General features: G+C 66.1%; 52 protein-coding genes and 3 pseudogenes (1 of these 55 only partly in view). 26 read left to right on the top strand and 29 right to left on the bottom strand.

Translation table 11 applies throughout. From position 1 onward, the window contains the following. The coding region (locus tag BST12_RS03880; RefSeq protein WP_139801475.1) for a PE family protein at positions 1 to 504 on the bottom strand (504 nt) is incomplete at its 3' end. Positions 505 to 730: 226 nt separating this feature from the next. Between BST12_RS03880 and purB the strand changes: the two genes are divergently transcribed. From purB to BST12_RS03895, 3 genes are read left to right on the top strand one after another with little or no spacing between them, the layout of a single operon-like run. Then, positions 731 to 2,149 carry an adenylosuccinate lyase gene (purB, locus tag BST12_RS03885; protein ID WP_083111706.1) on the top strand — a complete coding sequence of 473 codons (1,419 nt, stop codon included), beginning with the start codon at positions 731 to 733 and terminating at the stop codon, positions 2,147 to 2,149. Beyond that, a complete protein-coding gene (locus tag BST12_RS03890; protein ID WP_083111707.1) occupies positions 2,146 to 3,384 on the top strand; it encodes a cytochrome P450 in 1,239 nt (412 codons plus the stop codon). Before purB ends, BST12_RS03890 begins: the two co-directional genes overlap by 4 nt. Beyond that, complete coding sequence (locus BST12_RS03895; RefSeq protein WP_139801476.1) at positions 3,381 to 4,367, top strand: tellurite resistance/C4-dicarboxylate transporter family protein; 987 nt, start codon at positions 3,381 to 3,383, stop codon at positions 4,365 to 4,367. The genes BST12_RS03890 and BST12_RS03895 overlap by 4 nt, the downstream gene beginning before the upstream one ends. Here BST12_RS03895 and BST12_RS03900 read toward each other — a convergent pair. Beyond that, a complete protein-coding gene (locus tag BST12_RS03900; RefSeq protein ID WP_083111709.1) occupies positions 4,348 to 4,965 on the bottom strand; it encodes a hypothetical protein in 618 nt (205 codons plus the stop codon). The two genes, BST12_RS03895 and BST12_RS03900, sit on opposite strands and share 20 nt — an antisense overlap. 52 nt (positions 4,966 to 5,017) lie before the next feature. Here BST12_RS03900 and BST12_RS03905 point away from each other — a divergent pair, with 52 nt between their 5' ends. Both BST12_RS03905 and BST12_RS03910 read left to right on the top strand, forming a co-directional pair. Further along, on the top strand, positions 5,018 to 5,911 hold the full coding sequence (locus BST12_RS03905) for a phosphoribosylaminoimidazolesuccinocarboxamide synthase (protein ID WP_083111710.1): 894 nt from the start codon (positions 5,018 to 5,020) through the stop codon (positions 5,909 to 5,911). After that, entirely contained in the window at positions 5,908 to 8,022 is a 2,115-nt protein-coding gene (locus tag BST12_RS03910) for a S9 family peptidase (protein ID WP_083111711.1), read from the top strand. The genes BST12_RS03905 and BST12_RS03910 overlap by 4 nt, the downstream gene beginning before the upstream one ends. Here the strand turns inward: BST12_RS03910 and BST12_RS03915 are convergent. Next, positions 8,014 to 9,804 (bottom strand): PPE family protein, encoded by a 1,791-nt coding sequence (locus tag BST12_RS03915; RefSeq protein WP_083111712.1) that lies wholly within the window; start codon positions 9,802 to 9,804, stop codon positions 8,014 to 8,016. The two genes, BST12_RS03910 and BST12_RS03915, sit on opposite strands and share 9 nt — an antisense overlap. A 143-nt stretch (positions 9,805 to 9,947) precedes the next feature. Then, positions 9,948 to 11,501 carry a DHA2 family efflux MFS transporter permease subunit gene (locus tag BST12_RS03920; protein WP_139801477.1) on the bottom strand — a complete coding sequence of 518 codons (1,554 nt, stop codon included), beginning with the start codon at positions 11,499 to 11,501 and terminating at the stop codon, positions 9,948 to 9,950. 133 nt (positions 11,502 to 11,634) lie between these two features. Here BST12_RS03920 and BST12_RS03925 point away from each other — a divergent pair, with 133 nt between their 5' ends. Together BST12_RS03925 and BST12_RS03930 are read left to right on the top strand one after the other, a co-directional pair. Then, on the top strand, positions 11,635 to 12,339 hold the full coding sequence (locus BST12_RS03925) for a DUF2334 domain-containing protein (protein WP_083111713.1): 705 nt from the start codon (positions 11,635 to 11,637) through the stop codon (positions 12,337 to 12,339). A gap of 46 nt (positions 12,340 to 12,385) precedes the next feature. Then, positions 12,386 to 14,056, top strand: coding sequence for an FAD-binding dehydrogenase (locus BST12_RS03930; RefSeq protein ID WP_083111714.1), 1,671 nt, complete (start codon positions 12,386 to 12,388; stop codon positions 14,054 to 14,056). A gap of 22 nt (positions 14,057 to 14,078) precedes the next feature. On the opposite strand, the gene BST12_RS03935 is transcribed toward BST12_RS03930, so the two are convergent. Continuing rightward, positions 14,079 to 14,717 (bottom strand): MBL fold metallo-hydrolase, encoded by a 639-nt coding sequence (locus BST12_RS03935; RefSeq protein ID WP_083111715.1) that lies wholly within the window; start codon positions 14,715 to 14,717, stop codon positions 14,079 to 14,081. Between BST12_RS03935 and BST12_RS03940 the strand changes: the two are divergent. From BST12_RS03940 to purQ, 6 genes and pseudogenes are all read left to right on the top strand, one after another. Further along, a pseudogene (locus tag BST12_RS03940) lies at positions 14,694 to 15,427 on the top strand (ATPase). The gene BST12_RS03935 and the pseudogene BST12_RS03940 sit on opposite strands and share 24 nt — an antisense overlap. A 57-nt stretch (positions 15,428 to 15,484) precedes the next feature. Beyond that, positions 15,485 to 16,237 carry an LLM class flavin-dependent oxidoreductase gene (locus BST12_RS03945; RefSeq protein WP_083111717.1) on the top strand — a complete coding sequence of 251 codons (753 nt, stop codon included), beginning with the start codon at positions 15,485 to 15,487 and terminating at the stop codon, positions 16,235 to 16,237. Positions 16,238 to 16,341: 104 nt separating this feature from the next. After that, positions 16,342 to 16,782: a 6-pyruvoyl trahydropterin synthase family protein gene (locus tag BST12_RS03950; protein ID WP_083111718.1), complete on the top strand. Its 441-nt coding sequence runs from the start codon at positions 16,342 to 16,344 to the stop codon at positions 16,780 to 16,782. Positions 16,783 to 16,821: 39 nt separating this feature from the next. Next, positions 16,822 to 17,313, top strand: a complete 492-nt coding sequence (locus BST12_RS03955) for a 6-pyruvoyl trahydropterin synthase family protein (protein WP_083111719.1) — start codon at positions 16,822 to 16,824, stop codon at positions 17,311 to 17,313. 83 nt (positions 17,314 to 17,396) lie between these two features. Then, positions 17,397 to 17,636: a phosphoribosylformylglycinamidine synthase subunit PurS gene (gene purS, locus BST12_RS03960; protein WP_083111720.1), complete on the top strand. Its 240-nt coding sequence runs from the start codon at positions 17,397 to 17,399 to the stop codon at positions 17,634 to 17,636. Further along, the gene (gene purQ / locus BST12_RS03965) at positions 17,633 to 18,307 is read left to right on the top strand and encodes a phosphoribosylformylglycinamidine synthase subunit PurQ (protein ID WP_083111721.1); all 675 of its coding nucleotides are present in this window, start codon (positions 17,633 to 17,635) and stop codon (positions 18,305 to 18,307) included. Before purS ends, purQ begins: the two co-directional genes overlap by 4 nt. Positions 18,308 to 18,336: 29 nt before the next feature. Here purQ and BST12_RS03970 read toward each other — a convergent pair whose 3' ends face one another. Genes BST12_RS03970 through BST12_RS03985 form a run of 4 tightly spaced genes read right to left on the bottom strand, consistent with a single transcriptional unit; the run spans position 18,337 to position 21,381 of the window. Then, entirely contained in the window at positions 18,337 to 18,807 is a 471-nt protein-coding gene (locus BST12_RS03970; protein WP_245850046.1) for a hypothetical protein, read from the bottom strand. Between the two features lie 41 nt (positions 18,808 to 18,848). Beyond that, positions 18,849 to 19,583 carry a transglutaminase-like domain-containing protein gene (locus BST12_RS03975; RefSeq protein ID WP_083111722.1) on the bottom strand — a complete coding sequence of 245 codons (735 nt, stop codon included), beginning with the start codon at positions 19,581 to 19,583 and terminating at the stop codon, positions 18,849 to 18,851. After that, positions 19,571 to 20,575 (bottom strand): TIGR03619 family F420-dependent LLM class oxidoreductase, encoded by a 1,005-nt coding sequence (locus BST12_RS03980; RefSeq protein WP_083111723.1) that lies wholly within the window; start codon positions 20,573 to 20,575, stop codon positions 19,571 to 19,573. The genes BST12_RS03975 and BST12_RS03980 overlap by 13 nt, the downstream gene beginning before the upstream one ends. After that, entirely contained in the window at positions 20,572 to 21,381 is an 810-nt protein-coding gene (locus tag BST12_RS03985; RefSeq protein ID WP_083111724.1) for an Rv0792c family HTH-type transcriptional regulator, read from the bottom strand. Before BST12_RS03985 ends, BST12_RS03980 begins: the two co-directional genes overlap by 4 nt. 73 nt (positions 21,382 to 21,454) lie before the next feature. Between BST12_RS03985 and BST12_RS03990 the strand changes: the two genes are divergently transcribed. Continuing rightward, positions 21,455 to 21,757 (top strand): putative quinol monooxygenase, encoded by a 303-nt coding sequence (locus BST12_RS03990; protein ID WP_083111906.1) that lies wholly within the window; start codon positions 21,455 to 21,457, stop codon positions 21,755 to 21,757. A 7-nt stretch (positions 21,758 to 21,764) separates the two neighbouring features. Here the strand turns inward: BST12_RS03990 and BST12_RS03995 are convergent, their stop codons facing one another. After that, positions 21,765 to 23,246, bottom strand: coding sequence for a dihydrolipoyl dehydrogenase family protein (locus tag BST12_RS03995; protein WP_139801479.1), 1,482 nt, complete (start codon positions 23,244 to 23,246; stop codon positions 21,765 to 21,767). A gap of 154 nt (positions 23,247 to 23,400) precedes the next feature. Between BST12_RS03995 and BST12_RS04000 the strand changes: the two genes are divergently transcribed. Next, entirely contained in the window at positions 23,401 to 25,266 is a 1,866-nt protein-coding gene (locus BST12_RS04000) for a PPE family protein (RefSeq protein ID WP_083111725.1), read from the top strand. A gap of 17 nt (positions 25,267 to 25,283) precedes the next feature. Here BST12_RS04000 and BST12_RS04005 read toward each other — a convergent pair whose 3' ends face one another. From BST12_RS04005 to BST12_RS04025, 6 genes and pseudogenes are all read right to left on the bottom strand, one after another. Beyond that, complete coding sequence (locus BST12_RS04005; protein WP_083111726.1) at positions 25,284 to 26,387, bottom strand: hypothetical protein; 1,104 nt, start codon at positions 26,385 to 26,387, stop codon at positions 25,284 to 25,286. Positions 26,388 to 26,405: 18 nt separating this feature from the next. Then, the gene (locus tag BST12_RS04010) at positions 26,406 to 27,062 is read right to left on the bottom strand and encodes a haloacid dehalogenase type II (RefSeq protein WP_372510969.1); all 657 of its coding nucleotides are present in this window, start codon (positions 27,060 to 27,062) and stop codon (positions 26,406 to 26,408) included. Between the two features lie 69 nt (positions 27,063 to 27,131). Beyond that, a pseudogene (locus tag BST12_RS04015) lies at positions 27,132 to 27,239 on the bottom strand (zinc-binding dehydrogenase); the annotation flags it as partial. A gap of 6 nt (positions 27,240 to 27,245) precedes the next feature. Continuing rightward, complete coding sequence (locus tag BST12_RS33220; RefSeq protein ID WP_245850049.1) at positions 27,246 to 27,881, bottom strand: TetR/AcrR family transcriptional regulator; 636 nt, start codon at positions 27,879 to 27,881, stop codon at positions 27,246 to 27,248. Continuing rightward, positions 27,882 to 28,571 carry a TetR/AcrR family transcriptional regulator gene (locus tag BST12_RS33225; protein WP_245850051.1) on the bottom strand — a complete coding sequence of 230 codons (690 nt, stop codon included), beginning with the start codon at positions 28,569 to 28,571 and terminating at the stop codon, positions 27,882 to 27,884. Positions 28,572 to 28,600: 29 nt separating this feature from the next. Further along, positions 28,601 to 29,467, bottom strand: a complete 867-nt coding sequence (locus BST12_RS04025; protein ID WP_083111728.1) for an alpha/beta fold hydrolase — start codon at positions 29,465 to 29,467, stop codon at positions 28,601 to 28,603. A gap of 125 nt (positions 29,468 to 29,592) precedes the next feature. On the opposite strand from BST12_RS04025, the pseudogene BST12_RS04030 reads away from it, so the two are divergent. Together BST12_RS04030 and BST12_RS04035 are read left to right on the top strand one after the other, a co-directional pair. Then, a pseudogene (locus tag BST12_RS04030) lies at positions 29,593 to 31,106 on the top strand (MOSC domain-containing protein). 45 nt (positions 31,107 to 31,151) lie between these two features. Further along, a complete protein-coding gene (locus tag BST12_RS04035) occupies positions 31,152 to 32,528 on the top strand; it encodes an HNH endonuclease signature motif containing protein (RefSeq protein WP_083111729.1) in 1,377 nt (458 codons plus the stop codon). Positions 32,529 to 32,533: 5 nt separating this feature from the next. Here the strand turns inward: BST12_RS04035 and BST12_RS04040 are convergent, their stop codons facing one another. The 3 genes from BST12_RS04040 to BST12_RS04050 are packed head-to-tail and all read right to left on the bottom strand — an operon-like array spanning position 32,534 to position 35,109. Then, positions 32,534 to 33,271 (bottom strand): SDR family NAD(P)-dependent oxidoreductase, encoded by a 738-nt coding sequence (locus tag BST12_RS04040; protein WP_308207367.1) that lies wholly within the window; start codon positions 33,269 to 33,271, stop codon positions 32,534 to 32,536. Positions 33,272 to 33,274: 3 nt separating this feature from the next. Further along, positions 33,275 to 34,078 (bottom strand): family 1 encapsulin nanocompartment shell protein, encoded by an 804-nt coding sequence (locus BST12_RS04045; protein WP_083111730.1) that lies wholly within the window; start codon positions 34,076 to 34,078, stop codon positions 33,275 to 33,277. Then, positions 34,075 to 35,109 (bottom strand): Dyp-type peroxidase, encoded by a 1,035-nt coding sequence (locus BST12_RS04050; protein WP_170062046.1) that lies wholly within the window; start codon positions 35,107 to 35,109, stop codon positions 34,075 to 34,077. The genes BST12_RS04045 and BST12_RS04050 overlap by 4 nt, the downstream gene beginning before the upstream one ends. Positions 35,110 to 35,151: 42 nt before the next feature. On the opposite strand from BST12_RS04050, the gene BST12_RS04055 reads away from it, so the two are divergent. Continuing rightward, the gene (locus BST12_RS04055; RefSeq protein WP_083111731.1) at positions 35,152 to 36,429 is read left to right on the top strand and encodes a M18 family aminopeptidase; all 1,278 of its coding nucleotides are present in this window, start codon (positions 35,152 to 35,154) and stop codon (positions 36,427 to 36,429) included. Between the two features lie 14 nt (positions 36,430 to 36,443). Beyond that, a complete protein-coding gene (locus tag BST12_RS04060; protein WP_083111732.1) occupies positions 36,444 to 36,791 on the top strand; it encodes a VOC family protein in 348 nt (115 codons plus the stop codon). On the opposite strand, the gene BST12_RS04065 is transcribed toward BST12_RS04060, so the two are convergent. After that, the gene (locus tag BST12_RS04065) at positions 36,785 to 37,429 is read right to left on the bottom strand and encodes an acetyl-/succinyl-CoA transferase (RefSeq protein ID WP_083111733.1); all 645 of its coding nucleotides are present in this window, start codon (positions 37,427 to 37,429) and stop codon (positions 36,785 to 36,787) included. The two genes, BST12_RS04060 and BST12_RS04065, sit on opposite strands and share 7 nt — an antisense overlap. Before the next feature lie 69 nt (positions 37,430 to 37,498). Continuing rightward, the gene (locus tag BST12_RS04070; protein WP_083111909.1) at positions 37,499 to 39,103 is read right to left on the bottom strand and encodes a PE family protein; all 1,605 of its coding nucleotides are present in this window, start codon (positions 39,101 to 39,103) and stop codon (positions 37,499 to 37,501) included. Positions 39,104 to 39,254: 151 nt separating this feature from the next. Between BST12_RS04070 and purL the strand changes: the two genes are divergently transcribed. Genes purL through cpdA form a run of 3 tightly spaced genes read left to right on the top strand, consistent with a single transcriptional unit; the run spans position 39,255 to position 43,133 of the window. Then, complete coding sequence (gene purL / locus BST12_RS04075) at positions 39,255 to 41,531, top strand: phosphoribosylformylglycinamidine synthase subunit PurL (protein ID WP_139801490.1); 2,277 nt, start codon at positions 39,255 to 39,257, stop codon at positions 41,529 to 41,531. After that, positions 41,519 to 42,121, top strand: coding sequence for an Rv0804 family intramembrane glutamic endopeptidase (locus BST12_RS04080; protein ID WP_245850065.1), 603 nt, complete (start codon positions 41,519 to 41,521; stop codon positions 42,119 to 42,121). The genes purL and BST12_RS04080 overlap by 13 nt, the downstream gene beginning before the upstream one ends. 55 nt (positions 42,122 to 42,176) lie before the next feature. Beyond that, on the top strand, positions 42,177 to 43,133 hold the full coding sequence (gene cpdA / locus BST12_RS04085; RefSeq protein ID WP_083111912.1) for a 3',5'-cyclic adenosine monophosphate phosphodiesterase CpdA: 957 nt from the start codon (positions 42,177 to 42,179) through the stop codon (positions 43,131 to 43,133). Here cpdA and BST12_RS04090 read toward each other — a convergent pair. The 3 genes from BST12_RS04090 to BST12_RS04100 form a co-directional block, all read right to left on the bottom strand. Further along, positions 43,078 to 44,667 (bottom strand): stealth family protein, encoded by a 1,590-nt coding sequence (locus tag BST12_RS04090; protein WP_083111734.1) that lies wholly within the window; start codon positions 44,665 to 44,667, stop codon positions 43,078 to 43,080. The two genes, cpdA and BST12_RS04090, sit on opposite strands and share 56 nt — an antisense overlap. 192 nt (positions 44,668 to 44,859) lie before the next feature. Beyond that, a complete protein-coding gene (locus BST12_RS04095) occupies positions 44,860 to 46,137 on the bottom strand; it encodes a haloacid dehalogenase-like hydrolase (protein WP_083111735.1) in 1,278 nt (425 codons plus the stop codon). Between the two features lie 11 nt (positions 46,138 to 46,148). Continuing rightward, positions 46,149 to 47,363: an MCE family protein gene (locus BST12_RS04100; protein ID WP_083111736.1), complete on the bottom strand. Its 1,215-nt coding sequence runs from the start codon at positions 47,361 to 47,363 to the stop codon at positions 46,149 to 46,151. A 19-nt stretch (positions 47,364 to 47,382) separates the two neighbouring features. On the opposite strand from BST12_RS04100, the gene BST12_RS04105 reads away from it, so the two are divergent. From BST12_RS04105 to purM, 3 genes are all read left to right on the top strand, one after another. Next, on the top strand, positions 47,383 to 47,772 hold the full coding sequence (locus BST12_RS04105) for a sterol carrier family protein (protein WP_083111737.1): 390 nt from the start codon (positions 47,383 to 47,385) through the stop codon (positions 47,770 to 47,772). Between the two features lie 139 nt (positions 47,773 to 47,911). Then, positions 47,912 to 49,438, top strand: a complete 1,527-nt coding sequence (purF, locus tag BST12_RS04110) for an amidophosphoribosyltransferase (RefSeq protein WP_083111738.1) — start codon at positions 47,912 to 47,914, stop codon at positions 49,436 to 49,438. A gap of 56 nt (positions 49,439 to 49,494) precedes the next feature. Beyond that, positions 49,495 to 50,595 (top strand): phosphoribosylformylglycinamidine cyclo-ligase, encoded by a 1,101-nt coding sequence (purM, locus tag BST12_RS04115; protein ID WP_083111739.1) that lies wholly within the window; start codon positions 49,495 to 49,497, stop codon positions 50,593 to 50,595. 28 nt (positions 50,596 to 50,623) lie between these two features. Here the strand turns inward: purM and BST12_RS04120 are convergent, their stop codons facing one another. Together BST12_RS04120 and ygfZ are read right to left on the bottom strand one after the other, a co-directional pair. Further along, entirely contained in the window at positions 50,624 to 50,800 is a 177-nt protein-coding gene (locus tag BST12_RS04120; RefSeq protein WP_083111740.1) for a DUF3073 domain-containing protein, read from the bottom strand. Positions 50,801 to 50,899: 99 nt separating this feature from the next. Next, positions 50,900 to 52,015 (bottom strand): CAF17-like 4Fe-4S cluster assembly/insertion protein YgfZ, encoded by a 1,116-nt coding sequence (gene ygfZ / locus BST12_RS04125; RefSeq protein ID WP_083111741.1) that lies wholly within the window; start codon positions 52,013 to 52,015, stop codon positions 50,900 to 50,902. Between the two features lie 118 nt (positions 52,016 to 52,133). Here ygfZ and BST12_RS04130 point away from each other — a divergent pair, with 118 nt between their 5' ends. Further along, a complete protein-coding gene (locus BST12_RS04130) occupies positions 52,134 to 53,006 on the top strand; it encodes an aminodeoxychorismate lyase (RefSeq protein ID WP_083111913.1) in 873 nt (290 codons plus the stop codon). A gap of 240 nt (positions 53,007 to 53,246) precedes the next feature. Here the strand turns inward: BST12_RS04130 and BST12_RS04135 are convergent, their stop codons facing one another. The 3 genes from BST12_RS04135 to BST12_RS04145 all read right to left on the bottom strand — a co-directional run. Then, on the bottom strand, positions 53,247 to 54,746 hold the full coding sequence (locus BST12_RS04135; RefSeq protein WP_083111742.1) for a sensor domain-containing protein: 1,500 nt from the start codon (positions 54,744 to 54,746) through the stop codon (positions 53,247 to 53,249). A 90-nt stretch (positions 54,747 to 54,836) separates the two neighbouring features. Then, positions 54,837 to 57,212, bottom strand: coding sequence for a hypothetical protein (locus tag BST12_RS04140; RefSeq protein ID WP_083111743.1), 2,376 nt, complete (start codon positions 57,210 to 57,212; stop codon positions 54,837 to 54,839). A gap of 15 nt (positions 57,213 to 57,227) precedes the next feature. Further along, a protein-coding gene (locus BST12_RS04145) for a heme-binding beta-barrel domain-containing protein (protein ID WP_083111744.1) crosses the window boundary here: on the bottom strand, positions 57,228 to 57,282 show its final stretch. 590 nt of this gene lie beyond the right edge of the window; only the last 55 of its 645 coding nucleotides appear in the window; its start codon lies beyond the right edge, outside the window — the gene reads right to left on this strand; the stop codon is at positions 57,228 to 57,230.

A 57,282-nucleotide genomic window follows, 5' to 3' on the forward strand; every position in this document is an offset into this window, starting at 1 on the left:
GCCGCCGCTGCCGAACAGCCCGGCGGCCCCCCCGGCACCGCCAATTACGCCGGACCCGCCCGCGCCGCCGTTGCCGTACAACCAACCACCGGCCCCGCCGGCGGCCCCGACAGCCCCGGTCCCGTTCGCCCCGTTGGCGCCGTTGCCGATCAGTGGGCGTCCGGTAGCCGCCACGAAGGGCGCGTTGATCGCGTTGAGTAGCGGACTGGTTATCGACGCGGCGCTGGCGGCCTCGGCGGCCGCATAGGAACCCGCGCCGGCGGTCAAGGCCCGCACAAACTGGTCATGAAACACCGCGGCCTGCGCACTCACCGTCTGATAGGACTGGGCGTGCGCGCCGAACACCGCCGCAACCGCCGCCGACACCTCATCGGCGCCCGCGGCCAGCACCGCCTCGATGTTGCCCGCCGCCGCGGCGTTGGCCGCCCCGATCGCCGAACCGATACCCGCCAAATCCGTGCCAGCGGCCGCCATCCACTCCGGCACTGCGATCACATACGACATCGGACACCTCCCATGAGGTCATGGCCCAAAAAGCTGGGACGACCCGCGAGATGCCCGGTTACCAGCAACGCACGGGCAGGAGCGAATTGTATCGCCGTAGGGAATGCGAAACGCCGATTTCGTCTTTTCCGCCCCCCAACACCCCGCGGAGCCCATCGATAGGACGCAGCCAGGAAATCAAATCAGGGCACCGCACGACCGTAAGCTGTGTTTCGTGAGTTCCCCAGTGAGCATGCCGAACGTGCTGGCCAACCGTTATGCCAGCGCCGAGATGGTCGCCATCTGGTCGCCGGAGGCCAAAGTGGTAGCCGAGCGGCGCCTGTGGCTGGCCGTCCTCAAGGCACAGGCCGAGCTGGGCGTGGACGTCCCCGCCAAGGCGATCGCCGACTACGAACGCGTCCTCGAGGACGTCGACCTGGGCTCGATCGCGACCCGCGAGCGCGCCCTGCGCCACGACGTCAAGGCCCGCATCGAGGAATTCAACGCGCTGGCCGGTCACCAGCAGGTGCACAAGGGAATGACCAGTCGCGACCTGACCGAGAACGTCGAGCAGCTGCAGATCCGGCGCTCGCTGGATCTGGTCTTCTCGCACGGAGTGGCCGTGGCGGCCCGGCTCGCCGAGCGTGCGGTGGTCTATCGCGACCTGGTCATGGCCGGGCGCAGCCACAATGTCGCCGCGCAGGCCACCACGCTGGGCAAGCGATTCGCTTCGGCCGCGCAGGAGACGCTGGTCGCGCTGACCAGGCTGCGGGAGTTGATCGAGCGCTACCCGTTGCGTGGCATCAAGGGCCCGATGGGCACCGCCCAAGACATGCTCGACCTGCTGGACGGCGACAGCGCCAAGCTCGCCGAATTGGAGCGTCGCGTCGCCGACTTCCTAGGCTTCGCACTGGTTTTCAGCAGCGTCGGGCAGGTGTATCCGCGCTCGCTGGACCACGATGTGGTGTCCGCACTGGTTCAGCTGGGCGCCGGACCGTCCTCGCTGGCCCACACCATTCGGCTGATGGCCGGGCACGAACTGGTCACCGAGGGTTTCGCGCCGGGCCAGGTGGGCTCCTCGGCGATGCCGCACAAGATGAACACCCGCAGTTGTGAACGGGTCAACGGGCTGCAGGTCGTGCTGCGCGGCTATGCCTCGATGTCGGCCGAGTTGGCCGGCGCGCAGTGGAACGAGGGCGACGTCTTCTGTTCGGTGGTGCGCCGGGTTGCGTTGCCGGACAGCTTCTTTGCCGTCGACGGGCAGATCGAGACGTTCCTGACGGTGCTGGACGAGTTCGGCGCATACCCGGCGGTGATCCAGCGCGAGCTGGACCGCTACCTGCCGTTCCTGGCCACCACCAAGGTGTTGATGGCGGCGGTGCGAGCGGGCATGGGCCGCGAGTCCGCGCACCACGTGATCCGCGAGCACGCGGTAGCCACCGCGCTGGCCATGCGCGAACAGGGCGCAGAGCCTGACCTCTTGGACCGGTTGGCCGCCGATCCGCGGCTGCCGCTGAGCCGCGATGCGCTAGACGCCGCACTGGCCGACAAGAAGGCGTTCACCGGAGCCGCTGGCGACCAGGTCGACGAGGTCGCCGCGATGGTGGACGCGTTGGTGGGCCGCTATCCCGACGCGGCCAAATACACTCCGGGAGCGATCCTGTGACTCTCGCCGGCGCTCTCGCGGATATCGACTTCACCGACCTGGACAACTTCGCCAATGGTTTTCCGCACGACTTGTTCGCCGTCCATCGACGCCAGGCGCCGGTGTACTGGCACGAGCCGACCGACAACACTCCCGACGGCGAAGGCTTCTGGTCGGTGGCCACCCACGCGGAAACCCTTGAGGTACTTCGTGATCCGGTGACTTACTCGTCGGTCACCGGCGGTGACCGGCCGTTCGGCGGCACGCTGCTGCAGGATTTGGCCATTGCCGGCCAGGTGCTCAACATGATGGACGACCCACGGCATTCATACATCCGGCGACTCGTCAGCTCCGGGCTGACCCCGCGGATGATCCGCCGCGTCGAGGACGACCTGCGCGCCCGCACCCGCCGACTGCTGGACGCCGTGCAGCCGGGTGAGCCGTTGGACTTTCTGGTCGAGGTCGCCGCCGAGCTGCCGATGCAGATGATCTGCATCCTGCTGGGAGTGCCGGAATCCGAACGGCATTGGCTGTTCGAGGCCATCGAGCCGCAATTCGATTTCGGCGGATCCCGCAAGGCCTCGCTGTCGCAGCTGTCGCTCGAAGAAGCCGGCTCGCGGATGTACAGCTATGGCCAGGAGCTGATCGCGGCCAAGCGGGCCAATCCGACCGACGACATGCTGTCGGTCGTCGCCAACGCGATGCTCGACGATGCCCAGGCGCCGGCCCTAAGCGACCTCGAGGTGTACCTGTTCTTCAGCCTGCTGTTCAGCGCCGGCGCCGAGACGACCCGCAACGCGGTGGCCGGCGGCCTGCTGGCGCTGGCCGAGCATCCAGATCAATTGCGTGCGCTGCGAACCGATCTCGAGTCATTGCCGACGGCCGTCGAGGAGATGGTCCGCTGGACCTCGCCGTCGCCGTCGAAGCGGCGCACCGCCACCCGCGACGTCACGCTCGGCGGCCAGTCGATCGAGGCGGGGCAGAAGGTGCAGATCTGGGAGGGCTCGGCCAACCGGGACGCCAATGTGTTCGACCGCCCGGACGAGTTCGACATTCGCCGGAAACCAAACCCGCACTTGGGTTTTGGACAGGGCGTGCACTATTGCCTGGGTGCCAATCTGGCCCGGCTGGAGCTGCGGGTGCTGTATGAGGAACTGCTGACGCGCTTCGAGGGCGTCCGGGTGACCCAACCCGTGGAATGGACACGCAGCAACCGGCATACCGGCATCCGGCACCTAGTCGTCGAACTGCGGTGAAGGCCCGGCTCGCTGACCTCGAGCCGGCACCCGACGTGTTCGCCGCGGTGATGGCTACCGGAATCCTGTCGATCGCCGCGGGCAAGCATGAGTACACCCGGATCAGTGACGCGTTGGGCGTGCTGGCCACGGCCGCACTCGTTGCCCTGGCCGGATTGGTGATGGCCCTTGCACTCGCCAAACGAAACGCATTGTGGGACTTGACCGATCCCGACGTGACACTGCGACTATTCACCTTCGTTGCCGCCTGTGCGGTGCTGGACAGCCGGCTGGCGTCCTCTGCCGCGGTGATGTATGTGCTTGGCGCCGTTGCGTTGTCGTCGTGGTTGGCGCTGGCGTTGCTCAGTGCGCGCAACATGGCGAAGGCTCGCCCCTGGAGGGCGCTGCGCGACCGGGCGCACGGCGCCTGGGAGCTGGCCAGCGTGGGTACCTCGGGTCTGGCGATCGTTGCCACCCAGGTGGATCTGCACACCCCGCATCACTGGGGGCTGTGGGTGGCCGTGCCGGTCTGGCTGGTGGCTCTATGTCTTTACGGGTTGATGACCTGGCTGATTTTGTGGCGCGCGATCGCCGAGCGCGCCAAGGAGCTGGAGCCCGATTCCTGGATTCTCATGGGCGGGTTGGCGATTGCCACGCTGGCCGGTGACAACATCCATACCCTGGCCGCGAGCTGGCTGGCGCCGACGGTGCGAGTGCTCACCGTGACTACCTGGGTGGCGGCCACGCTGTGGATACCGGCGTTGATCTACTTCGGCCTGCAGCGAATCAACCGGCGGCCCGGCATGTTGCACTTCGCCGGTGTGTGGTGGGCGATGGTATTCCCGCTGGGCATGTACTCGGCAGCCACCGCCGCGACGGCGGCCGAGCTCGGTCAGCGTTCGCTCAGCACGGTGTCGCTGGTGTTCTTCTGGGTAGCACTGGCGGCCTGGGTCATCGTCGCCAGCGCCGGTCTGCTGCGGGCCGTCAATAACGCCGCAGGCTGATCCCGGCCGCCCGCAGCTCGAGGGCGGCCAGCCCGCGGATGATCGCCGGATCCTCCTGGCGCCACCCGCCGACGGGATCCGCGCTGACGGCGGCCAGCTTGGCCGGCGAGCGGTTCGCCAACGCGCGCAACGCGAGCAGCTGCTGACCGGCCGACGTTGCGGCCAGCGCAGTCACGGTCCACTTGCGCCGGAAGAACCGCAGCCGCAAAAACAGCCACGGCCCGCCGAAAGCGAGAATCGGCGTCGCGGACACCGCGATCGCCAGCACCACCGCGAGCCAGCTCGCCGTGGTGTCCAGACTGTGCCCCGCCCCGGCGATGTCGAGGGCCGCGTCGGCGGCAGCGGTGAGCGGCTTGCTGAGCGCGTCACCGACCAACGGCACGTGTTGTGCGCCGTGGCCCGCCGAGCCCAGATTGCCGGCGACGCCGTGCGCGCCGATCTCCACCTGCCGGCCCGCCTCGGCGATCGTCGAGATTGCACTGTGCACGGCGATGCCGACGAACACCCATATCGTGGTCCACACCGCAACGACGATGTCGCTCATCAGTTGGATGAACAGTCGGACCGGTCTGGTGGAGTAGGGCAAGTACCGCGTCATAGTGCTGATCCCAGCACAGTGCTGGTCTTATCCCGCCCGATAGGCTGACCCGATGCGTCCCGCATTGTCCGATTACCGGCATCTGACCAGCGGCAAGGTCCGTGACATCTACCGCGTCGATGATGAGCATCTGTTGCTGGTCGCCAGCGATCGGATCTCGGCGTACGACTTCGTCCTGGACAGCACGATCCCGGACAAGGGCCGCATCTTGACCGCGATGAGCGTGTTCTTCTTCGGCCTGGTCGACGCGCCCAACCACCTGGCCGGCCCACCGGACGACCCGCGCATCCCCGACGACGTGCTCGGCCGCGCGCTTGTGGTACGCCGGCTGGAAATGTTCCCGGTCGAGTGTGTGGCCCGCGGCTACCTGACCGGGTCGGGGTTACTGGACTATCAGGCGACCGGCAAGGTGTGCGGCATTGCGTTGCCACCCGGATTGGTCGAGGCCAGCAAGTTCAGCACGCCGCTGTTCACTCCGGCAACCAAAGCCGAACTGGGTGACCACGACGAGAACATCTCGTTCGACCGGGTGATCGAAATGGTGGGCGTGGTGCCTGCCAACCAACTGCGCGACCGCACCCTGCAGATCTACGTCCAGGCCGCCGACCACGCGCTGACCAAGGGAATCATCATCGCCGACACCAAGTTTGAATTCGGCAGCGACCGCGACGGAAACCTGTTGCTGGCCGACGAGATCTTCACCCCCGACTCGTCTCGGTACTGGCCCGCCGACGAGTACCGGCCCGGTGTGGTCCAGAACAGCTTCGACAAGCAGTTCGTCCGCAACTGGCTCACCAGTCCCGCGTCCGGCTGGGACCGGCACGGCACTGTGCCGCCGCCGCCGCTGCCGGATGACATCATCAAAGCCACGCGTGACCGCTATATCAATGCCTACGAACGTATTTCGGGCCTGAGCTTCGACAGCTGGATCGGGCCGGGCGCATGACGGCAAATCCGACTCCGCCCAAGGCGAAACGGGTGGAGACCCGGCGCGAGCATCACGGCGACGTCTTCATCGATCCCTACGAATGGCTGCGTGACAAGGACAGCCCGGAAGTCATCGCCTACCTCGAGGCCGAAAACGACTACACCGATCAGCTGACCGCACACCTGGAGCCGTTGCGGCAGAAGATCTTCGACGAGATCAAGGCCCGCACCAAGGAAACCGACCTGTCGGTTCCGAGCCGGCGCGGCGACTGGTGGTACTACGGCCGCACCTTCGAGGGCAAACAGTACGCCGTCCATTGCCGTTGCCCGGTGGCCGATCCCGACGACTGGGATCCGCCGGAGTTCGATCAGCACACCGAAATACCCGGTGAACAATTGGTCCTCGACGAAAACGTGGAAGCCGAGGGCCACGACTTCTTCGCGCTGGGCGCGGCCGGCATCAGCCTGGACGGCAACCTGCTTGCCTTTTCGGTCGATGTGGTCGGCGATGAACGATATACGCTGCGGTTCAAGGACTTACGCACCGGCGAGCAGTATCCGGACGAGATCGTCGGCATCGGCGCCGGGGCGACCTGGGCCGCCGACAACCGCACCGTCTACTACACGACGGTGGACGCGGCCTGGCGCCCGGATACGGTGTGGCGCTACCGGCTCGGCGCCGCCGACTCGTCCGAGCAGGTCTACCACGAACCCGACGAACGGTTCTGGCTCGCGGTCGGACGCACCCGCAGCAACGCCTACGTGATGATCGCGGCCGGCTCGTCCGTCACCTCTGAGGTCCGCTACGCCGACGCGGCCGACCCCGATGCCGAGTTCACCGTCGTGCTGCCCCGGCGGGAGGGTGTCGAGTACTCGGTCGAGCACGCCGTCGTCGGCGGGCAGGACCGATTCCTGATCCTGCACAACGACGGCGCGGTGAACTTCACGCTGACCGACGCGCCCGTCGGCGACCCGACGCGGCAACACACCCTGATTGCGCACCGTGACGATGTCCGGCTGGACGGCATGGATGCCTTCGCCGAGCATCTGGTGGTCAGCTACCGGCGCGAGGCGCTGCCCCGGATTCAGTTGTGGCCCTTGACAGACGACGGTTACGGTGCGCCCGAGGAGGTTTCGTTCGACTCCGAGCTGATGTCGGCGGGCCTCGGCCCCAATCCGAACTGGATTACGCCGAAGCTGAGGGTGGGCGCTGGATCTTTCATCACCCCGATGCGGATCTACGACATCGATCTGGTGACCGGCGGGCGCACCTTGCTCAAAGAGCAGCCGGTGCTCGGCGGCTACCGCCGGGAGGACTACGTCGAACGCCGCGATTGGGCCCACGCGGACGACGGCGCCCGGATCCCCATTTCCATCGTGCACCGCGTCGGGCTCGAATTCCCGGCTCCGGCAATGATTTACGGCTACGGCGCCTACGAGATGTGCGAGGATCCCAGGTTCTCCATCGCCCGGATTTCGCTGTTGGACCGCGGCATGGCGTGTGTGGTCGCCCACGTCCGCGGTGGCGGCGAGATGGGACGGCTGTGGTACGAGCACGGCAAGATGCTGGAGAAGAAGAACACGTTCACCGATTTCATCGCGGTGGCAAGGCATTTGGTGCAGACGGGGATCACCCGGCCGCAGCAGCTGGTGGCTCTCGGGGGCAGTGCCGGCGGGCTGCTGATGGGCGCGGTGGCCAACATGGCGCCGGATCTGTTCGCCGGGATTCTCGCGCAGGTGCCGTTCGTCGACCCGCTGACCACGATCCTGGACCCGTCGTTGCCGCTGACCGTCACCGAGTGGGACGAGTGGGGCAACCCGTTGAGCGACAGTGACGTCTACGAGTACATGAAGTCGTATTCGCCGTACGAAAACGTCGCAGCCAGAAGGTATCCGGCCATCCTGGCGATGACATCGCTGAACGACACCCGGGTCTATTATGTCGAGCCGGCGAAATGGGTTGCGGCGCTGCGGCACACCAACGGTGACACCAGCGCTGCGGGCAGCCCGGTGCTGTTGAAGACCCAGATGAACGCCGGTCACGGTGGCATCAGCGGCCGCTATGAACGCTGGAAGGAAACCGCATTCCAGTACGCCTGGCTGATCGCTACCGCCGGCTTGTCAACCTGAATGCCAGAAGCCCGAAAACCTGCTGCCCGTGTTGAAGCCGCCGGAGTTGAAGAAGCCGACGTTGTACAAGCCGGAGTTCGCAAACCCGTTCTCCGGACCAGAATTCGCGTAACCGGAGTTTCCGTGACCGCCGCGGTTGTGGATGCCCGAGTTCAATTCGCCCAGGTTTCCCAGGCCGGAGACGGCGTTTCCGATGTTCCCGTAGCCACTGGTCAGGCTGCTCTGTATGCTGCCGAAGCCCGAGTTGAAGCTGCCATCGTTCCAGAAGCCCGAATTGGGCCCCGGGCCGTTGTTGCCGAAGCCCGAATAGGGGCCGGGGCCGTCGCCGCTGTTTCCGAACCCGGTGTTCAGATGGCCGGCGTTGAATCCACCGGTGTTCACGAAGCCTGAGTTGAAAAAGCCGGTGTTCGTATCGCCCGAATTGAATCCGAACGAATTGGTTAAGCCCGAGTCGAAGTTGCCGGTGTTGACGTTGCCGGAATTGAAAGCGCCGGTGTTCGTCTGACCGGAGTTGAAGAGGCCGGAATTTTCGCTGCCAGAGTTGAAGAACCCGGTGTTCAGCCCACCGGAGTTGAAGAATCCACTGTTCACATCGCCCGAGCTGCCCCAGCCGGTGTTGGTTTGGCCCGTGAGGGCGATGCCGGTGTTGCCGGTGCCGGCGTTCCCGATGCCCACGTTGTTGGTACCTGAGTTGAAGAAGCCGATATTTCCGGTCCCGGAGTTGCCCAAGCCGATGTTGCCGGTGCCGGAGTTGAGCCCGCCAGCGAAATTGAAGCCGATTTGGTGGTCGCCGGTGAGCCCGATGCCGATGTTGCCGACGCCGGTGTTGCCGAAGCCGATGTTGAAGCTGCCGGTATTGCCAAGGCCGACGTTGCTGGTGCCGTTGTTTCCGTACCCGACATTCGAATCGCCGTTGTTGCCGCTGCCGACGTTGGTGTTTCCGGTGTTGCCGCTACCAATGTTCGAGTTCCCGGTGTTCCCGCCGCCGGCATTGGCGGCGCCGTGGTTTCCGTTGCCCAAGTTCCAGTCGCCGCGGTTCCCGTTGCCCAGGTTGAAGTTGCCGTTGTTTCCGCTGCCGACGTTTCCGCTTCCCGGTCTTCTGTCGCCGGCCGAGTTCCCACTCCCGACGTTGTAGCTGCCGAGATTGCCGCTGCCCAAATTGACGTCGCCGGTGTTGGCGCTGCCGGCGTTGTAGTTGCCGGTGTTGCCGGAGCCGATGTTGCCACGACCTATGTTCCCGAACCCCGGATTCCAATCAAACGCGCTGAGCAGGCTTTGCCACGGGGAAAGTCCCGCGGCGGCGATCGTGGCGCTCGCGTGGTAGTCCGCCATTGCGACGACATTCTGGACCCACATTTGCTCGTACTCGAACTCCGTCGCGAAAATCGCCGGAATGTTCTGGCCGAACAGGTTCGACCGGGCAAGCGACACCAACTGGGCTCGATTGGCCGCAACTGCCGGCGGTGGCACCGTCGCGGTGAACGCTGTTTCGAAGGCGGCGGCTATCGATTGAGCCTGTCCCGAGGCTTGCTCGGCGTGGGCGGCCGCCGCGGTTAGCCACCCCGAATACGGCGTCGCGGCGGCGAGCATCGATGCCGACGACGGACCCCGCCACCACTGGTCTGCCAGCCCCGAGATCGTCGACGTGAATCCCGTTGCCGCCGAATTCAATTCGGCTGCCAGCCCGTCCCAAGCCGCGGCCGATGACAGCAATGGCCCGGACCCGGCACCGGAAAACATCAGCGCCGCATTCACTTCGGGCGGCAGAACCAGATATTGCATCGCGACAATATCCTTCCTATCGCAACCGCCGACGCGGCGAACGCCAAAACCGACCCGACAAGAGTAGGGCGTTGGGTGACCGCCCGTGGACGAATCGTTTGAGTCGGCGGTCGTCGTCGACGGTTGATCAGCCGGCCGGTTGATCAGCCGGCCGGCCGTTTGGGCAAGAACGTCGCCGGAATGATGCTCAGCGCCATCAGCACGACCGCGACCGCGAACACAACCGCGTAGGCGTGGGAAAGGTCGTGCAGCGCAGCACTGCTCAATGCCGGGTTGACGGGACGTCGTGTCATTTCCGCGGCCACCTTGTTTGCCGCGGCGATGTTTTCGCTGCGATTCACTTGATTGGTCAGCATCATCGACATCAAGGCGGTTCCGATTGAGCCGCCCACTTGCTGGTTGACGCTGAGCAGCGTCGAACCGCGGGCGATCTCTCGCGGAGCGAGCGTCTGCATCGCGGCTCCGGAAAGCGGTGTCGTCGTGCACCCCATACCCATGCCCACGATCATCAGGCCGGCCATCAGCATCGGTAGGTACGCCGCCTGCGTGGCCATAGCGAAGGTAAAGGTGACCAGGCCAATGACGATCACGGTCAGACCAAGCAACACGCACTTGCCCGGACCGCGCCGGTCCATGAAAGCTCCGGCGAATGGGAGGGTCAGCATCGCGCCGAGCCCATTGGGGACCATATGCAGTCCGGACTGCAACGGCGTCTGGTGCAGCACCTGCTGCAAATAACCCGGCAGCAGCAGGCCCGTGCCGTAGAACGCGATCGCGAATACCAGCAGCGTCACATTGGCTTGGGTGAACACAAAATTGCGGAACAGCCGCAGATCGATAAGGGGGTGGTCGACGCGGTACCAGGCATGCAGCACGAACGCGACGATCAAGGCCAGGCCAATGCCTACCGGGATCAACACATGACGATCGGCCACCGTGCCGCGACCTGGAATGGACGACACGCCGAAGAGCAGTGCGGCCAGGCCGGGCGATAACAGTAGTACTCCGACCAGGTCGAACGCCTCGGATGGTGTTGGGCGGTCCTTGGGGAACACAAATGTCGCCATGATCAATGCGGTGAATCCGATCGGCAGGTTGACCAAAAAGATCCACGGCCAACCGAAGGCGCTGATCAGTAAGCCTCCCAGGGTAGGTCCGCCGAGCGGGCCGAGCAGCATCGGGATGCCCAGGACCGCCATCATGCGTCCCAGCCGTCTTGGCCCGGCCACCCGAGTCAGGATCATGAAGCCCAGCGGCATCAACATGCCGCCACCTATTCCCTGCACCACCCGAAAGGCGATGAGCAGCAGAATATTCGGCGCCAACGCGCACAACAGTGAGCCGAGGACAAACGCCAAAACCGAACCCATCCAGATCCGTTTGGTGCCGAATCGATCTGCTGCCCAACCGGTTATCGGTATCACCGTCGTCATCGCAAGCATGTAGCCGGTCATGGTCCAGCCGACGACGGCCTGAGTAGAACCGAACTCGACGATGAATGTGCGTTGGGCGACGCTGACGACCGTGGTGTCCAGGATCGACATGAACGCGGCCAGCAGGCAAACCCCGGCGACCCGGAGTGTCCCGGCGTCGAGCTTGTCGGGATAAACGTGTTCGCCGGGGTGTGACTGCCCCGTGCTGGGCACCCCGGTATCTGCTGCTGCGGCTCGCGCCTCATCCATGGCGTTGCTGAGCATATCGGGGCGGGCGACAGCTACCGGCCCAACCCTGCGGACGGCCGCTCTTTGCGCTGGTCAGATGGGCTGGATATACGTCTATTGTCTGCATGTACTTCACCGTCCCGAAACCTGGGATCGGCAAACTACAAGCGTGTCTGGAAAACTGATCGTTTCGGTATCGAGCATCGGTGTGAACACCCTGGCCGAAGTCGACGCATTCTGCGGGGAGATGGATGCCCGCTCGGTACCCGTCTCGTTGTTGGTGTCTCCGCGCCTGCGCGGTGAGTACCGGCTTGACCGGGACGCGCAAACCGTTGACTGGCTGGCTGAGCGGCGCGCGGGCGGCGATGCGCTGGTGCTGCACGGGTACGACGAGGCCGCAACCAAGAGGCGGCGTGGCGAGTTCGCGACGTTGCACGCCCATGAGGCGAACCTGCGGCTGATGGCCGCCGACCGGATCCTCGAACACCTCGGGCTGCGTACCCGGTTGTTTGCCGCACCGGGCTGGCTGGTTTCGCCCGGGGTGGTGAAAGCCCTGCCGGGCAACGGCTTTCGCATGCTCGCCGATTTCCACGGGATCACCGATCTGGTCCGCAATTCCACGGTGCGTGCCCGCGTGCTCGGCATCGGGGAGGGATTTCTGGCCGAGCCGTGGTGGTGCCGGATGGTAGTCATGTCGGCCGAGCGCATCGCCCGGCGCGAGGGGGTGGTGCGGATCGCGGTGGCCGCCCATCATCTGCGCAAGCCCGGGCCGCGTCAGGCCATGCTGGATGCCGTCGACCTGGCCTTGATGCACGGCTGCGCGCCGACGGTCTACCGGTGGCGGCGGGACAAGGCGATCCTCGACGCCGCCTAAAACCTTGCGGCAGGCGAGGTAACCGCTACCACTACCCTGTACCGACATGAGCGATTCTGCTGTGCCGGACGGGTTCACCGCCGACGCGATTATCGTCGGCGCCGGCCTTTCGGGCCTGGTAGCCGCCTGTGAACTAGTGGACCGCGGCTTGCGGGTGCTGATCGTGGACCAGGAGAACAGCGCCAATCTGGGCGGCCAGGCCTACTGGTCCTTTGGCGGGCTGTTCTTCGTGGACAGCCCCGAGCAGCGCCGGCTGGGCATCCGTGACAGCCATGAACTCGCCCTGCAGGACTGGCTGGGGACAGCGGCTTTCGATCGTCCAGAGGATTACTGGCCTGAGCAATGGGCACATGCCTACGTCGATTTCGCGGCGGGGGAGAAGCGCAGCTGGCTGCGTGCGCGCGGGCTGAAGATCTTCCCGTTGGTGGGCTGGGCTGAGCGCGGCGGTTACGACGCACAGGGACACGGCAACTCCGTGCCGAGATTTCACATCACCTGGGGTACCGGGCCGGCACTGGTCGAGATCTTCGCTCGCCGGCTGCACAACCGGCCCAACGTGCGGTTCGCCCACCGCCACCAGGTCGACAAGCTGATCGTCGAGGGTGATGCGGTGACGGGAGTTCGGGGCACCGTGCTGGAACCCTCAGACGAGCCGCGCGGTGCGCCGTCGTCACGAAAAGCATTGGCAAAATTCGAGTTTCGCGCCTCGGCCGTGCTCGTCACCAGCGGCGGCATCGGCGGCAATCACGATCTGGTGCGCAAGAACTGGCCGAAGCGGATGGGCCGCGTCCCAAGGCAATTGCTCAGCGGGGTCCCGGCGCACGTCGACGGCAGGATGATCGGCATCTCGCAACGGGCCGGCGCACGGGTGATCAACCCCGACCGGATGTGGCATTACACCGAAGGCATCACCAACTACGACCCCATCTGGCCGCTGCACGGCATCCGGATCATTCCGGGCCCGTCGTCGCTGTGGCTGGATGCCGCGGGCAATCGGTTGCCGGTTCCGCTGTATCCCGGCTTCGACACCTTGGGAACGCTGGAACACATCACCCAGTCCGGGTACGACTACACCTGGTTTGTGTTGAACGCCAAGATCATTGAGAAGGAATTCGCGCTGTCCGGCCAGGAGCAGAATCCCGACTTGACCGGCCAGAGCCTGCGCGAACTGGTGAGCTCGCGGCTGCGGTCGGGGCCGCCGGGGCCGGTTCAGGCCTTCATCGACAAGGGTGTGGACTTCGTCAGCGCGCACACCTTGAGTGAGTTGGTGGACGGCATGAACGAGCTGCCCGACGTGGTTCCGCTGGATTACGACACCGTGGAGGCCGCCGTCACCGCCCGGGATCGTGAAGTGGTCAACAAGTTCAGCAAGGATGGCCAGATCACCGCGATTCGGGCCGCCCGCGGCTATCTGGGCGACCGGCTCGGCCGGGTGGTGGCGCCGCACCGGCTGGTCGATCCGAAGGCCGGACCACTGATCGCCGTCAAGCTGCACATCATCACCCGGAAAACGTTGGGCGGCATCGAAACCGACCTCGACGGACGAGTGCTCAAGTCCGACGGGACGCCGCTGAGCGGCCTGTACGCCGCCGGCGAGGTGGCCGGTTTCGGTGGCGGCGGCGTACACGGTTACCGGGCCCTGGAGGGCACCTTCCTGGGTGGCTGCATCTTCTCCGGCCGCGCCGCCGGCCGCGGCGCCGCCGACGACATTTCCTAGCTCGCGGCAGGTACGCGGCGGCTCAGAAGGTGACTGCGGTCTCCTCGGGCAGCACCTGGAAATCGGCGTCGGTCATCTCGGTGAACCGGCTGTAATAGATGCCCCGGGCATCCGGGGCGACGACGCCTTGGTGAATGGGCACCGCGCGGGCCGGGGCGACGGCCCGCAGGTAGTCGATCGCCTCGGAGATCCGCATCCACGGCGCGGCCGCCGGATTGGCCAACACGTCCACCGGTTCGTCGGGCACGAACAATGCGTCACCGGGATGCATCAGCCGGGCACGGTGCTCGCCGTCGTCCACCAAGTACGAAAGGTTTTCTATCACAGGGATTTCCGGATGGATCACGGCGTGCCGGCCACCGACCGCGCGGATGGTCACGTCGCCCACCGGCAGCTCATCGCCGACGTGCACTTCCTGGCATGGCTCGCCGAGTTGCGCCGCGGTTTGCGAATCGGCGTACAGCACGGCACCGGGGTTGCCGTCCAGCAGCGCGGGTAGCCGTGCGACGTCGACATGGTCGGGGTGCTGGTGGGTGATCAGGATTGCGGACAGCCCGGTGATGCCTTCGAAGCCGTGCGCAAACGTACCCGGATCGAAGAGCACCTTGGTTGCACCGAACTCGGCGAGCAGGCAGGAATGACCGAAATGCGTCAGTTGCATGTTTACGATTGTGCACTGATGAGGCCCGGAATGAGATGGTGCACATGCGGGTGATGCTGGCGGCGATGTTGGTCGCCGGCAGCTTGGTGGTCACGCTGCTGGTGGTGCCGCCCGTGCACGCGGAGCCCGAAACGTGCCCACCGGTGTGCGACCAGATTCCCGGCAGCGCATGGATGCATAAGCAGGCGATCCCACTGGATTCGGTGTACGGCTGGCCCGCACTGGCCGGAGCGGCCGTCGCGACAACCGGGACTACGCCCCGGTTCCGCTTCGAGGAAGTGTGTGGCACGCCGGCCTTTCCACAGGACAGCCGCATCTCCGCGGTGGCCGGGCGGGTGACGGCGGCGCGCCCCGACGGCCAGTGGCAGCTGCAGGCCCAGATTCTGCACTGGCGTGGCGACACCGCCCGCGGGGGCGCGATCGCGGCCGGAGTGTTCGGCGCGGCCGTAGCCGCACTGCGCGCCTGCCAGCTGGGGGCACCGGCGCAATCGCCGTCGGTCACCGACGACGAACCGACGCGGATGGCCGCGGTGATCAGCGGGCCGGTCGTGGTGCATACCTATCTTGTCGCGCACGTATCCAGCAGCACGCTCAGCGAACTCACGCTGTGGTCGTCCGCGCCGGTGGTGCAGTGGCCGGTAATCTCCGACAGCGCGGTCCTGGACGCCATGACCAGCCCGCTGTGCGCGGCCTACATCGGTTCATGCTGAAGGACTGCGCGGCAGGAAATCGGCTCTGGCACTGTATTTCTGCTGTAGGTTCGGCCAATGGTCACAGTCGACGTTCTCTATAGCGGAGCCATGCACGCCTGGCCGGAGCTGAGGGAGAACGTGTTGCGGGCCGAAGCCGAAGGTTTCGGAACCGCATGGGTTTACGACCACATGTCGGGCTCGGTTTTGTCGAGTAGCCGTATGCTGGAATGCTTTACGCTCGCCGGCGCGTTGGCGGCGGCCACCTCCACGATCGGCATCGGCACGCTGGTGGTCAACGCGGCTAACCGGACGGCGGGCATGACGGCGGTTGCCGCCGCCTCGGTGCAAGAGATCAGCGGGGGACGTTTCATATTCGGCCTGGGCGCCGGCGCCGCCCCGGGCAGCCGCTGGGCGCAAGAACACGAGGTGCTCGGCATTCCGCTGCACGATTCGATGCGAGATCGGCACGCGCACCTCGTCAGCATTCTCGACCTGTGCGACGTGCTGTGGGACCCGAACCGAGACGCGAAGTGGAACGGCTTTCCACTACCGTCGCCGCGCCCCCCGGTGTTGCTGGGAGTCAACAGCGTTGCACTGGCCAAGCTGGCCGGTGAGCGGTGCCAGGCCGTCAATGTCCGGCTCGAACACCCTCGAATCGAGGAGTTCTTCCAGGCCGCACGCGACGCGCGAGCGCAGTCCGCGAACCCGGCGGCGCCGCTTGATCTCAGCGCGTGGACCGACCTCAGCGAGGCTTCGCTGGATTCTCGCGGGGAAGCGCAGCGGCGAATCGACGAGCTTGGCGGTCACCGGTTAATTCTGGCCGGCTGATAGGTCTTGGCCGGGCATGGCCAGGGATCTAACATTCATTAGGCGAAACCGGTAACAGCCCGCGGTATCCGGGTACGGCTGTTGGCCCCGGAGGTGGAGAACCTATGACACGCACGATCGAGAAGACGTTTCGATTTGATGCCGGCCACCGATCCCTGGGTTTCGACTATAAGAAAGAAGAAACGATCCACGGCCACACCTGGGAGTTAAAGCTCATTCTCGAGTCGGAGCTAGAGCTCGATGGGATGAGGACCGTGTTCGATACCAATGAACTTGCTGTGGTCGTGCGGCCCATTATCGACTCCTTGGACCACTCCTTCATCATTTGGACCGAAGATCCGATATTCGATGAGTTTGTGAAGCTCTGTGAGCTCGCAGACGTGGCCGACAAGGTCTATCCCGTCGACTTCAACCCCACCATCGAGGGTCTTGTGCAGCACATATACGAGCAGGTGAGCGGCAAGCTGCAGGTCGACGGCTGCGTGCTCAGGCGCGCGGAACTTCGTTGCGCATCCACTCTCAACGCCAGCTATGGCATTAACTAAGCGAAGTCAGTCCTAACCGAATACATCCAGGGAGCAGGTATGGCCTACACCATCAAGCAGACTATTCGCCTCGAAATGGGTCATCGGACATGGACGCACGACATGCGGACCAGCCGGGGCGGAAGTGAGCTTTTTACCCCGGAATTGGTGGCTAACAAATGCGCCAACCTGCACGGCCACACGATATTCGTATCGGTGACCCTTACCGGTGACACTCTTGACGACCAGTACTTCCTCTTGGATACCGACCTGTTGGACAACGCATTTCGGCCCATTCTGGACGAAGTGGACCACGCATTCGTCGTCGATAAGAACGACCCGCTCTATGAGGACATCGCTGCGATCACCCGAAAAGGTGGACTGAAGCTGTGCACGGTCGACTTTTCACCGACTTTTGAGGCGCTGGTGCGCCACTTCTACGACCGCCTCCAGGCGGTCATCGAGGAGAAGGGTCTGTCCGACCAGCTGCGGATCAAAGAGATGAAAGTTCTTGGTGAACAGACGGTTGAGGCCACCTACTCGGGTGCGTAAGGGCGAGTAGCGCGCGCTGCGGCAACGGGCCGCCGGTAGAGTTGGCGTCGATCTTCGACCGTTATGCCCTGAGGAGGACGCCGGTGGCCCGGGTGGTCGTGCATGTGATGCCCAAAGCGGAGATTCTGGACCCGCAGGGTCAGGCGATCGTCGGTGCGCTCGGGCGCCTCGGCCATCCTGGGATCTCAGATGTCCGCCAGGGCAAAAGGTTTGAGCTGGACGTCGATGACACGGTGGACGATTCCACCCTCGCCGAGATCGCCGAGTCGCTGCTGGCGAACACGGTGATCGAGGACTGGACCATCAGCCGGGACGCTCAGTGACGACACGCATCGGGGTCATCACGTTCCCGGGCACGCTTGACGATGTGGACGCCGCACGCGCGGCGCGGCTGGTCGGCGCTGAGGCGGTCAGCCTGTGGCACGCCGACGCCGATCTCAAAGGCGTGGACGCCGTGGTGGTGCCCGGCGGCTTTTCCTACGGTGACTACCTGCGCGCGGGTGCGATCGCCAGATTCGCCCCGGTGATGGGTGAAGTTGTCGCCGCGGCCGGCCGCGGGATGCCGGTGTTGGGAATTTGCAACGGATTTCAGGTGCTATGTGAGGCCGGGCTGCTCCCTGGGGCGCTGACCCGAAATGTGGGGCTGCACTTCGTCTGTCGCGACGTGTGGTTGCGGGTGGCGTCGACGTCGACCGCCTGGACGTCACGTTTTGAGCCGGACGCGGACCTGCTGGTACCGCTGAAGTCGGGTGAGGGCCGTTATGTGGCGTCGCAGCAGGTGCTCGACGAACTGGAAGGCGAGGGCCGAGTGGTGTTCCGCTACCACGAAAACCTCAACGGCTCGCTGCGCGACATCGCCGGGATCAGCTCAGCAAATGGCCGGGTCGTCGGCCTGATGCCACACCCCGAACATGCCATCGAGGCGCTCACCGGGCCGTCCGAGGACGGCCTCGGCCTGTTTTACTCGGCACTCGACGCCGTGCTGGCCGCCTAATGGCTCGTCGAACTTCACGCGCGCCGCTGTCAACCGGCGTCTAATACCAAAGCCCTTGTGGGCGAAGCCAATCCGGGAACCGGCGCCAGGCCCGCGAAGAGATCGATCGCAGCCGTCAGCGTGCGGTCGACGAACTCCGCGAATTCCTCGAAGGCAATCTCTTCGGTAAACCACCGGCACTGCTGGGCTTCGACTCCGATGCGTCGCGGGTCGGAAGATCCGTGCACGATCGCGGTGATGTCGCGGCGCTTCTCGTTCCAGGTGTCGGCGAACTGGGCCAGCCAGGCATAGTCGTCGGCGGGGAAGAAGCAGGCCGGCGTGACCCGGATGGTGAGCACGTCGGGGTGTGCCGGCGAGATCTCGAGATGGACGTGTAGCCGGCGCAGGTGCACATCGGCGACGAAGAAGAATTCGCCGTCATGCTGGCCGCGGAAATACCGGCGTCCGCGGGTGCGCAGATAGCGTTCGATCAGGGTTGCCGAGAGCGGCTGAGTCATCATGCGAGTAATGCTGCGGCCGGCGCCTATGCGGATCCTTTGAACTAAGGAATGTGGCGCCGAAGAATCAGTTGAGAATTCGCTGAGTGACGCGCCACCGCCTCGAGTGGCGGACCGGCCCACAATTCGTCGTCACCGGCGACCTGTGCCGCGACCTCCGCGGACTCCAGCGCCGCGAGGACCGCGCGGGCGATTCGCTCATACCACTGTGCGACGTCAGCCGGGTAGTCGGCGTAGCTGCCGTTATCCCGCAGGATAGGGCCCTCCACAGTCGCTATCGGGGTGCTGCCGTCGAACGCCTGCCGGTAGGGCTTGCCGAGCAGTGCGGCGGTGGACGCGTCGATGGTGGCGTCCAGCTTGATCCAGCGTCCGCCCAGATACGCCTCGCCCAGGGAATGCCACGGCAGTGGCCGGGACGCACCCCATAGCGCGCGAACTTCGGGGGATAGGAATTCCTTATCCGGGCAGTCCAGGGTCTGGAAGGCGATGCGCGCCGGAACGCCGGCGGCTCGGCACAGGGCGACGAAGGAGCTTGCCTTGCCCATACAGAACGCGACGCCGTGGCCGATCACGTCGCTGGCACGGTTTTGTCCCTGCGCCAGGTAGCGAAACGACGCCAGGATGTCGTAGGGCAGGTCGCGCACATAGTGATAGATCCGCCCGACGCGATCGGTCTCGGATGAGCTGTCTGCCACCAGCTTTGCCGCCGTCGCCCGAACGAGCGGATGGGCCGAATCGAGATACGCAGTGGGAGAAAGGAATTCCTCTAGCTCGTGCACTTGATCGCCGGAAGTATGTCGCGTCCGATGACATGAAGGTAGTCGGATTTCACCACGTGCGGGACCGTGAACAGAAACTGGCCGACCCCGCAGTCCTGGTACTCGCGAATGCGCGCTAGACACCGCTCGGGCGAGCCGACGATGAGCCCGGATTCGGGAATCGACGCGAACTCGGCCCGGATCCGGGACTCGTCCTCGGCCGATTCCGTCGGCGCCAGCAGAGCCGTCACCGACAACCGCAGACTCTCCGGTGCGCGACCGGCCGATTCGCACGCGCGAGCCAGGAAATCGCGCCGCTGCGTCACCTGCAGCGGCGACCACCAGCGCACATTCAGGCCCTGCGCGTGCCTGGCGGCGATGCGATGGACTCGATCGCCTTCCCCGCCGATCCACAACGGCGGGTGCGGCCGCTGAACCGGCGGCGGATCGCAGATCGCGCCGTCCAGGGTGTAGAACTGTCCGGAATACGTGGGGTTCGGCTCGGTCCACACCGCCCGAATGACCTGCAGCGCCTCGTCAAGCGCGGACACCCGGTCACGCACGGGAGGAAACGGAATCCCGTAGGCCTCGAACTCGCGCTGAAACCAGCCGGCGCCCAATCCCAGATCCAGCCGGCCCTCGGAGATGACGTCCAGCGTGGCCGCCATCTTGGCCAGCACCGCGGGATGACGGTAGGAGTTGCACAGCACACTGGTGCCCAGGCGCAGCCGGGTGGTGTCGCGGGCCAGTGCGGTCAGGGCCGTCCAGCATTCCAGCAACGGCATCGATATCGGGTTTGCGGACGGGCCACGGCCGGAGTCGGCGGCGATACCGGCGTCTTTGACGTAGTCATCCGGGCTGATGGTGAGGAAGTGGTCGCACAACCACACCGAATCAAAGCCGTATTGCTCCGCCGATTGGGAGACGGTGACCATGTCCGGGTAGTTGCTCACCGCCAGACCGTTGACGGTAAGAGCCAGAATGAGGCCGACGTGGGTTTCGCTGGGTTTCATTGGGTTTCTCGCTTCTCGATGATTCCGGCGCCCGGACCGGCCATTGTCCGGGGCAATGTGACGGCGAACCGGTAGCGCTCCGGGCGGTAGTGGAACAGCACCACCTCGAGCGGCTTGTCGTCTTTGTCGTAGCTGGTGCGCTCGAGCACCAATACCGGCGAATTCTGCGGCAGGCCAAGCACTTCGGCCACGTCCGGAGAAACGGCGGCCGCGTGGATTTCATGGGTGGCCTTGGCGATTCGGATGCCAAGGCGCTGCTCCCACATCGTGTATGTGGTTTCGGTGTCGGCCGCACTCGACAGCAGCGGTTCGACAGCGTGGCCCACCCACGGCGGCAGGTACGCCGTCACCAACGCCAGGGGTTCCGCGCCGGCCCCAAACAGCCGGCGAATACACAGCACCTCGTCCAGTCCCAGCGCCTCAGCGACGAATTGCGGTGCCGCACAGGTGCTATGAGACAGCACCTCCACCTGCGGGGTGACACCCGAACTCAACAACACCTCGGTAATGGTGCGAACACCCGAAGACAGCTCTTGCTTCACCGGATCGGCGACGAACGTGCCCAGCCCCTGCCGGCGAATCAGCCAGCCCTGACGCTCGAGCATGCCCACCGCCGCACGCACCGTCACCCGGCTCAGGCCCGAGCTTTCGATCAGCTCGCGCTCGCTGGGCAGGCGACCGCCCCGGGGCAGCTGCTGCGCGACGATCTGCGCCTTGAGTGTCTCGGCGAGTTGGGTGCTGGCCGGGACGCTGCCGCGCGAAATCCGCAAATCGGCGGCATTCAGGTCCAGCTTGACAGAGGTCATAACACGTATTAAAACGTCTTAAGTCGAGTTGGTCAAGAACCCCCTGCAGAAAGGCCCCGCCATGTCCTGTGCCCTGTCCCGCCCGATAGCGGTCATCGCAAGATTCGCGCCCCGGCCCGGTTCTCGCGACGCCCTACGCGCGCTGCTGAAAACGATGGTTACCCCGACCCGGTCCGAGGACGGATGCCGCACCTACGACCTCTATGAAATCGCCGACGACGGCGGCTTTGTCCTATTCGAGCGCTATGCCAGCCGGCGCGCACTGGAGGCGCACCGGGCGTCGGCGCACTATGTGGACTACCGGGCGCGGGTCACCGAATTGCTCACCGGCCCAATCGAGGTCGAGGTGCTCGACATCGTCGACGAGGCCTGCTGACCGAACACTAAACGACGGTGAAGAACGAATCCCGGTACGCCTCAAGCAATCTCAGCCATAACTCGCTGATCGTCGGGAAGCACGGCACGGCGTGCCACAACCGGTCGACGGGCACCTGGCCCGCCACGACGATGGTGGCCGAGTGCAGCATCTCCGTCACGCCGGGACCGACCATCGTCACACCGAGCAGATGGCCCCGGTCGACGTCGACCACCATGCGCGCCCTCCCGGTGTACCCATCGGCGTAGAGCTTGGCTCCCATTACCGCATCTCCGATTTCGACGTCGATCGCCTTGATCCGGTGACCCGCCTGCGCGGCCTGCTCCGCCGTCAGCCCCACCGCGGCGGCTTCGGGGTCGGTGAAGAATGCCTGCGGCACCGCGTGGTGGTCGGCGGTGGTCGAATGGGTGCCCCACGGGGTGGTGTCCAGCGGCCGCCCACTGGCGCGTGCGGCGATTGCGGCGCCGGCGATGCGGGCCTGGTACTTGCCCTGGTGCGTCAGCAGCGCACGGTGATTGACATCGCCGGCGGCATACAGCCAGCCGTCGTCGATGGCCCGCACGCGGCAGGTGTCGTCGACGTCCAGCCAGTCGCCCGGCGTCAGTCCTACTGTCTGCAAGCCGATGTCGCCGGTCAGCGGGGCCCTGCCGGTGGCGAACAGCACTTCGTCCACCTGCAATACGGTGCCGTCGTCCAGTTCGAGATCCACCGGCCCGTCGCGTTCGGGGCGGCGCAGCGCGCGGACGCTGACACCCGTGCGGACGTCGACGCCTGCCTCGGCGAGTCCGCGTCCGATGAATTCCCCTACGAATGGCTCCATCCGGGGCAGCAGTTGAGATCCGCGAACCAACAGGGTTACCAAGGAGCCCAATCCCGGCCAGGCCGTTGCCATTTCGACGCCCACGCCGCCTGCGCCGATCACCGCGAGGCGTCGTGGTACCGAACTGCTGTCGGTGGCTTGGCGATTCGTCCACGGCCGGGCTTCGGCCATGCCGGGCAGGTCCGGAAGGGCCGGTCGGCTTCCGGTACAGATGACGACCGCATGCTGGGCGGTCAGCGAGAGTCTTTCTCCGCCGGGAGTGGTGACGCGGACTCGCCGCGGGCCGTCCAACCGTCCGTGCCCGCGGATCAGCGTCGCGCCGATTCCGCGCACCAAATCGGCCTGGCCGGTGTCGTCCCAATCGCTCACGTAGCGATCGCGCCGGCCGAACACACCGGCGGCATCGACAGCACCGGTGAGCGCCTGGCGTGCGCCGTCCACTCGACGCGTTTCGGAGATCGCGATGACCGGACGCAACAGCGCTTTGCTCGGCACACAAGCCCAATACGAACATTCGCCTCCGACGAGCTCCCGTTCGACGACAGCGACGCGCAGCCCGGCCGCCGCGGCGCGGTCCGCGGCGTTCTGGCCGACCGGCCCGGCGCCGAGCACCACGACGTCCACCGTCAAATCGGAGCGGTGCTCCTGTTGATCTGTTTGCGTAGTCACGACAAATGACGCTACGCGCGTCGCCAAACGACCATTGTTCCAAGGGGTGCAAGGGGATTGGCCGATTTGCTCACGACCGGGGCCCGGGGCCGCTAGGTTATGTGCAGCCGCGCGCCGAGTGGCTGCCGCGGTGGGGGCGAGTCGAGGAGTCGTGATGCTGGCGAATTTCGCGGTGCTGCCGCCGGAGATCAATTCGGCGCTGATGTTCACCGGTGCTGGTTCGGGACCGTTGTTGGAAGCCGCGGCGGCCTGGGAGGGGTTGTCTGCCGAGCTGGGCTCGGCGGCGTCCTCGTTCAGCGCGGTGACTTCCGGGTTGGCAGGTCAGGCGTGGCAGGGTCCGGCGTCGGCGGCGATGGCGGCGGTCGCCGCGCCCTATGCGAGTTGGCTGGATGCGACGGCAGGGCGGGCCGCGGGTGCCGCCGGGCAGGCCAGAGCGGTTGCCGGCGTATTCGAGGCGGCGCAGACGGCGATGGTGCAACCGATAGCGGTGGCGGTCAACCGTTCTCAGATCGTGTCGCTGGTGCTGTCGAACCTGTTCGGCCAGAACGCGCCGGCGATCGCCGCGGCCGAAAGCAGCTACGAGGAGATGTGGGCCCAGGACGTGACCGCGATGGTCGGCTACCACTCGGGCGCGTCAGCGGCGGCCGCGCAGCTGACGTCCTGGCAGCAGTCGCTGCAGAGCCTGTTCGGCTTCTCCGGGAACCTCGGTATCGGCAACAAGGGCAACGGCAACATCGGCAGCGGCAATACCGGCAATCAGAATGCCGGTGACGGAAACAAGGGCAGTACCAACCTGGGCAGCGGCAACACCGGCAATTCGAACGTGGGCGGCGGAAACCTCGGTAATTCCAACATCGGCAGCGGCAACACCGGCGACTCGAACGTCGGCGGCGGCAATCACGGCACCGGCAACGTGGGCGGCGGCAATAGCGGCAACCAGAACGTCGGCTTCGGGAACGAAGGAAAAGGGAATTACGGCGGCGGTAACAAGGGCGATGGCAACATCGGCTTCGGAAACGTCGGCCCGACGGAAACCCCCGGCCAGTCCAACATCGGTAGCGGAAACATCGGCAATTTCAACCGCGGCAACGCCAACATCGGCGACTCCAACTGGGGTTTCGCCAATGTCGGCAATGGCAACATCGGCTTCGCCAACACCGGCACCGGAAATATCGGCTTCGGCCTCACCGGCGACCACCAGATCGGCATCGGCGGCCTGAACAGCGGCAGCGGCAACATCGGGTTCGGCAACTCCGGCACCGGGAACATCGGCTTCTTCAACTCCGGTACCGGCAATGTGGGCATTTTCAATTCCGGCTTCGAGAACGTGGGCTACGGGAACGCGGGTACCAACAACACCGGTTCATGGAATCCCGGCGGCACCAACACCGGCTTCTGGAACACCGGCCTGGAGGCCACCGGCGTCGGAAACACCGCAGGCGAAGTGACGGGCGCATTCAACTCCGGGCGCTACACAACCGGCTTCTTCAATTCCGGCCAGGAAGTGACCGGAATGTTCAACTCGGGCAAGACCGCCACCGGCTTCTTCAACTCCGGCCACGCCAACACCGGGTGGGCCAATGCCGGCGAGCTGAACACCGGGTGGGGGAATTCGGGCAACGTCAACACCGGCGGCTTCAGCTCGGGCAACCTCAACACCGGATTCGGTTACGTGTCCGACGGCACCGGGCCCAGCTCCGGGTTCGGAAACACCGGCACCGGCACATCGGGCTTCTTCAACGCCGGCAACGGCGCCTCGGGATTCACGAATGGCGGCGATGACACGTCGGGAGCGCGTAATCAGGCTCCCACTACATCGGGCCTCAATAACTCCGGCTTCGGCGGGTCGGGAGTCTCGAACTCCAGCGATCGGGGATCGGGCTTCTTCAATAGCGTGAACGACGGCGCGGGCTTCCAGCAATCGGGATTCTTCAACACCGGCATACGTAACTCGGGCGTCGGCAATGTGAGTGTCTTCCCCGGCACCGACAGCGGACATTCGGGTTTCTTCCACCGCTGAGTCGCGCCGCCGATAGCTCAGTGGTTGTTGATCAGCATCGCTGAGTACTTACGCAGGTCCGCGTCGGGCACCAGGGTGAATCCGCCGTAATCCTGATACAGCTCGATGCTGGTTGCGCCGTTGGAGACGCCGTAGCCGATGACGCCGCCGAGGTCGGGCGGTGACGCCGGGCCGGTCTGGAATTCCACCTCCGCGCCGCTGCGCTTCATCGCCGCGTAGATGGTCTGCAGTTCCTTGGGCACCTTCGTCGGTAGGTCCAGGTCGTGGTTGTCGAAGACGCAGCGGTCGCCGGCGCGCTTTCGGCAGTCGTCCATCCAGCTGAGCGTGAAGTTCACATCACGGACCGGCTTACCGCTGTCGGTTTCCTTGAACGGATTGAGCGGCGTCTCGAAACGCGTTGTCTTCCAGGGTGCGTAGTCGTCGACGATGTTATTGAGGCAAGCCTTGTAGTTGGCGTCGGTCATCCCGGCTTTGCGTAGCGGATCGAGCGCGCCGGGATGGCTGTCGATGGAGAACGGCTCGGCCGTGAACATCATGCAGGAGGTGACCGCGACCTCGTGGACCAGCGGATCGCCGTCGTACTTGGCGGCGAGCAACTCCTGCAGGTGCGCCCACGCCTTGTGGTAGGCATCGCTCCACACATGGCCCAGGTTGCGGTCCTTGGACTTGCCCTGGCCGTTGGTGTGCACCACCGGGATCTTGCCGCCGCTGGCCTCCATCACCCAATCGGGCGCCCAGAAGCCGCCCCACACCCGGATCTTCACGGCGAGCGGCGTTTTCGGATTGTCCTGGTTGTATTTCCGGACGGCGTCCAGACCCTGGTCGATCTCGTTGTTGTCGGCGAGACCGGAAGTGGCCGTCGGCACCAGCGAGCGCCACGACGCCAGGATGACGATGCCCTGCAGCAGTCCGGTCTTGCGGCGCACCGTGTCGAGGGAGTTGTCCGGCTCGCCGAGGACCGGCGCGAACTTGTAAGCACCCATGGAGATGAGCCCGCGCAGCGGCTCCTTGACGGCGCTGTCGGTCAGCCGAACCGGTCGCTGCTCAGCGAGACCAGCCGGGGCGACGAACGCGAGCAGCGCCGTGACCAGGGCCAGCAGGATGGAACAGTTGCTCCGCACTCCGAAAGGGTAGCAGTTTCACCGCGGCCGACTGGCCAGTTTCCCGGCAAGCTCGCGTAGGTCACGGGCAACCAGGGTGGGCTGATCGCCAACCGGCAGCGGCCGGTTGCCGGGACGGGTGATCAGCGCCGAGCTGAAGCCGACGTGTTGCGCACCGAGCAGGTCCCACACGTGAGCGGCCACCATCATGCAATCGCCGGGCGCCACGTCGAGGACTTCGCATACATGCCGATACACGGCCGGCGCGGGCTTGAATGCCCGGCAGAAATCTACGGTCAGCTGCTGCTCGAAGAAGCCTGCCAGTCCGGCGTTCTCGAGCGGGCTGGCGCCCTCGCTTGGCGGCGAGTTGGTCAGCGTGACCAGTCGAAATCCGTTGGCGCGCAACTCCGTCAGCCCGGCAGCCACATCGGGATGCGCGGGCATCGTCAGCATTGCCGACTTGAGCGAAGCCGCGTCATTCTCGGTGATGTCCACCCCATGGATGTCGGCCACCATGCGCAAGACGCCTTGTCCGAGCGTGGAGAAGTCCACGTACTCGCCGGTGAGCGTAACCGTCATCGAGTACGTGATGAGCTGACCGAACCATTCGCGCAGCACGCCCTCCGAACCGAACAGGTCAGCGAAAAGCGGTGCAATGGAACCGATGTCGAGCAGCGTCTCGTTCACGTCAAACACCACGACAGACGGTGGCACGGGTAGGCCTCGGCTTTCGATCGTTGCGCGCAGGTCCCAGCTTCCGGGACTTCATTCGACGACGACCACCATTTTGCCACCGGCTTCTCCGGCTTCCATGACGCTGTGCGCTTCATGGATCTGGTCGAAAGGGAAGACATGAGACGGCCGGGCGTCGAGCCAGCGTCAAGATCGCTTGCGCTTGGTGGATTGCGGCGCAAAGGAACGCACATAGGCGACCGCCGCGTCCAGTGCCGCACGCAGTGGCTCCGGGTCGCCGGTGGCGTGGGTGAGCATGGCCCCACCTTGGTGCGCGACGACCAGCGATACCGCCAGGTGCTTGGGATCGGCGTCGGGGCGCAGGTCGCCCCGGCGGCGCATCGCGGCGAGTCCACCGCGAAACAGCTCGATCCACGCGTCGTATCCCGCGGAGAGGTCGGCGTGGATTTCGTCGTCCGCGTCGATCAGTTCGCCGGCCAGCGAACCGTAGACGCAACCGCCACGGCGATATACGGATTCGATGTCGTCAACGCACGCGGTGGCCCAATCTTGCAGCGCTGCAATGCTGTCGAGTTCGCCAAGCCGCGCCTGCGTGTGGAACGCCACCACGTCAGCACGGCGGGATGCGATCACTTGGCGAATCAGATCGCGCTTGTCGCCGAAGTAGTGCGAGATCTGTGATCCGCTGACCCCTGCGGCGGTACGCACTTCGTCAATGCTGGCGTTGGAAACGCCGCGCTCGAACACCAGATCGGCGGCCGCTCCGATAATACGTGCCCGGGTCGCCAGGCCTTTGCGGGTGAGCTGGGAATCCCTGGCCACTCAGGACGCTCTCGTTCGTGGGCGCCGGGCACGCGGGCGGCGGCGCGGGAGTCGTTCGGCGGGATCGGTGGCGAACGTGCGCAGGTAGTTGACGGCGAAGGCGATGGCGTCTGCGAGCGGCCATTGGGCCCGGTAGGTATAGGCCAGTGTGGCGCCACCCTGGTGTGCGCACACGATCACCGTCGCAATGCGGCGAGGATCGGCGTCCGCGGCGATGCTGCCGTTATCCACCATTTGCCGAATTGCCGCTTCCAGCAACGCGATCCACTGCCAGTAGCCGGTGGCCACCGCCTCACGCGTCGCGTCGTCGGACTTTGCCAGCTGCGCGGCCAGCGCGTGGTAGGTGGGTGTACCGGTGTTGCCGACGCGCCGCAGGTAGCGCATGTTGAGATCGACCCAACGTTCGAAGTCGTCGAACGAATTCAAGCCACCCAGCTGCGGCTGCTGGTGAAAGTCCAGTACCACGCCGACCTGGCGGGTGACGACCGCCCGGATCAACGAGCTTTTGCCGGTGAAATAGTGCGCGAGTTGCGAGCCGCTCACCGACGCGGCCTGTCGCACGCGATCCATATTCAATGCGCGCAATCCATGGCTGACAATCAGTTCGGCGGCGGCCAGCACGATCCGATCGCGGGTGGTGCGCCCCTTAGGGGTCAGCCGCTTCGCGGTGGGATCGTCCGGATGAGCCATCGGAACAGGCTAACCCGCCGCACTCGGCTTCAGGCGGGCACGGAAACTTTCGCGAGGAAGCCGCGGATGAGCTCGGTAACCTCCGGCAAGGCGGATTCCAGCAGGAAATGCCCGCCGTCCAGCAGGTGGATCTCGGCATGGGGCAGGTCGTCGGTGAAAGCCTGCGCACCGGCCGGCCCGAATATCTCGTCTCCGCGGCCCCACACCGCCAGCAGCGGGACGCCGCTATCGCGGAAATACTCGTGCAGGCGCGGATACAGCGGCGCATTCGTTGCGTAGTCGCGAAACAGCTTCAACTGCACCTGGTCATTTCCGGGCCGTGAGATCAATGCGTAGTCGTGATACCAGGATTCGGGATCGACCAGCGTCTCGTCGGCAACGCCGGTGAGATATTGCCAGCGGGTGGCGTCCAGGGTGAGGAACTGCCGAACCGCGGCCTCGTCGTCCGGGTTTTCTTGATACGCCCATACCGTCTTCCAGAAGTCCTCGACGAATCCGGCGTCGTAACCGTTGCCGTTCTGGGTGATGATCGCCGTGACGGCGTCGGGATCCCGCAGCGCCAAGCGCCATCCGATCGGAGCGCCGTAGTCCTGGACGTACATTACGTACCTGCCGATGCCCAGTTCGCCCAGCAAGCCGGCGGTCAATTCCGCGAGCGCGTCGAATGTGTAGTCGAACTCCTCGACGGGTGGTGCGTCGGAGAGGCCGAACCCCAAATGATCCGGTGCAATCACGTGGTAGCGATCCGCCAACGCGGGAATCAGCTGCCGGAACATGTATGAGCTGGTGGGGAATCCGTGCAGCAGCACGATTGCGGGCGCATCGGGGTTGCCGGCTTCGCGGAAGAACAGCCGATGACCGTCGATGGTTGCGTAGCGATGATGGACAGTCGGCATGGGAGCGCCTTCCGAGTGTTCTGGGTTGTACAACCCATTATGCATCCGGCGGCTGTTGACCGCTAGGGCGAGGATGCATATTCTGGGTCAGCTCCCCCATTTTCCGGCGCGGTGAGGAGACGTACCTGGGCACGCTCGTTTCGGTCAACGTCGGCATGCCCAAGGATGTGCAATGGCAGGGCAGAACCATCCACACCGGGATATGGAAGAGACCGGTCGATGGTCCGGTAATAGTGCGCCGCAACAACATTGACGGCGACGGCCAGGGCGATCTCACCGGCCATGGCGGTGAGCAGCGTGCGGTCATGGTGTATCAGCTGGAGTCCTACGACTTCTGGCGTGGCTTCTTGGGCCGCGGCGACCTAGGACCCGGGCAGTTCGGGGAGAACTTCACCGTAGCGGGTCTCGGTGACGACGAAGTATGCATCGGGGACCGCTACCGCATTGGCAGCGCCGAATTCGAAGTCACCCAGCCGCGCGTCACCTGCTTTCGGGTCGGCATGCGCCTGGATGAGCCCGAGATGCCCAATCTGCTTGTCGCGCAGCATCGTCCGGGCTTCTACTTCCGCGTCATCACCGAGGGCGAGGTTTGCGCCGGCGACGAGATCGTGCGCACCCGCCGTGGCCGCCACGAGCTCAGTGTGGCCGACGTCGACGCGTTGCTGTATCTGCCCAACCGCAACGCCGACCAATTGCGCAAGATCGTCGACGTACCGGCGCTCAGCCCGGGCTGGCGGCAATCATTCACCGAAATGCTGGCTGCGGGGCTGTCTGGCCGAATCATGCCTGCCTGGAACGGATTGCGTCAGATGCGGGTTACGGCAACGCGACGCGAGAGCGCGAGTGTGTTGTCGATCTGGCTTGCGGCCGACGGCAATGGGTCGCTGCCGGGCCAGTATCTGACCGTGCGAATTCCCGACGCTGGCACGATGGCGCCGATGCGCAGCTACTCCCTCTCGGATGATCCGGGCTCAGCTGACTACCGCATCAGCGTCAAACGCGAAGAGCACGGGTTGGTGAGCCGTTGGCTTCACGAGCACATCGCACCGGGCTCGGTGATCGAGGCCGCGGCGCCGCGAGGTGACTTCTATCTGGTGGACGGGACCGGTCCGGTTGTGCTCTTTTCGGCGGGGATCGGCGTCACTCCGGTCCTGGCCATGCTGCATGCGTTGGCCGCGGCGGGTAGTAGCCGCTGGATGCCACGGTTTATCTGTGCGGCCCAGTGCAATTCATGTCCGACATACGCGGCCATCTCACGACTATCGGGTTGGCAGCCGGGGCTATCCACAGCGAAATGTTCGGCGCGCTACCGGCCATCAATCCGGGTGTGGTCGACACCGGAGTGCGCACGCCGCCGCACCTGCCCGCAGGAGAGCCCGGCCCCGGGCCGTCAATCACCTTCGCGCGCAGCGGCCTTACCGTCAATTGGTCACCGGCTTACGGCAGCATTCTCGAACTTGCTGAAGCCTGTGACGTGCCCACCAGGTTCTCCTGTCGCAGTGGGGTATGTCATGTGTGTGTCACCGGAGTTGTCGCGGGCGCGACGCGTTATGTCCACGCGCCGCTGGAGGAGCCGGATGTGGGCGAGGTGCTCATTTGTTCGGCGGCGCCGGAAAGTGATGTCGTGCTGGATCTCTAGCTGCGGCAGGCATTCTTGTCGGTGGGGCCTCGTAGTATTCGAGGCATGGGTGCGAGCTCGCGCGAGGAGATCGTGGAGGTCTTCGATGTGCTCGACAATGTGCTGGATCGTCTGTGTGGGTTGACCTTTGACGTGTTCACCACACCTGAACTACTACGCGCGCTGGAACGCCTGGAACGGGTCGCGCGCCGGTTGCCGGTGTCCGGACATGCGTTGATCAACCAGCTGGCCGAGCAAGCCGGTGAGGAGGAATTGGGTGGCAAGTTGCGCTCGGCGGTCGCCGACCGGTTGCACATCACCAAGGCTGAGGCCGGGCGGCGCATCGCCGAAGCCGAGGATCTGGGCGAGCGCCGCGCGTTGACCGGGGAACCGTTGGCGCCGAGGTTGAGTGCCACCGCGGAAGCTCAGCGGAAAGGACTGATCGGCGACGAACACGTCAAACAGATCCGCAGCTTTTTGCACAAGCTGCCGGCCGCGGTCGACCTGTTCACCCGCGAGGCCGCCGAAGCCGACCTGGCCGACAAGGCCACCCACTACCGCCCTGACCAGGTAGCCAAATATGCCAAGGTACTTACCGATTGTCTCAATCCCGACGGCACATATACCGACGAAGACCGCGCCCGTCAGCGCGGAATCACCCTGGGCAACCAGCAATTTGACGGCATGTCGCGCATCAGCGGAATGATTACTCCGGAACTGCGTGCCACATTGGAGGCAGCCCTGGCTAAGCTAGCGGCCCCGGGTATGTGTAACCCCGAGGATGAGGCTGCGGTGGTCGGCGGGGAAGCGTCCGAGGAGGCAGTACGCCGGGATGTCCGCAGTCAGCCGCAGCGCTGCCACGACGGACTGCTCGCCGGTCTGCGGGCGCTGTTGATGTCCGGTGAAGTAGGGCAGCACAACGGGTTACCGGCCAGCATCATCGTGTCCACCACCTTGCGGGAGCTGGAGGCGGCCACCGGGCGTGGCCTGACCGGCGGGGGCACCATCCTGCCCATGTCCGACGTCATCCGCCTGGGCCGGCAGGCACATCATTATTTGGCGATCTTCGATGACGGCAAGGCCGTCGTGCTGTACCACACCAAGAGGCTCGCCTCACCAGGTCAGCGAATTATGTTGTATGCCAAGGAACGTGGTTGCACAGCGCCGGGCTGCGACATGCCCGGCTACTACTGCGAGGTGCATCACCTCACCCCATATGCGCAGTGCCACACCACCGATATCAACGACCTAACCTTCGCCTGCGGCGGCCATCACCCGCTGGCCGAAAAAGGCTGGACCACACGCAAGAACGCCAAAGGAGACACGCAATGGATCCCACCGCCCCATCTTGACCACGGCCAACCCCGAACGAATACCTTCCATCATCCCGAGAAGCTGTTCTGCGACGGCGATGACCGGGACGACGATGACGATGCAGCCTAGCTTAGCTACGGGGCAAAGGAGCTTTCTCCTCCGGTTACGTTCAGGATGGCGCCGTTGACGTAGCTGGCCTCTTCCGAAGCGAGAAAAACGACGGCACTGGCGATTTCGCGCGCATCCGCTGCCCTGCGCAAGGCGGTGATCTTCGCCAACTCTTCGAGAAGGCCTGGTGTGGCTTCCGTTCCGGGTGTGTCGGTCGGTCCCGCGGCCACCGCGTTCACCCGAACCCCAGCCGCGCCGAACTCGTCTGCCCACACCCGGGTGAGTAGTTCCAGGCCCGCTTTGGTGGCACCGTATATGCCGCCCTTATGTTTTGGCGTCGAGGCGGCGATGGTGCTCAGGCTGACTATTGCACCTCGACCCCGCTCGACCATTCCCGGGGCCAATTCCTGAACCAGGATGTACGGGGCACGCATGTTGACGTTCACGTGCTCGTCGAACACCGCGTCGTCGGTTTCCAGCGTCCCGCCGAACTTGAAGATGCCGGCGTTGTTGATCAAGATGTCCACCGGCCCTGCCGCTGTGGCCAGCCGTCGTACATCGTCGGGCTGGTTGAGATCGGCTGCGACGAAACGCGCTTTGCCGCCGGCCGTTTCGATCTCGCGCACCACCTCGCCGCCACGTTCGGCGCTGCGTCCGTGTACCACCACGTCGGCACCGCGCTCGGCGAGTTGCAGCGCAATCGCGCGCCCGATTCCGGATGTGGCGCCGGTGACCAGCGCGACAGAACCAGCCAGCCGCGCCACCACTTACTCCGCCGGGCCCAGCGCGACCGATGCCTCGGCCGTGTAGCACAGGAACGTCAGGGTTTCCTGCAGATACAGCTGCACGGTGTCGGCGTCGTGACTGAGGTAACCGATCGAGACGTCGGTGCCCAGCTGCAGATCGAAATCACCGCCGCGAGTGGTCAATACGAATGCGCCGTCGATGGCCGGTGCCCAGATGATCTCCCCATCGACGAGCCGGTTCAGGTGTTCGCGGATCGGGTATCCGTGTGCGGTGGTTTCGCTGACTTTGGTGTACACGTCGGCAGACAGCAGCACCGAATACGGGCCGTCGACACCGGCGAGCCGCAGCAGGGACAGCGCCTGGCTGATCACGTCGGGGATGTCGCGCGGGTCTTCGGGCAGCGTCAGCTTGGGATTCGAGGTGGCGTGCCGAATGCCCTCGATCGACGCTGGGCCATAACCCTCGAAGATCCCGCGATCCTCCACGAAGGCCAGCTTCTTGGCGGCCTTCTTCACGGGTTCCCAGTCGGAGTCGTTCGAACCGCGCTCGACGTCGTCGATCTCGTTGCGCGACAAGGTGAATGGTACGCGGAGCCGGATCAGGGGTTTACTGTCGCGCAGGTGGGCGATCACGCCGTCGGTGGGCGCCTCCACGTCGATCAGCCGTCCGGTGCTGACGGCCGCGGTGACCGGCCCGCCGGGCTCGCTGACGTCGACCACCCGGCGCCCGGCGATGTGCCGCTTGAAGGTACGCGATGCTTCCAATTCGATTTCCGCCCAAGCCGCTTCGGTGACCGGTGCCAGATCGCGGTACAGGTTGTTCATCGGGAGAGTCCTTTCAGGCTGCCGATTGAAAGTGATCCGTCGTCAGATGCCGGGGTAACAGCAGTAGCCGTCACCTGCGGACCGGGCAGTGGCGGCGGATCGTCGAGGAAGTCGACGGTGGGCGAGAAGAACATGCCGCCGGTGATCGCGCCGGAGAAGTCCAGGATGCGGTCGGTGTTACCCGGCGGATCGCCCAGGAACATATTGCGCAGCATCTGCTCGGTGACCCCGGGTGAGCGCGAATAGCCGATGAAGTACGTTCCGTACTCGCCCCTGCCGACTTCGCCGAACGGCATGTTGTGCCGCACGATCTTCAGCTCGTGGCCGTCGTCGTCGGTGACGACATTGAGCGCGACATGGGAGTTGGCCGGCTTCTTGTCGTCGCCGAGTTCGATGTCTTCCAGCTTGGTGCGGCCGATCACCAGTTCCTGTTCGGTGACCGAAAGCGAGTCCCAGGACGCCATGTCGTGCACGTATTTCTGGACGTGCACATAGCAGGAGCCGGCGAAGTCCGGATCCTCATCGCCAATCGCGGTGGCGCTGACCGCAACCGGGCCGTCCGGGTTTTCGGTGCCGTCGACGAAACCGAGCAGATCCCGGTTGTCGAAGAACCGGAAGCCATGCACTTCGTCGACCACCTTTACCGCGCCGGCCATCGACTTCAGGATCCGGCCGGCCAGCTCGAAGCAGACGTCCAACGCCTCGGCGCGGATGTGGAACAGCAGATCACCCGGTGTGGCCGGCGCGACGTGGCGCGGACCGGCCAGCGGGATGAACGGATGCAGTTCGGCGGGGCGCGGTCCGGCGAACAATCGGTCCCAGGCCTCGGATCCGATCGAAGCGATCACAGATAGGCGTTTGGTCGGGTCACGAAAGCCGATCGCGCGCACCAACCCCGACAGGTCCGGAAGCGCGTCGTGCACAATCGCTTCACCACCCTCGTCGATGGTCGCCACCAGGAAGATGGCGGCAGGCGTCAACGGCGCGAGAACCGGCTGAGACTGAAATGGCGGCACAGCGGGCACAGCCACGACCCTAACGTCTGGACACCGGCGGATGCTAAACATGGGTGCATGGTGGCCACCGCCCTTGGCCTGGGCGAATTTATCGACGTATCGCCGTCGCCCTTTCACGTCTGCCTGACGGTGGCCGCGCGGCTGCTCGAAGCCGGATACACCGAACTCAACGAGGCCGATCGCTGGCCGGAAGAACCGGGCCGCTACTTCACCGTCCGAGCCGGCTCATTGGTGGCCTGGGATTCCACCGGGCAGTCCGACGGCCCGCCCGGCCCCTTCCGGATCATCGGCGCCCACACCGACAGTCCCAACCTGCGCGTCAAGCAGCATCCCGACCGCACCGTGGCCGGCTGGCAGGTGGTGGCCCTCGAGCCGTACGGCGGCGCCTGGCTGAACTCCTGGCTGGACCGGGACCTGGGCATCAGCGGACGCCTCTCGGTGCGCGACGCTCAGCGGTCCGGGGGCGTAACACACCGGCTGGTTCGGATAGACGACCCGATCCTGCGCGTGCCGCAGCTCGCCATCCATCTGGCCGACGACCGCAAGTCGGTCACGCTGGATCCGCAACGACACCTCAACGCGGTATGGGGCGTGGGCCAGCAGGTGGGTTCGTTCCTCGGCTATGTCGCCGAGTGGGCCGGAGTCGCCGAATCCGACGTCTTGGCCGCCGACCTGATGACCCATGCCCTGACGCCGTCGGCGGTGATCGGTGCCGATGCCAGCCTGCTCAGCGCGCCGCGGCTGGACAACCAGGCCAGTTGTTATGCGGGTCTGGAAGCGCTGCTGGCCGCACAGCCGCAAAAATACCTGCCGGTGCTGGTGGTCTTCGACCACGAGGAGGTCGGTTCGTCCTCCGGGCATGGCGCGCAGTCCAACCTGCTGTCCACGGTGCTGGAACGCATCGTGCTCGCGGCCGGCGGCACCAGGGAGGACTACCTGCGGCAGCTGACCGAGTCGCTGCTGGCCTCGGCCGACATGGCGCATGCCACCCACCCCAACTATCCGGAGCGCCACGAACCCAACCATCTGATCGAGGTGAACGCGGGCCCGGTGCTGAAGGTGCACCCGAATCTGCGTTATGCCACCGACGGTCGCACGGCGGCGGCGTTCGCGCTGGCTTGTGAGCAGGCCGGGGTGCCGCTGCAGCGCTACGAGCATCGCGCCGACCTGCCCTGCGGCTCGACGATCGGCCCCCTCACCTCGGCCCGGACCGGAATTCCCACCGTCGACGTCGGGGCTGCGCAGCTCGCCATGCACTCCGCTCGTGAGCTGATGGGCGCTCATGACGTGGCCGCCTACACCGCGGCGCTGCAGGCGTTCTTGTCACCGGCCTGACTTACCATCCGGCCATGGCACTCAACGTAGAGATGGTGACGTTCGACTCCGGCGACCCGGCGAAGTTGTCCAGGTGGTGGGCGGAGAACTTCGGTGGTACCACGCACGAGCTACTGCCCGGCGAGTTCTTCGCGGTGGCGCGGCCCGACGGCCCTCGCCTCGGTTTCCAGAAGGTCGCTGATCCGACACCCGGGAAGAACCGGGTGCACCTCGACTTCAGCGCCGCTGACGTGGACGGCGAAGTGGCGCGGCTGACCGCGGCCGGGGCCACCGAGGTCGAACGCCACCAGGTCGGCGAGAACTTTCGCTGGGTGGTGCTGGCAGACCCCGAAGGCAACGTGTTCTGCGTGGCCGGTCAGTAGTCGAGTCGAAAGAGCGGTCGGCAGCGGTCGAATCCGTCCACCCGCACGTCGACCGGGCGGCGCCGCTGCCACTCGTCGCGGCTCAACCGGAACCGCAGCTGCTCGACCATCACACCGTCGCGCGCCAGCCGGTCCGCGCCATCGTCGCGGTAGCCGTGGCGGCGCGATACCGCGATGGAGGCCGGGTTGTCGACGAACGACGCTGAGGTCGCCACCTCCGCGCCCAGCTGCTCGAACGCGAAATATAGTGCAGCCGAACGCATTTCGGTCCCATAGCCCTGGCCCTGGTAGTTCAGGCCGAGCCACGAGCCGGAATCGACCTGGCGGGTGATCGGAAAGTCTTTCGCCCGCAGCCCCTGGACGCCGATGGCTCTCCCGTCGACGACGACAGCCAGCGGCAGCGCCCAGTCATACCAGCGGAAGCCGGCCAATTCCCGCCACAGGTACGACAGCGTGTTGAACGGAAGGTCGGCTTGCGAGGCTCGCGTCCACGGGATGGAAAATGGCATCCGGTCCGGGTCGTGCACGCCACCGAGAATGGTGTCGATCAGCTGGTCGGTCAGCTCCTCGTCGGGCAGCCGCAACTGCAGGCGCGCGGTGGTGATGCGCAGGTCGAACAGCGGCCAGTGGCGGGACATCGGATCATTATCCGGACTCCCCATAACGCTGTCAGCCCAATTTCGTCGGGGCCTAGACCGGGTCGTGCGTTAGCTTGCCCCCGGCGCACCATCTGAGCCGAACTGCTGTCCGCCCTTACCACCCGTGCCACCAGGTCCGCCGAAGATGCCGTCCCCGCCGTTTCCGCCGTTGCCGATCCACTGGGCGCTACCGCCGTTGCCGCCGGCCGCGGGCAGCCCCAGACTCGTGCCCGCGTCACCGCCGGCACCGCCGCCGCCGATCAGCCCGCCGGTGCCGCCGTTGCCACCGTCACCACCGTTGCTGCCGATGCCGCCGCCCAAGCCAGCTCCACCCACGCCGCCGGACCCGCCGTACCCGAATAACCCGATCGCGTTGCCGCCGTTACCGCCCTTGCCGCCCGGGATCCCAGCTCCACCTGAGCCGCCCGCGCCGCCGTTGCCGACGAACGTGCCGCCGTTACCGCCGGCACCTCCGGCGGATGGCGTTCCGCCGTCGCCGAATTGCCCGTTGCCGCCGGCACCACCGTCGCCCCATAACGATGCGTTGCCCCCATTGCCTGCAAGCCCTCCGTTGAAGCCCAAGCCGCCGTCGCCGCCGTCGCCGGCGTCGCCGAACATCCCGCCGTTGCCGCCCCCACCGCCGTTGCCACCGTTGCCGTTAATGGTGCCCGCAGACCCACCAATCCCGCCGTCCCCACCGCTCCCGATCAGACCACCCGTACCGCCATGGCCGCCGTTACCGCCGTTGCCATTGCCGCCGAAGCCGCCATTGCCGCCGGCGCCGCCGTAACCCACCAGCCCGCTATTGCCGCCGGTACCGCCCGATCCGCCGTCGTCGTCACCGATACCGCCGTCCCCACCGGCGCCGGCCAGGCCCAACATGCCGGCGTTGCCGCCGCTGCCGCCGTTTCCTCCGTTGCCGCCATTTGGTCCGCTGATCCCGCCCGTACCTCCGAGGCCGCCGTTGCCGTACAGGCCGACCGCATTGCCGCCGGCGCCGCCTTGCCCTCCGTTGGCGCCGACGGAGAGCGCTCCAACGCCACCGGGGCCGCCGGCACCTCCATTGCCGAATAGCCAGCCACCGGTCCCGCCGGCTCCGCCCGGGTTGCCGGGTGCTGAGCTGGCTGTGCCCGGCCCGCCGGCCCCGCCGTGCCCACCGTTGCCGATCATCCCGGCCGCTCCACCGTCACCGCCGGCCTGTCCCGCAGCGCCGGACCCGCCATTACCGCCGTTGCCGTACAACAATCCGCCGGCTCCGCCGGGCTGCCCGCTGTTGGGCATCCCGTCGGTGCCGTTGCCGATCAGCGGTCGGCCCAATACGGCCTGGGCGGGCGCATTTACCGCATTGAGCACGTTGTGCGCCGCGGCTGGTATCGCCTGCAGCGGAGCTGCGTTGACCGCTTCGGCGGCCGCGTAGGAGCTGGCGCCCGCGCCGAGTGCCCGGACAAACTCGTCGTGGAAAGCCACCGCCTGAGCGCTCAACATCTGATACGCCTGCCCATGGGTATCGAACAACGCCGCGATCGCCGCCGATACCGCATCTGCGCCGGCAGCCATGACACCCGTGGTCGGGATTTCCACAACGGCGCTGGCGGAGCTGATCGACGCACGGATACAGGCGAGATCTGCGGCCGCTGCCGCCACCAAGTCCGGCGACGCAATCACGAAAGACATCACTTCTCCCACCAAGTCCGGTCCGGGCACCGCGGGAAAACTCGGTACCAGCAAATCGTAGGAGGGTTGATCGGCCGTGATGACAGCTTTGGCCGGTAAGCGCGGCAGACATCTTCTCTAGACTGTGTCCGTGACGAGCGCGCCCCCCCATGTGAATGACACCGTCGAACATGCCGCCACCACTCCCGACCAGCCGCAGCCGTTTCACGAGCTGGGCCTCAAAGACGACGAGTACCAGCGAATTCGCGACATCCTGGGACGCCGGCCCACCGACACCGAGCTGGCCATGTACTCGGTGATGTGGAGCGAACACTGCTCGTACAAGTCCTCCAAGGTCCACCTGCGCTACTTCGGCGAGACGACCAGCGACGAGATGCGCGCCGGCATGCTGGCCGGCATCGGCGAGAACGCCGGCGTCGTCGACATCGGTGACGGCTGGGCCGTCACGTTCAAAGTGGAATCGCACAACCACCCGTCTTACGTCGAGCCCTACCAGGGCGCGGCCACCGGCGTCGGCGGCATCGTCCGCGACATCATGGCCATGGGTGCCCGTCCGGTGGCCGTCATGGACCAGTTGCGGTTCGGCGCCGCCGACGCTGCCGATACCCGCCGCGTGGTCGACGGCGTGGTCCGTGGCATCGGCGGCTATGGCAACTCGCTGGGCTTGCCCAACATCGGCGGCGAGACGGTCTTCGACGCGAGCTATGCCGGCAACCCGTTGGTCAATGCGATGTGCGTGGGCGTATTGCGCCAGGAGGACCTGCATTTGGCGTTCGCCTCGGGCACTGGCAACAAGATCATCCTGTTCGGCGCGCGCACCGGTCTGGACGGCATCGGCGGCGTGTCGGTACTGGCGTCGGACACGTTCGATATTGAAGACGGCGGGGGACCGGCCCGCAAGAAGCTGCCCTCGGTGCAGGTGGGCGACCCGTTCATGGAGAAGGTGCTCATCGAATGCTGCCTGGAGCTCTATGCCGGCGGCCTGGTGATCGGCATCCAGGATCTGGGTGGAGCCGGATTATCCTGCGCCACATCGGAATTGGCTTCAGCGGGCGATGGCGGCATGGCAATCCAGCTGGACACCGTACCGCTGCGGGCCAAGGACATGACACCGGCCGAGGTGCTGTGCAGCGAGTCGCAGGAACGCATGTGCGCTGTCGTAGCGCCCGAAAATGTGGACGCCTTCCTCGCGGTATGCCGCAAATGGGAGGTGCTGGCCACCGTGATCGGCGAGGTCACCGACGGCGACCGGCTGCAGATCACCTGGCACGGCGAGACCGTCGTCGACGTGCCGCCGCGCACGGTGGCCCACGAGGGGCCGGTGTACCAGCGCCCGGTCGCCCGTCCGGAATCGCAGGACGCCCTCAACGCCGACACCTCGGCGGGGCTGCCGCGCCCGAAGACCGGCGACGAACTGCGTGCGACTTTGCTTGCGCTGCTTGACAGTCCGCACCTGTGCAGCCGCGCATTCATCACCGATCAATACGACCGCTACGTGCGCGGCAATACCGTGCTGGCCGAGCACGCCGACGGCGGAGTGTTGCGCATCGACGAGTCCACCGGCCGCGGCATCGCGCTGTCGACCGACGCCTCGGGCCGCTACACCAAGCTCGATCCCTACACCGGTGCCCAGCTCGCGCTGGCCGAGGCCTACCGCAATGTCGCCGTCACCGGCGCCACTCCCGTCGCGGTCACCAACTGCCTCAATTTCGGCTCGCCCGAAGACCCGGGTGTCATGTGGCAGTTCTCCCAGGCGGTGCGCGGCTTGGCCGACGGCTGTGCGGCCCTTGGCATTCCGGTAACCGGCGGCAACGTCAGCTTCTACAACCAGACCGGTTCGGCGGCCATCCTGCCCACGCCGGTGGTCGGCGTGCTCGGTGTCCTGGACAACGTGAGCCGACGTCTTCCGACCGGGCTGGGCACCGAACCCGGCGAAACGCTGATCCTGTTGGGCGACACCCGCGACGAGTTCGACGGATCGATCTGGGCGCAGGTGACGGCGGACCATCTGGGCGGGCTGCCGCCGGCGGTGGACCTGGCCCGGGAGAAGCTTTTGGCCGACGTGCTGACGGCGGCATCGCGTGACGGGCTGGTGTCCGCGGCGCACGATCTGTCCGAAGGCGGCCTGGCCCAGGCGCTCGTGGAAGCGGCGCTGGCCGGCGAAACCGGCTGTCGCATAGTGCTTCCCGAAGACCAGGATCCATTCGTGCTGCTGTTCTCCGAATCGGCGGGCCGCGTGTTGGTCGCCGTGCCGCGCACCGAGGAGAGCCGATTCCGTTCCATGTGCGAAGCGCGTGGCCTGCCCGCGGTCCGCATCGGCGTCGTCGATCAGGCTTCCGACGAGATCGAAGTGCAGGGTCTGTTCACCGTGTCGCTGGCCGAATTGCGTGCGACGTCCGAGGCGGTGCTGCCGCGATTCTTCGGGTAAGCCGGCCGAGTGCGCTGAGCCTGGCCGCGGGCCTGGTCGCTTGGAGTTTCGTCAGCCCGCGGCTTCCGGTTGGGTGGCGCACACCGCTGCAAGCCGGGATGGGAGCCGCTCTGGTTGTGGGCACCCGTGCGCCCCTGGGACTCAAACCGCCACGGCTGTGGGCGGGATTGCGGCTGGGGTCAGTGGCCGGGGCGGCGGTGGTGTTCGCCATCGCGGCCTCGACGTCGATGCCGCCGGTTCGGCTCGCCATGTCGGCGCGCGAAACGCCTGAATCGGTGCCGACGTGGCTGGCGGTGCAGATACCGCTGGGCACCGTCTGGGCCGAGGAGGCCGCGTTTCGCGGCGCGCTGGCTTCCTCCGGCGGGCAAATGCTGCAGGCCGCCGCGTTCGGCCTCTCCCACATTCCGGACGCACGCGCGGCGGGACAGCCGCTGCTACCGACGGTCCTGGTCACCGGCATCGCCGGCTGGTTGTTCGGCTGGCTGGCGCGACGTTGCGGCAGCCTGGCCGCGCCGATGTTGGTGCACCTGGCCATCAACGAGGTCGGCGCGATGGCCGCGTTGGTCATCCAGCGCCGCTATACTCGTTAGCCCGCGTCAAAAATCGACAAGCTTCAACAAGCAATGAAAGGGTGTGGCACCTCCGGTGCACAGACTTAGGGCCGCGGAGCATCCGCGGCCGGATTACGTTCTCTTACATATCAGCGACACTCATCTCATCGCAGGGGATCGCCCGCTCTACGGTGCGGTAGCCGCCGACGACCGGCTGGGCGACCTGCTTCATCAGTTAAAAGATTCCGGGTTGCGTTTCGACGCAATCGTTTTCACCGGCGACCTGGCCGACCAGGGTGAGCCTGCGGCCTATCGCAAGCTTCGCGACCTGGTCGAGCCGTTCGCCGAAGCGCTTGGCGCCGAACTTGTTTGGGTGATGGGCAATCACGACAACCGCGCCGAACTGCGCAGGTTCCTGCTCGACGAGGCGCCGTCGATGGCACCCCTTGACCGGGTGCGCATGATCGACGGCCTGCGCGTCATCACCTTGGACACCTCGGTACCCGGTCACCACTACGGCGAAGTCCGGGCGGCCCAATTGGATTGGCTGGCCGCGGAATTGGCGACGCCGGCGCCAGACGGCACCATTCTGGCACTGCATCATCCACCGATTCCGAGCGTGCTGGACATGGCCGTCACGGTGGAGCTGCGCGACCAGGCTGCGCTGGGCCGGGTGCTCAAGGGCAGCGATGTCCGTGCGATTCTCGGTGGGCACCTGCACTACTCGACCAACGCGACCTTCGTCGGCATCCCGGTGTCGGTGGCCTCGGCCACCTGCTACACCCAGGACCTCACCGTCGCCGCCGGAGGGACCCGCGGCCGAGACGGCGCCCAGGGCTGCAACCTCGTGCACGTCTACCAGGACACCGTCGTGCACTCGGTGGTTCCGCTTGGCGGCGGTCAGACCGTGGGCACCTTCGTTTCACCCGAGCAGTCGAAACGCGAAATCACCGAGAGCGGCATCTTTATCGAGCCGTCCCGGCGGGATTCGCTGTTCAGCCACCCTCCGATGGTGTTGACACCGTCGGCACCGCAAAATCCGGCCGGCTGACGTCGGCGGCCACCTTCTCCCAGGGTGCGGGGATCGGGAAGTAGCGCTCTAAGAAGGTGACCACCAGTTCGGCGCGCTCGGCCGCGGATACCTCGGGGAAGCTGCCGTCATTGAGGCAGAAGAAGTCGTATCCGCGTCCCTTGCGCAATTCGGGAAGCAATCCCAGGCCCGCGTAGCTCGTCGTGTCGACATAGAGCACCTTCGCCTTTTCCTGCGGAACGGCGCGACCGGTCATCAGCGCGTAGTAGTGATAGAACGAGTTGGTCACCGAAATGTCGGTGCCCGACCGGAATGCACTGGCCTGCGTGCGCGCGAATTCCTCTGGGAATTCCCGCTCCAGCTCAATCAGCACGCTCTTGCGCAACGGTGCCGCCGTGTGCTCGAGGTGACGAGTGATCACCTGCCCGAACCGCTCGTAGAGCAACCCGCGATTCACCCGGGCGGCGTTCTCAAAGCCGCTGCGGGTGGGGTCGTTGGCGCCCAGCCCGATTCGCGTCTTGGCCTCGATGAACCGGCTGACCCCGCCCGGTGAGAAGAACATGCTGGCCTTCAGCGGCCGCCCGAAGAACATGTCGTCGTTGGAGTACAGGAAATGCTCGGCCAGATCCGGAATGTTGTGCAGCTGACTTTCCACCGCATGCGAGTTATAGGTGGGCAGTGCGGCGGGGTCGGAGAAGTGGTCCTCGGCGCGCACGATGGTGATCTTCGGGTGTTCGGCCAGCCACGGCGGGGGTGCGGAATCGGTGGCGATGAAGATGCGACGGATCCACGGGGCGAACATGTTCACCGAACGCAGCGCGTATTTCAGCTCGTCGATCTGACGAATCCGGGCCTCGGCTTCGTCGCCCTCGCCGATCACGTGCTGGGACATCTGCGCGGCGCGCCGCGCACGGAACTCGGGGTCGTTACCATCGACCCAGGAGAAGACCAGGTCGATGTCGAAAGTCACGTCGCTGGCGTGCGGGGTGAACATCCCCTCGATGGTCGCCCACTTGTAGCCGTGAAGCTTGACGGTCGCCGGGACCAGCTCCGCGCGGGGCAGCACCTTGCGGGTGAGCGAATTCTCCACCGGGCAGCGGATCAAGTCTTCGTCGAAAACCCAGAACTGGATCTCCACACCGAAGGCGGGCCCGTAGCGAAATCCGCCCGGCGCGATGCGGCGCCGGTAGAGCCGCACTATGTGCGGATCGACCAGCCCAGACAGCCCGCCGGTGGCCACCAGGACCGGGGAAAGTCCACGCTCGTCAATGGTTTTGGCGTACATCGGCTCGGTGGCGCATGCCGCAGCAAGCGCACGCTCGACCGCGGGACGCAGTTCGATGTTGATCGCCAGCACCGGGCGGCCCTTGTGATTGCGGATCAGCAGGAACGGAATATCGGCCTTGGTCAACACTTTTCGCACAAAGACCAGATCCTCGATCTGGGCCTCGTGCGGGGTGAGGCTGGATTCCAGGCGGGCGATCTTGCCGCGCCTAGTTACAATGATGGGATTCATGGCGGGCGGAACGCCTTCGCGCGACATGAATTTGGGCATTCGGAACACCGCCTTAACGAGTTGGGACTACGGCACCGGAGAGGATCTCACACATCCGGCGCCCGCGCACCGCGGCGACCAGGCATTTACAAAGATTCACAAGAAGTTATGCGGTTATAGCGATAACTCTTGCAGGACAGTGGATTTAGCGTGCTGCAGACACCTTCTGGAAACCCGCCCGTCGCAGCTGCGTCACATTCGGTACACCCGGTCGGGCTGGTCGGGAACGAGCTTCCCGTCGGGCCCGGCGGGTATTCGCAGCGGAGCCTGACCGCCGTCGGGCTCGTCGTAGCCCTGGGTCGCGCACGGATAGGGCGGGCTCATCCCAAGCGGGTTGATGAACGTCGGATTGACCAACCACTTGCCGTCGGAGTCGGCATAGGCCCGGCACATCAGCTCGATCTGGTTGCGGTTGAGCACGAGTCGCAGCGCGGTGGCGTCCATGGTGAACGACACGTCCCCGTCGGAGTCGCCGGCGCCGAACACCTGGCGCCGCTCCGGCGGCAGCGGCTGGAACGCCGCCGGCCCCTGCACGCCGAACACCTGCTCGTTGACCCGGCACCGTTTGCCTTCGTTGAAGGGCATGCTCGTCTCTCCGCCGCACGAAGCGAGGCGCGTGGTCACCGCGCCGCCGTCGTGGTCGGTGCGAACGCCCATCACTTTGTCGGCGCCGACCCCGACGTCGGCCGCCCACACCCGAACCACCGCCTCCGGAGAGGCCGAGATGATCCGCACGTCGAATCCGTTGGCCTGCAGGGTCCCGATCAGATCGCGCATCTGCGGGTAGTAGCGCACCCAGCCGGTTTGGCGGGTGCTGCCCACGGTCTGCTCGGCGCCCTGAGCGGCGTCCAGATTCTGCTGCCGTGCCGCGACGGCGAATCCGCTCACATCGGCGTCGGTCCAGCCGGCGAGCAATTGCAGCAACCAGGCATCGACCGGTTTGAAGCGGCGGTGGTTGTACCCGTCGAATGCCGTTGCACCCGAGCGGGTCTGCCCGTCGTTGTAAATGGACACGAGCTCGTCGGCGCATTCGGTGCCCGTTGCCGCGCCGGTCGGCAGCGGCTGTCCCGGGGGCGCCAGGGCGCCACAGGCGGCGGCCAGTGCCGTGGCCGCCGGCGCCGTGAGGAATTGGCTGGTGGTTGCCCAATCCGAAGGCTGGCGAATCTTGGAGTTGCGGACCACCCAGAAGAACGTCGCATGGCCGACGTCGTTTCGCACCGTGGTGTTGTCCCAGTCGAACAGTGCCAGCCGAGCGCCGTCGGCGACGGATCCGGTTTTGCCGCAGGTGCCCAGTTGTTTGATCATCGCGTTGATCCGGTCGCGGTTATCGCCGTACCAGGCGGGATCGGCGGCCACGGTCCGGCACCCGGCGCTCGGTTTACTCGCCCCCGGACGGCCGCCCGCGCAACTCGTCAGCGCCAGCACGGTCACAGCCGCGGCAGCCAGCGCGCGGAGGGGCAGCAGTGTCATGTCGCCAATCTTCAGGGATTGATCGTGTTGTCGCCCAGTTGGCGGCCCCACACGTAGTCGAGGAGCATCGGCGACGGCAGTTCGAAATGGTTGTAGGGCACCATACTGGCGCCGACATCCATCACCAGCAGCGGTGCCGGCCACAGGTTCCGGACGATCGGTTGCCAGCATCCGGGCCGGCCGCCTGGTCCGCCTCGGGCGTTGACCCGCGGCAGGTTCTCCGGATAGATGTACGGGTTTTGCGCGCCGGCGATGCTGCCGGACGCGGCCCCCAGCGAGTAGCCGTTGTCGCCGCCGACTGCTTTGTAGATGCGAGGCGCCACGTCGTGGAAATTGCGGATGGTGCAGAAGATTTCGGGGCTGTACTCGTCGAGCAGCTGGGCCGTGGGCACCAGGTCGGTGGCCCCACGGGCGAAGTATGGACCGCCGCGACCGAGTACGTCTGAACCGGTGTCACCCAGTCCGGCCGCCGCCAGCAACGCCGCATCCAGATCGCCGTGCTGATGGTCGACGGTGTGCGCGGTGATCGCCGCCCGGTTGAGTGCGTCCCACAGATCCGGTGCCGCGTCGGCGTAGACGTCGCCCAGTGCCGCCAGCCGAGCGATGTCCTGGCGAGCCCGCGGCAGCTGCGGGTTCACCTCGTCGAGGATGGCGTTGCCGTTCACCACCGCGGTGCCGAACTTGTCACCCAATCCGCTCAGGGCCGCAGCGGCCGCGCTCAGGGTTACGTTGACCTTGACCGGATCCACCTTCTCGGCGATCGACGTCAGCGTCTGGAACAACGTGTTGAACTCCGTCGTCACCTTCGTCGCATTGATCACCGTCGCGGGCGTGATGCGTTGGGCCGCAGAGTTTTCCGGCGACGTCAATGACACGTATTTGTTGCCGAACACGGTGGTCGCCTTGATTTCGGCAGCGACGTTGGCCGGAATGGACGCGATGTATTTGGGATCTACGTCCAGCACCACCCTGGCCGCCGCCACGCCCTCGTGGGTGATCTCGGAGATGCTGGACACCCGACCGATCTGCATCCCGTTGTAGGTGACCTTGGCGCCGGGATCCATCACCAAACCCGCTCGCGGAGCGATCATCGTGAGCTTGGTCTTCGGGGTGAAATTTCCGCGGAACTGGCCGTACAAGGCCATCAAGGCAAGCGTTACCGTCATCAGCGCTACCAGGCCGATGATCTTGTACGGTGGCCGCCTGCCCCGACGGCGAGGCTCCATGATTCTGAGACCCTAAAGTATGGCTGCCCGTGACAGAGCCGATCCGGCGAAGACCCGGCAAGTCGTGTTGGGCATCGCCGACTGGTTGCGCGACGAATCCCTGCCGGCACCTGACCGTGCTGCGTTAGCCACCGCGGTTCGGCTCACCGCACGCACGCTGACCGCACTGGCCCCCGGCGCCAGCGTCGAGGTCCGAATACCGCCGTTTGTCGCGGTGCAGTGTGTGGCCGGGCCCAGACATACCCGCGGCACCCCGCCCAATGTGGTGGAAACCGATCCGCGCACCTGGTTATTGGTGGCCACCGGGCTGCTCGGGCTGGCCCAAGCGGCGGCGACGGGGTCGTTGACCCTTTCCGGCGCGCGGGCCGGCGAAATCGAGCAGTGGTTACCGCTGGTCAATTTGGCCTGAAATAACGTGGCTGATCTGTGCGTTCACGGTCAATGGACAGTTTGTCCCAAATCACCGGTCACGTCTGATTCGGCGAGGAGGGCTTGTTGCCCGTAAACTCCGTTACGTCACTAATCGCGCCCCAGGGAGCCGCCAAACCGTGACCGAACAGCAGCCCGAGCAAGACCTGAGTTCTCCCCGTGAAGAGTGTGGTGTGTTCGGGGTTTGGGCCCCGGGTGAAGATGTCGCCAAGCTCACCTATTACGGCCTGTACGCGTTGCAGCATCGCGGTCAGGAAGCCGCGGGAATCGCCGTCGCCGACGGCTCCCAGGTACTGGTCTTCAAGGACCTAGGCCTGGTCAGCCAGGTGTTCGACGAGCAAACCCTGGCTGCCATGCAGGGCCACGTCGCCATCGGCCATTGCCGCTACTCCACTACCGGCGACACCACCTGGGAAAACGCCCAGCCGGTATTCCGCAATACCGCCGCCGGCACCGGCGTCGCGTTGGGCCACAACGGCAATCTGGTCAACGCGGCCGCCCTGGCGGCGCGCGCGCGCGACGCCGGTCTGATCGCCCGGCGCTGCCCGGCCCCGGCGACCACGGACTCCGACATCCTGGGCGCGCTGCTGGCCCACGGTGCCGCCGATGCCACCCTGGAGCAGGCCGCACTGGAGCTGCTGCCGACCGTCCGCGGAGCGTTCTGCCTGACGTTCATGGACGAAAACACGCTCTACGCGTGCCGCGACCCGCATGGGGTGCGGCCGCTGTCGCTGGGACGGCTGGATCGCGGCTGGGTGGTGGCCTCCGAAACGGCCGCGCTCGACATCGTCGGCGCGTCGTTCGTTCGTGACATCGAGCCGGGCGAATTGCTGGCGATCGACGCCGACGGGGTGCGTTCCACCCGCTTCGCCAACCCCACGCCCAAGGGCTGCATCTTCGAATACGTCTACCTGGCCCGGCCGGACAGCACGATCGCCGGCCGTTCCGTGCACGCCTCGCGGCTGGAGATCGGTCGTCAGCTGGCCCGTGAATGCCCGGTGGACGCCGACCTGGTGATCGGCGTGCCCGAATCCGGCACCCCGGCCGCGGTGGGGTACGCCCAGGAATCCGGCATTCCCTACGGGCAGGGCCTGATGAAGAACGCCTACGTCGGGCGGACCTTCATTCAGCCGTCTCAGACCATCCGCCAACTGGGCATTCGGCTCAAGCTCAACCCGCTCAAAGAGGTGATCCGCGGCAAGCGGCTCATCGTCGTCGACGACTCGATCGTTCGGGGCAACACCCAGCGCGCGCTGTTGCGGATGTTGCGTGAGGCCGGTGCCCTCGAGGTGCACGTGCGAATCGCTTCACCGCCGGTGAAGTGGCCGTGCTTCTACGGCATCGATTTCCCGTCGCCGGCGGAGCTGATCGCCAACGCGGTCGAGGACGGCGGAGAAATGCTCGAAGCGGTACGGCATGCCATCAACGCCGACACGCTGGGCTACATCTCCCTGCGTGGGCTGATCGCGGCGACCGAGCAGCCCGCCTCGCGGTTGTGCACCGCCTGCTTCGACGGCGTGTATCCGATCGAACTGCCCGGCGAAACCGCGCTGGGCAAGAACGTCGTCGAGCACATGCTCACCAATGCGGCCCGCGGGGCCGGGCTGGGCGAGCTTGCCGCCGATGAAGTTCCAATTCCGCATTAGCGACAGCACCGGCACCTGATACCGGCGCCGCGCGTGGCCCGGTAGCCTTTATCGCGATGACGGATCAAGGTTCCGGACCCGGCCAATACCTGCGACCGGACAACCAGGGCATCACCTATGCATCGGCCGGGGTGGACATCGAAGCCGGTGACCGCGCCGTCGAGTTGTTCAGGCCGCTGGCCACCAAGGCCACCAGGCCCGAAGTGCGCGGCGGGCTCGGCGGCTTCGCCGGGTTGTTCGCACTGCGGGGCGACTACCGCGAACCGGTGCTGGCCGCCTCCACCGATGGTGTCGGTACCAAGCTCGCGGTGGCCCAAGCGATGGATAAGCACGACACCGTCGGCCTGGATCTGGTCGCAATGGTGGTCGACGACCTGGTGGTGTGCGGCGCTGAGCCGCTGTTCCTGCAGGACTACATCGCTGTGGGCCGCACGGTGCCCGAACGGCTGGCAGCGATCGTCGGCGGTATTGCCGAGGGCTGCGTGCGGGCCGGCTGCGCCCTATTGGGCGGCGAGACCGCCGAACACCCGGGGCTGATGGAACCGGATCACTACGACCTGTCGGCCACCGGTGTGGGCGTGGTCGAGGCGGACAACATTCTGGGCCCCGACCGCGTCAAACCCGGGGACGTCATTATCGCGATGGGCTCGTCGGGCCTGCATTCCAACGGCTACTCGCTGGCCCGCTCGGTGCTGCTGGAGATCGACCGGATGAACCTGGCCGGGTATGTGGAGGAGTTCGGGCGCACCCTGGGCGAAGAACTGCTCGAGCCCACCAGGATCTACGCCAAGGACTGCCTGGCGCTGGCCGCCGAAACTCATGTCCGGACGTTCTGTCACGTCACGGGCGGCGGGCTGGCCGGCAACTTGGAGCGCGTCATTCCGCACGGGCTGGTTGCCGAGGTGGACCGCGGCACGTGGACGCCCGCGCCGGTGTTCGCCATGATCGCACAGCGCGGCCGGGTCACCCGGGCTGAGATGGAAAAGACGTTCAACATGGGCGTCGGCATGATCGCCGTGGTGGCCCCCGAGGACACCGACCGCGCCCTGGCCATCCTGACCGCACGGCACCTGGACTGCTGGGTCCTCGGGACCATCTGCAAAGGCGGAAAGGAAGGCCCGCGGGCCAAGCTGGTCGGGCAACACCCGAGGTTCTAGGAACCGGCCCTAGCGCGGGCAGACGGTTCTAGCGGCGCCAGTCGCCTTCGTCGTGCCAGGAGTCGTCGGAGCTGTCGCCGTCGGACTCATCGGTGCTCGTCCCTGACAGCTCCTGCTGTAGCCGCTGGAAGTCGGTCTGGGGGGAGCTGTATTTCAGTTCTCGAGCAACCTTGGTCTGCTTTGCCTTAGCCCGGCCGCGGCCCATGGGGGAACCCCCTCGCGAAATAACGGAGCGGCCTACGAGTAGGCGGCTCCGATCTCTTGTGTCGTTATTGTCCTGACGACAGTTTACCGTGCCTCGCGCCTAGGCGTGGGTTGGCCCTGCCTGCCGGGTCGGCCCGCTTCGTAACCGCTCGACAGCCAGCCGTCCGGCGCCCATTCCATCGGTGGCCGGCATCGACTCGGGATCGATCACCGCGGGGATGTCCCCCTCGGTGCCCGTCGCGAGTTCGGTTTCGGCCGGCAGACCGCGTTTGACCAGGGCCAATGCCACCGGCCCGAGGTCGACGTGCTCAACCACCGTGCCGAGCCGTCCCACCGCGCGACCTCCGGCAAGGACCGCGTCGCCGGTGGACGGCCGGTCCGCCGACCCATCCAGGTGCAGTAGCACCAGCATTCGGGGCGGCCTGCCCAGGTTGTGTACCCGGGCCACTGTCTCTTGGCCGCGATAGCAGCCTTTGTCGAGGTGGACGGCGCCCGCGCCAGGTGCGCCGATCCAGGCCACCTCGTGGGGAATGGTGCGTTCGTCGGTGTCGACTCCGAGACGTGGGCGCAGGGCCGCCACCCGGTGGGCCTCATAGGTCCATACGCCGGCCGGCCGGACCCCCGCCTGGGTCACGCGCTGCCGCAAGTTCGCCGCGTCGCTGCGCGGTACCAGCAGGTCCAGTTCGATATAGCCGTCAGGCGAGCCCGGCATTCGCCGGACAAAACCGCCGTGCGCAAGCGGGGCCGCCGCGATTTCGGGAAGCGCGTCCAGCCCCAGGGCGTCGAGTAACCGCTGGTCAGTCAACCCGGGCCCCAGTAGTGACAGCACCGCCAGGTCGGCGGCCTCCGCGGTGACGTGCGACCAGAACACCATCTTGCGCAGGTAGTCCAGCAGCGGCTCACCCCGCCAGGGCTCGGTGTCGAGGTAGGTGGTGCCGCCCAGTTCGGTCTGGATCCAGTGGTCCTCGACGCGGCCCTGTCCGTCCAGGCTGAGATTCTGTGTGCTGGCGCCTTCGGGTAACTCGCTGACGTGCTGGGTGGAGATGGTGTGCAGCCAGGTTTGGCGGTCGTCGCCGGTCAGGGTGAGCACGGCCCGATGGGAGCGGTCGATCAGCACGGCGTCGGTTTGCGCCGCGCGCTGTTCGCCCAGCGGATCGCCGTAGTGCCAGATCGCGCCGGCGTCGGGGCCGGTATCCGGAGCGGGAACTGCGGTCATTTGCGGGTCACTCCGCCACTCTACGGTCGCGCTGCCCAACGTGAAGCCAGCTTCACGTTCGGCGACGAGCGTGCAACTGGCTGCACGCTCGCGGCTAGGCTGCTCAGGCATGGCTGGTGTGGTCGTCACGCTCGACGGGGAGGTTCTGGAGGCGGGAACGCCGCTGCTACACGCCGACGACCTCGCGGTGGTACGCGGCGACGGTGTCTTCGAGACGCTGCTGGTCCGCGACGGCCACGCCTGCCTGGTAGAGCCGCACCTGCAGCGGCTCACCCAGTCATCGCGATTGATGGACCTGCCCGAACCTCACTTGCCCAGCTGGCGGCACGCGATCGAGGCGGCGACTCGGCAGTGGGCCAGTGGCACCGCTGATGAGGGCGCGCTGCGGCTGATCTACACCCGTGGCCGGGAGAGCGCCCCTACGACCCCGACGGCCCCGACCGCGTATGTGATGGTCAACCCGGTACCCGAGCGGGTGGCCGGCGTCCGCCGCGACGGAGTATCGGTGATCACGCTGGATCGCGGGTTGCCCGCCGTCGGCGCCGACGCAATGCCCTGGCTGCTGGCGGGAGCCAAGACGCTTTCCTACGCCGTCAACATGGCCGTTCTGCGTCACGCCGCCCGCCAGGGCGCCGGTGACGTCATCTTCGTCAGTTCGGACGGCTACGTGCTGGAGGGCCCACGCTCGACGGTGGTGATCGCCGTTGACGGTCCCGAGTCGCCGTGCCTGCTGACCCCGCCGCCGTGGTATCCGATCCTGCGCGGCACCACTCAACAAGCGCTTTTCGAGGTCGCCCGGGACAAGGGTTATGACTGCGACTACCGGGCGCTGCGCGTCACCGATCTCTTTGACGCTCAGGGAATCTGGCTCATTTCGAGCATGACCCTGGCCGCCCGCGTGCATACCCTTGACGGCCGGCGGTTACCGCGTTCGCCGCTTGCCGCCGCGGTTGCCGAGTTGGTGGATTCCGCCATCGTCAGCGACCGCTAAATCTGTTGTCGGCGGGCCGAAGTGCGGGTACGGTCGGCCGTACACAGGGAAGGAGGTGGTCCGCGAAATTGATAGCTTCATGGACATGTGAGGTGGCTGCGCGCTAGCTGCTGCAATTGGCTCGGAAGAGCTGGCGACAACGCGCGCTGGCGAACTCCCCGCAGCCACCCGGCCCCCGAGTTTCCGGTCTGTCCAACCGGGAAATCCCTCGGGGGCCGTTCCATGTCTCCGCCGCTGGCGCTACTTCTTCGCCTTGGTGCCCATCTGATCGTCGATCCGGGCGGCTGCGTCGCCGGGCTCCGGCCCGCACGCCTGGACGTCGATGACCATGTCTCCCACCGCGCTCAGCACATGCTGGCAGCCGCGTCCGCTGCCGTCGGCCAAGGTCCGCACCTGGGTGATCTTCGGGGCGGCCCCGGTTAGCTCGCCGACGGTCCATTCGGCGGTCTTACCCGAACTGGTGAACTTGACCGTCTGATTCGCGCACGCACGCCACTTCTCCGCGGAGGCCTCGACCAACGCCCGGGCCTTGTCGGCCGACGGGAAAACCGCCGCGGCTTCCACCACCCGGTGGCCGGTGTCGCTTCCCGGCGTCTTGAATATCTCGAAGCGCACTTCGGTTGGGCCGTGCGGCTTGTATACGACCTCCTCCAGCGGCTCGAACAGCCCGAGGCAGTCCGGGATCGACAGCGTCCCCTGCTGGGGGCGCAGCTGGTCGCCGCGCCCTGCCGACGCTATGCCCGGGTCGCCCACGATGTTGCCGACTTCCGGCGCGCCGAGCAGAACCTGGTCGAGCCTGGCCGCCGGGGTCCCCGCCGCGGTTCCGGCTGCGGGTGTCGCGCCGCCCGGTTTCGCGGCCGGCTTCTTGCCGCCACCGCCCTGCGTGGCAAAGACGACGATCAACACGATCGCCACCACAACGGCCAGCGCGGCACCGCCGATGATGAGCAGACGCTTGTTCGATTGGCCGCCAGCAGGTGCCGCGGGGGCGGGCTGACTCGCCGGCGGCCGCGGGGCGGCGCTGGGCTGCGTCGGCGGTACCGCCTTGGCGGCGGGCGCGGCCGGCTTTGCCGAGGGTTTGTCCTTGGCCTCGATCTCGGCCAGCACATTGTCGATTTCGCTGCGGGTGCGGTACGTGACGTCGTGGCGCAGGCGCAGCATGCGCAGCAGTTGGGCGATGTCGCCGCGCGCACTCGGATCGTCGCCGTCCTCATCCAGGCCCGATCGCAGCTCGACCAACAGTTGCAGCTGCTGCTGGGGGCTCAGCTCCTTCTCGGCAAGCGTGTTGCCCAACCGCGTGATGTAGCCGAAGGGCACCGGTGGCTCTTCGGGTAGCGGCGACGGCAGCGGCTGAGCCTTGGCCGCCAGCCCGTGGATTGCGGTGACCAGCTGGATGCCGGCATCGACGGTCGGGTTCGTGTAGTCGATGATCTGCAGGGTGGCTACCGGATTGACGCGCATGCTGTCCACCGGCCCGACCCGGACCGGAAGAATCGGCCGGTTCAGCGCCTGCGCATAGCGCAGCTCGGCCAGACTGGGCTTGGACAATAGCCAGTTGTTCGAAAGCGCGACGATGAAAACGTCGCACGAGCGGATCTGCTCGAGGATGGCGTTCCACCAGGCGTCGCCGCCACCAAGCTCCTGATCGAACCAGACCTGCTGCTGCGCACGCTTCAGCGCGGTCGTCAGGGCTTCCAGCGACGACCGGTCCTGGCTCGAGTAGCTGATGAATATGGCCATAGCAGTCTCCTCAACTGAGACACAGGGAGCTAACACGGCGAATCCGTGCTGAGACGGTAGCGCATGGTGCTATCCACAGCAATCGCGCTGTCAGCTATCAACCCTGTCCTGCGCGTCGGCGTCTGCCGGCTGACGAAATTCGGTATACCGCTGAGCGAACTCTTTACCGGGGACGGGCCACTGCTCGCCGTCGACGCCGCGCACCACCCAGTCGCCTTCGGCGGCCACCGTCGGCCCTTCGAGGGTGTTCACCGTCTCGCCGGCGTGCGCGGGCCGGGCTTGCACGCGTCCCTTGCGGCGCCACTGTCCGTCACCGGCCGGCTCGTAGGTGTCGCGGAAGATGTCGTCGCGCACCGACCACGTCTTTCCGTCGAGCTGCACCGCCCAGTCTCCGGCGTCGGCCTGCATGGTGTGTCCCGAGTCCGACTTCCATGTCCATGGGGCGTCTCGCTGCTCGGCGGAGACGACCCCGACCCGGCTGAACGATTGCCACAGCGGGCGGGAGCGATAGCCGAGTTGGCGCAAGCTCCACAGGGTGGCCGCCAAACTGCGCACGGCCGCGTTGAGCAGGTCGGGGTTGCTCTCCACCACTGACCAATCCACGATCTTGTCGTGGATTTTGCGGGCGTCATCGCGCGGTGTGCCGTATTTCCAGCCGTTGCGACGGTAATAGCGACACCAGTCCTCGTGTTCGGCCTTGGCCATGTCCAGCGCTGAGGCCTGGTCGAAGCCCATCAGATCAAGCTGTTGCAGCGGGGGCAGATTCGCCATGTCGCGTCCCGACAATTGCGCGGGTGGGCTGCCCCAGGTGTTCCAGGTGTGGCCGGCGATCTGCTCCACCATCCATAGCGCATTGCGCACCTGGCGCCGGTTGGAGCCGCGGTAGAACTCGTCGAGCTCGGTCCACGGGACCGAAGCCGGGCCGCGCGTCCAGGTGGGGTCGATGGTCGCAACATAGCGCTCGTGGATGAGCCTTGCCGCGCGTTCCCACGCGTCCTGGACCTGCCCCTCGAGGGTGTCCAAAACCAGGGAGTAGGGCTGCAGCATGCCGACGACCTGGGTCGCGTCGTCGGCGATGTTGGTGTTGAGATCCCAGGCGTAGACGGGCATCCCGGGGAATCGGGCGGCCAGCCGGGTACCCGTTGTCGAGGCGTTGCTGTCGACCAGGATCACGGCGCTGGTTTCGGGGTCGGCGTCGCCGATCAGCCGCAGCAGGGTTGGTACGGTCGGGGACTCGGTGATCGCGTCGATCTGCGGTCCGTCCGACATGAATCCTGCTTGCTGCCTATAGAATTCGTGATCCTGCAGGTATTCGTCGGCGTTTCTCTCGACCAGGGTGAGGGCGGGCAGCGGTGTCTCGCCGGGCGCTGAGTAGAAGTCGCGCTCCAGTGCGCGACGGGTCAGATCGGCGCACAGCGCTAAGGTCAATTGTGAAGTGCCGCAAACGAATACGCGCTTTATATTCTTGGCCGCGATGACGCCGTCGAGTAGCCGCCCCGCGGTCACCTCGTATTTGCCGACGACATCGGCGGCCCACCGGGTGTCGGCTCCGCCGAACTGCTGGGCACGCCATGCCTCGGCCAGCCACGGGTCGTCGATGCGCACGATCAGCGGCAGCCGCTGCTTGGTGCCCACCTCGGCGAGCCGGCGGCTGATCAGGTCCAGCCACAACAGATTGGTCGCCGGATCGGGCGCCATCAGGTACAGCCGTCCGAGATGCCGCCACAGCCGCAACGACACCAGGGTGGACGGAGTATTGAAGTCCGCCAGCACCACTCGCGCGCCCAGCCGGCGGACCCGCTGTACGCGATCGTCGCCGGCGCCGGTGATCACCACGAGTGTGCTGCGCCGATCCAGCGTCCGGGCGATCCCGCTGATCATCGATTCGGTGTCGTTGTCGACCCCGACGACGGCGGTCACGGAATCGGCGAGGTTGGCCCGCAACCGGTCCACCTGCGACCGGAACACACCGACCACGACGCCACCCAACCCGGTGAAGATCGCCGAGACCGCGGCCATCCGCGCCACCTCGAGGCCGACCGGAGTGGGGCTTGGGCACACGTGGCCGCCCAGTGAGTAGTCGCCGCTGCTGCCCTTGATCAACTGGGCCGTCAACATCAGCGGGGTGAAGACAGCCGGGTGGTTGGCGTCGTGGCAAGCCCAGTACGAACTGAGGCCGAGCACCGCGCTCATGCTGATCAGAACCGCGATCACGCTGAACGAAACCCCGACCAGGCGGTGGCTGGTGTTGGCCCGGAAGGTCATCACGCACACCGCGACCAGCACCGCGACCACGATCGCGGTCGTCGCCATCGATCCCGGTTCGCCGAACCAGCGCAGCCACGACGGCAGCACGTGCAGAATTGCGGGCTGCGCCGCCACCGCGGCCAGGTAAACGATCAGCAGCACGCCGGAGGCGGCCAGGGCCCAACGCAGCGGGCGCGGGGCACGTCGTCTGGGACGCATTCGCCGACCGCCCGGCTATCCGACGAACCGGGACAGCCGCGCCGACAGGTGCGGTACCAGCCCGCCGTCG

It is taken from the genome of Mycobacterium angelicum (assembly GCF_002086155.1).
GTDB classification, from domain to species: Bacteria; Actinomycetota; Actinomycetes; order Mycobacteriales; family Mycobacteriaceae; genus Mycobacterium; species Mycobacterium angelicum.

What these genes read in the sequence shown, in the direction of transcription:
- BST12_RS04095 (WP_083111735.1), bottom strand. Translation starts at nt 46,137, where the DNA reads ATGACACTGCTGCCCCTCCGCGCGCTGGCTGCCGCGGCTGTGACCGTG.
- BST12_RS04000 (WP_083111725.1), top strand. Translation starts at nt 23,401, where the DNA reads ATGCTGGCGAATTTCGCGGTGCTGCCGCCGGAGATCAATTCGGCGCTG.
- BST12_RS03935 (WP_083111715.1), bottom strand. Translation starts at nt 14,717, where the DNA reads ATGCAACTGACGCATTTCGGTCATTCCTGCCTGCTCGCCGAGTTCGGT.
- BST12_RS03980 (WP_083111723.1), bottom strand. Translation starts at nt 20,575, where the DNA reads ATGAAACCCAGCGAAACCCACGTCGGCCTCATTCTGGCTCTTACCGTC.
- BST12_RS04045 (WP_083111730.1), bottom strand. Translation starts at nt 34,078, where the DNA reads ATGAACAACCTGTACCGCGATCTGGCACCGGTCACCGAAGCGGCTTGG.
- BST12_RS04035 (WP_083111729.1), top strand. Translation starts at nt 31,152, where the DNA reads ATGGGTGCGAGCTCGCGCGAGGAGATCGTGGAGGTCTTCGATGTGCTC.
- BST12_RS03915 (WP_083111712.1), bottom strand. Translation starts at nt 9,804, where the DNA reads ATGCAATATCTGGTTCTGCCGCCCGAAGTGAATGCGGCGCTGATGTTT.
- BST12_RS03920 (WP_139801477.1), bottom strand. Translation starts at nt 11,501, where the DNA reads ATGCTCAGCAACGCCATGGATGAGGCGCGAGCCGCAGCAGCAGATACC.
- BST12_RS03900 (WP_083111709.1), bottom strand. Translation starts at nt 4,965, where the DNA reads ATGACGCGGTACTTGCCCTACTCCACCAGACCGGTCCGACTGTTCATC.
- BST12_RS04090 (WP_083111734.1), bottom strand. Translation starts at nt 44,667, where the DNA reads ATGCCCAAATTCATGTCGCGCGAAGGCGTTCCGCCCGCCATGAATCCC.
- BST12_RS03910 (WP_083111711.1), top strand. Translation starts at nt 5,908, where the DNA reads ATGACGGCAAATCCGACTCCGCCCAAGGCGAAACGGGTGGAGACCCGG.
- BST12_RS03970 (WP_245850046.1), bottom strand. Translation starts at nt 18,807, where the DNA reads ATGATGACTCAGCCGCTCTCGGCAACCCTGATCGAACGCTATCTGCGC.
- ygfZ (WP_083111741.1), bottom strand. Translation starts at nt 52,015, where the DNA reads ATGACCGCAGTTCCCGCTCCGGATACCGGCCCCGACGCCGGCGCGATC.
- BST12_RS04060 (WP_083111732.1), top strand. Translation starts at nt 36,444, where the DNA reads ATGGCACTCAACGTAGAGATGGTGACGTTCGACTCCGGCGACCCGGCG.
- BST12_RS03930 (WP_083111714.1), top strand. Translation starts at nt 12,386, where the DNA reads ATGAGCGATTCTGCTGTGCCGGACGGGTTCACCGCCGACGCGATTATC.
- BST12_RS04140 (WP_083111743.1), bottom strand. Translation starts at nt 57,212, where the DNA reads ATGCGTCCCAGACGACGTGCCCCGCGCCCGCTGCGTTGGGCCCTGGCC.
- BST12_RS04070 (WP_083111909.1), bottom strand. Translation starts at nt 39,103, where the DNA reads ATGTCTTTCGTGATTGCGTCGCCGGACTTGGTGGCGGCAGCGGCCGCA.
- BST12_RS03955 (WP_083111719.1), top strand. Translation starts at nt 16,822, where the DNA reads ATGGCCTACACCATCAAGCAGACTATTCGCCTCGAAATGGGTCATCGG.
- BST12_RS03945 (WP_083111717.1), top strand. Translation starts at nt 15,485, where the DNA reads ATGGTCACAGTCGACGTTCTCTATAGCGGAGCCATGCACGCCTGGCCG.
- BST12_RS03905 (WP_083111710.1), top strand. Translation starts at nt 5,018, where the DNA reads ATGCGTCCCGCATTGTCCGATTACCGGCATCTGACCAGCGGCAAGGTC.
- BST12_RS04025 (WP_083111728.1), bottom strand. Translation starts at nt 29,467, where the DNA reads ATGCCGACTGTCCATCATCGCTACGCAACCATCGACGGTCATCGGCTG.
- BST12_RS33225 (WP_245850051.1), bottom strand. Translation starts at nt 28,571, where the DNA reads ATGGCTCATCCGGACGATCCCACCGCGAAGCGGCTGACCCCTAAGGGG.
- BST12_RS04055 (WP_083111731.1), top strand. Translation starts at nt 35,152, where the DNA reads ATGGTGGCCACCGCCCTTGGCCTGGGCGAATTTATCGACGTATCGCCG.
- BST12_RS04120 (WP_083111740.1), bottom strand. Translation starts at nt 50,800, where the DNA reads ATGGGCCGCGGCCGGGCTAAGGCAAAGCAGACCAAGGTTGCTCGAGAA.
- purM (WP_083111739.1), top strand. Translation starts at nt 49,495, where the DNA reads ATGACGGATCAAGGTTCCGGACCCGGCCAATACCTGCGACCGGACAAC.
- BST12_RS03985 (WP_083111724.1), bottom strand. Translation starts at nt 21,381, where the DNA reads ATGACCTCTGTCAAGCTGGACCTGAATGCCGCCGATTTGCGGATTTCG.
- BST12_RS04105 (WP_083111737.1), top strand. Translation starts at nt 47,383, where the DNA reads ATGGCTGCCCGTGACAGAGCCGATCCGGCGAAGACCCGGCAAGTCGTG.
- BST12_RS04065 (WP_083111733.1), bottom strand. Translation starts at nt 37,429, where the DNA reads ATGTCCCGCCACTGGCCGCTGTTCGACCTGCGCATCACCACCGCGCGC.
- BST12_RS04135 (WP_083111742.1), bottom strand. Translation starts at nt 54,746, where the DNA reads ATGGCCATATTCATCAGCTACTCGAGCCAGGACCGGTCGTCGCTGGAA.
- BST12_RS03950 (WP_083111718.1), top strand. Translation starts at nt 16,342, where the DNA reads ATGACACGCACGATCGAGAAGACGTTTCGATTTGATGCCGGCCACCGA.
- BST12_RS04100 (WP_083111736.1), bottom strand. Translation starts at nt 47,363, where the DNA reads ATGGAGCCTCGCCGTCGGGGCAGGCGGCCACCGTACAAGATCATCGGC.